The organism is Comamonas sp. A7-5 (assembly GCF_039581385.1).
Lineage (GTDB): Bacteria > Pseudomonadota > Gammaproteobacteria > Burkholderiales > Burkholderiaceae_C > Comamonas > Comamonas thiooxydans.
This window is the reverse complement of sequence record NZ_JBCPWO010000011.1, coordinates 54,114-110,452: the sequence shown is the minus strand read 5'-3', so window position 1 is coordinate 110,452 and position 56,339 is coordinate 54,114. Positions and strand designations below refer to the sequence as shown.

The following is a 56,339-nucleotide window of genomic DNA, read 5'->3' as shown; positions in this document are numbered from 1 at the left end:
CGCGCCTTGGACAGCGCATTCTCTACAAAGGTGCCATAGGGCTCGGGAGCTTCTCCCTCGAACAGATCGCCCTGACGAATCAGCTCCACGCCCAGCGGGGCAAACATGGCTTGCAACTCGGCGAGCTTTCCGCGGTTGTTGGATGCCAGCACAATTTTCATAATAAAAATCCATGGAAGCGCTTATGGCGCTTGCGCAATCAGCTATTGATTCAGTAGTTTCAAGCCAGCGCCTATTGCAGCGTGCAACCGTGTTCAGGTCTTGGCTTTCTGGCGCTGTGCCGAACGGCGTATGGCCTCGTCGTCGAGCTCATCCTCGCAGTCTTCGATCGGCCCCACCTGTATCGTGGACTCGAAGCCCTGATCCTCGATTTCCTGCGTGGAAATGGAAGACGGCTCGAAATTATTCGGTGTTTCCCATACCAGTGCCAGCACGGTGACATTGTCGCTGCCGTCCCCGGCGCGCTTGAGTGCGGTGTCGACCAGCATGGGCACAAAGTGGGCCACGGCCTTGCCGTTCATGATCTGGAGAATTTCCGGTGTCGGGACCGCCCCCCAGAGGCCATCGGAGCACAGCATCAGCTGATCGCCCTCCTCAAGCCGCCTTGTCTCGCTCACATCGAAGATGGGCTTGGAAGGCGAGCCCAGGCAGGTGAACAGCACATTGCGGTTGGCAGGCGCCAACGCACCGGAGACCTTGCGCATCTCGCTGTACGAATGATCACGTGTTCGCTCCACGAGCTGCCCGTCGCGCACCCAGTACAGACGCGAGTCGCCGCAGTGTATCCAGGTCACCTTGCCGTCCTGCAGCACGGCCGCCACCAGCGTGGTGCGCGGCGTGTCCATCATGCCCTTGGTGCTGGCATAACGCAGTATCTGGCGATGGGCCTGCAGCAGCGCCTCTTCCAGAAACAGGGCAGGCTCTTCCAGCATGGGCTTGGCCTTTTGCTGAAAAAGCGTGGAAACCACCTGCAATGCTATCTGTGCGGCCACTTCGCCGTCCGGATGCCCGCCCATGCCGTCCGCCAGCACGAACAACGCCGCCTCTCGCGTGTAGCAGTAGCCCATGCGGTCTTCGTTGAGGGCACGGCCTCCGCGGCGGCTGAGCTGGAAGACGGAAAATTTCATGGTTTGCGATTGCTGTCGGTCACCGCTCCACGTTCGGAGCCGCCGAGTTTCTGAAGATTCTTCCTGGCGTCATGCACCATGTTGTCAAACTGCATGCGCATGCGTTCCTGCATGCTGAGCTTGGTATAGCGACGCTCGCCTTCGCGGCTCAGCTCCTTTTGCAAGGCAAACACCGACTGCGGGCGCGAGAGCGGATCCATGGCCATGCACCACTCCACCACCTCGATCAGATTGTCCGAATACACGCCGCGCAGCTTGTTCAAGGCAAGGGCCAGCCGGTCCTTGTCCTGACGCTGCGGAGCTTCATTGGGCGGTATGCCCTGCATGCAGGCATAGATGCAGGCGCCAATGGCGTAAATATCGGTCCAGGGACCCAGCTGGGAATCGCGCCGGTACATCTCCGGGGCTGCAAAGCCCGGCGTGTACATGGGACGAATGAAGTTGCCCTCCTTGGACAGCACTTCACGCGCCGCGCCGAAATCGATCAGCACGGCCTTGTCGTCATTGGTGATGAAGATATTGGCGGGCTTGATGTCCAGATGCAGCATCTTGTGCTGATGCACGATGCGCAGGCCGCGCAGCACCTCGTCAAACAGAGAGCGGATGGTCGACTCCCTGAACACCTTGTCGGCCTTGAGCTCGCGCGCCGTGACGATGAACTCCTGCAGGGTCGCCCCTTCCAGGTAGTTCATCACCATGTAGACGGTTTCGTTTTCGCGAAAGAAATTCAGCACGCTCACCACGGAGGCGTGGGAAATCTGCGCCAGCGAGCGCCCTTCCTCGAAAAAGCTCTTGAGCCCGAGGCGATAGAGGGACAGTTTTTCTGGCGCCACCATGGGCTGCAGTTCGGCAGGCGCCCGAGTGGCAAGCGAAGCCGGCAGGTACTCCTTGATCGCTACCTGCTGGCCATCGGCGTCCAGAGCCAGGTAGACAATCCCGAACCCCCCCGAGGAAATCCTGCGCACCACCCGGTATCCACCTATTGTGCTGCCCGACGGTAGGGGCGCTGGCTTGGTTTTTGTAGACATTTTTTACCGGTAAACCTCAAGGATGATACGAAACCCGGATAATCGGGAAATTGCAAGCATCCATCAAAAGTCCAATGCCAGTTTACAGCATGACCGGATACGCCAGTGCCCAGCACAGCGCATCCGTTGAGGGTGGTCAAGAGTCCCAGTCCAACAGCCGTCTGGGCCTTGAGATCCGCGCGGTCAATAGCCGCTTTCTGGATTTGTCCTTCCGCCTTCCCGACGAACTGCGCGCCCTTGAACCGGCCCTGCGCACCTTGCTCACCGCGCGCCTCAAGCGCGGCAAGGTGGAAGTACGAGCCGCCATCGACGTCTCCAGCAACCAATCCCTGCCCATTCCCTCAGCCACCCAGCTGCAACGCCTGGTGACCCTGCAGGACTCGGTTCAGGCCTGGCTGCCCAAGGCACGCGACCTTTCCGTGGCCGATGTGCTGCGCCTGTGCAGCGGCACCGCCACCGCCGCCACGGACTGGAGCGAGATCGCTCCGTCCCTGGCCGAACAGGCCATCACCGAGCTGCTCGCGGCTCGCGCCCGCGAGGGCGAGCGCCTGGCCGACATGCTGCTCGACCGCATCAAGCAACTGCGCGAACTGGCCAAGACCGCCGCGCCGCTGGTGCCGCAGTTGGTGGAGCAGCAGCGCCAGAAATTCCTGGAGCGCTGGAAGGAGGCCATGGCCCTGGGCGAAGGCTCGGTTGCCCCCGAGGCCGCCCAGGACCGCGCCCTGGCCGAAGCCACGGCCTTTGCCATCCGCATCGACGTGGCCGAGGAAGTCACGCGCCTGGGCTCTCACCTCGACGAAATCGAGCGTCTGCTCAAAAAGGGTGGCGACATCGGCAAGCGTCTGGACTTCCTGATCCAGGAATTGCACCGTGAAGCCAACACCCTCGGCTCCAAATCAGCCACGCTGGAGCTGACCCGCATCAGCGTCGACATGAAGGTGCTGATCGAGCAAATGCGCGAACAAGTGCAGAACATCGAGTAAGCAAGCCCTGGGCGTACCTACCCCGTACGCTCGATTCATGCCCAAAGTCATGCCCAAAGTCATGGACCATCCCGGAAATCTATTTGTCGTGTCGGCACCCAGCGGTGCCGGCAAATCCTCTCTGGTACGCGCCCTGCGTGAATTCGACGCACGCGTCTACCCCTCCGTCTCTCACACCACGCGCGCGCCGCGCGGCCAGGAAAAACATGGCCGTGAGTATTACTTCGTCTCGGACGCCGAATTCGACGCAATGGTCGCCAACAACGGCTTTGTGGAATGGGCCAATGTGCACAGCCGCCGCTACGGCACGGCCAAGAGGTCTCTGGAAGAGCGCATCCAGAGCGGCACCGATGTGCTCCTCGAAATCGACTACCAGGGCGCATTGCAGGTCAAACGGGCATTTCCCAATGCCGTGCTGATCTTCATCCTGCCGCCCAGCTGGGACGAGTTGCGCGCCCGACTGGAAAACCGTGGCGAGGACGCTCCCGAAGTCATCGAGTTGCGCCTGAAGAACGCCGAAGAGGAAATGGCGCAGGTCGCAAAATTCGACTTCGTTATAATCAACGAACTGTTTGAGAGTGCGCTCTTTGATCTCAAGGCGATCATTCACGCGCAACGCCTCAAATATGCGGCCCAGCGGCGCCTTCGCGCCGACACCTTCGAGTCGCTCAATATCCCTGAATCCAACTGACCGTTCCCGGAGTTCCTGATGGCACGCATTACTGTTGAAGATAGCCTGGAGCAGATCCCCAACCGCTTCCAGCTCGTTTTGGCCGCGACTTATCGCGCCCGCATGCTCAATCAAGGCCATACCCCCAAGATTGAAACCAAGAACAAGGCCAGCGTCACTGCCCTGCGTGAGATCGCAGACGGCAAGGTAGGCCTGGAAATGCTGAAGAAGGTGCCGGGTTAAGCTGTTGCATCGCAGCACCAAAATAGACAATTAAGCACCGCTCGTCGGTGCTTTTTTGTGCCTGTCAGCTTGCACTACATACTTGCAGGCTACATTTAAGGAATATGACAGCGGCCCAGAACTCGACGATTGCTCCTTCCTCTACGGCACCGGCCAAGCCTCAGCGCATGCCCGCTGAACAGGCTGCACGTGTGTCGGCTGCTGCTTTTGAGGGTTTGATGGAGCATCTGGGCTATCTGGATGCCGACAGCGCCGAGCGCGTGCGCCAGGCGTATATCTACGCAGATCAAGCACATACCGATCAGTGGCGCAGCAGTGGAGACCCCTATATCACCCACCCCATCGCGGTCACGGGAATCTGCGCCAACTGGAAGCTCGATGCCCCTGCCCTGATGGCGGCCCTGCTGCATGACTCCATGGAGGATTGCGGCATCACCAAGCTGGACCTGAAGGAACGCTTTGGCGAGGATGTGGCCGAACTGGTGGACGGGCTGACCAAACTGGACAAGCTGCAGTTCAACACTCGCGAGGAAAACCAGGCCGAGTCCTTTCGCAAGATGCTGCTGGCCATGGCGCGCGATGTGCGCGTCATCCTGATCAAGCTGGCCGACCGCACCCACAATATGCGCACCATGAGCGACATGCCGCGCAGCAAGTGGGGCCGTATCTCGTCCGAAACGCTGGAGATCTACGCACCCATCGCTCACCGCCTGGGTCTGAACCAGACCTATCGCGAACTGCAGGACCTGTCGTTCAAGCATCTGCACCCCTGGCGCTATGCCACACTGGAAAAAGCCATCGGTCGCTCGCGTACACGCCGCCGGGACCTGGTCCATCGTGTACAGGATGAAGTCAGCACCGCTTTTGCCACGCACAGCCTGTCGGTACGCCTGCTGGGCCGCGAGAGCACGCTGTATTCGCTGTACCAGCGCATGCAGAAGAACCAGCTGAGCTTTGCCAAGGTCACCGACATCTACGGCTTTCGCATCATCGTCCCCAAGACGCTGGACTGCTACACCGCCCTGGGCGTGCTGCACCAGAAATACAAGCCCATGCCGGGCCGCTTCAAGGACTACATCGCGATTGCCAAGAGCAATGGCTACCAGTCGCTGCACACCACGCTGGTCGGCCCCTCCAGCGTCAGCATCGAATTCCAGATTCGAACGGAAGAGATGAACATCGTGGCCGAGGCCGGCGTCGCGGCCCACTGGCTGTACAAGGCGCAGCAAGGTCATGACTCCGAGCATCTGTCCACCCAGTGGCTGCAGTCCCTGCTCGACATCCAGAACGAGACCCGCGACGCGGCGGAGTTCTGGGATCACGTCAAGGTCGACCTCTTCCCCGATGCCGTGTACGTGTTCACGCCCAAGAGCGAGATCATGGCCATGCCGCGCGGTGCCACGGTGGTGGACTTTGCCTACGCTATCCACAGCAAGATCGGGCATCGCACCACGGCGGCCAAGATCAATGACGAGGAAGTGCCGCTGCGCACCGAACTCAAGAGCGGCGATGTGGTGCAGATCATCACCTCCGAAACCTCCACGCCCAACCCGGCCTGGCTGAGTTTTGTGAAAACCGGACGCGCGCGCTCCAAGATCCGCTCCTACCTCAAGAATGCGGCCCAGACCGAAGCCGGTCAGCTCGGAGAAACGCTGCTGGCCCAGGCTCTGCGTGCCGAAGGCATTGACAGCGTACCGTCGCAGGACGATGCCAACAAGAACGTCTGGGACGAGATTTTGCGCATCACGGGCAACCGCACGCCCGCAGACCTCATGGTCGATATCGGCATGGGCCGCCGCATTGCCTCGCTGGTGGCGGCGCGTATGACCGCCTTCATGACCAAGCAGGGGGTGCGCCCGGATGCCCTGCTCATCACGCAGGAGCGCTTCAATACGCACAACCGCCCCTTCCAGGGTGCGGTCACGCTCAACGGCGACGAGAGCAGTTCGGTCTATTACTCGCACTGCTGCCGCCCCGTGCCGGGAGACCCGATTCTGGGCTACCTGGGCGGTCAGGGCCTGGTCGTGCACCACGCCCATTGCAACAATGCCATCAAGCTGCGCGAAAAGGATGCCGACCGTTTCATCACCGTGGACTGGTCCGACGACATCACGCGCCTGTTCGAGGCGGGAATCGTGGTTACGGTGCAAAACAACAAGGGCGTGCTGGCCCGTGTGGCGGCAGAGCTATCGAACGCCGAAGCCGATATCGTGCGCGTCGAGATGACCGATGAAGCCGCGATCGGCACCACCGACCTGCGCTTCGTCATCTCCGTGCAGAACAGCGTTCAGCTGGAGAATGCGCTGCGCAATCTGCGCCGCCTGCACTCGGTCATTCGCGCCAGCCGCGTCATGGCCTGACCTCTTCCTTCCTGCACAAGGCCGCCTCGGGCGGCCTTTTTCATGGGCGAAAGATTTTGTTGCATTCTGCGGGCGCTATCCCGCCATGCAACAGCCCCCAGGCCACGGCAGCAAGCGACAATGGCATTCATGCTCCAAACCGCACCTTCGCTTCTGAATGTCCGTCAGCCGTTGCTGATCACCGCCATCGCAGCAGCCCTGCTCGCAGGCTGCGCCACCCGGTCCGAGCCTCCTGCAGCGGCGGTGTCCGAACCGGCACAGCCTGCCAAAACAGAGCAAGGCACTGACGAAGCAGCGATGGAAAGTCCCATACAGGCCAGCAACTTCGCACACTGGAAGCAGGAATTCGCCCCACGCGCACGCGCGGCAGGCATTTCGGAGCGCACACTGCGCAGCGCATTGGCCGGTGCCAGACTCCAGCCCAGCATCGTCAAGCTCGACCGCTCCCAGCCCGAGTTCACGCGCACGCCCTGGCAATACCTGGATAGCGCCGTCTCCGCACAACGCATCAGGACCGGCAAGCTCAAGATGCAGGAACACGGCGCCAGCCTGCAGGCGGCCAGCCAGCGCTATGGCGTGCCGGCGCCGGTGATTGCCGCCATCTGGGGCATGGAAAGCAATTACGGCAGCAACTTCGGCAGCTTCTCGGCCGTGGATGCGCTGGCCACTCTCGCCTTCGACGGCCGCCGTGCCGAATGGGCGCAGAAGGAGCTCATTGCCGCGCTGCGCATCATCGACAACGGCGACATCGACGCCGCCCATATGATCAGCTCGTGGGCCGGTGCCATGGGCAACACCCAGTTTCTGCCCTCGGTCTTCCTGCAATATGCAGTCGATGCCGATGGAGACGGCCGCCGCGACATCTGGGGCTCCATGGCCGATGTGGCCGCCTCCACGGCCAACTATCTTGCAAGCTCTGGCTGGACCCCCGGCGAGCCCTGGGGCGTTGAAGTGCGCCTGCCAGCCAATTTCGATTACGCGCGCACCGAGCTTTCCACGCGCCAGAACAGCAATGCCTGGGCTGCAGAAGGCGTGCAAAGTATGAACGCTCAGGCTTTGCCTGCGATAGCCGGAGCCAGCATCATTGCACCGGCCGGTGCCCGTGGTCCGGCCTTCATGGTGGGCAGCAACTTCCGCGCCATCCTGCGCTACAACAACTCCACCAACTATGCACTGGCCGTGAGCCTGCTCGCATCGCAGCTGGCAGGCAATGGCGGTGTCAGCGCCGAATGGCCGCGCGATCTCAGCGCACTCACGCGTGAGCAGACACGGGCGCTGCAGACCGCACTCAGCCAGCGCGGCTTTGCCACCGGAGCGGCCGACGGCGTGATGGGTCCGGCCACCCGGGCCGGGCTGCGCCAATACCAGCAAAGCGAGGGCCTGGTGGCAGACGGCTACCCCACGCTGGAGCTGCTGCAACGCCTGCAGGCTGGCAACCCATCTCAAAAACAATAGCTTTTAGCGCTTGACGATCAATGAATTCAATACCAAAACTATCTGAAATCATTGAACATCAAGCGAGTGAAGCTCACAAAATAAAAGCGCGGCTTCCGATGTTGAAGCCGCGCTTTTTTGCAGCTCGTGCACTCAGGAACGTCCTGCAGGCTGCGGATAGCTGACGTCCAGAATCTCCAGCATGCGCACACCGGCCGGCGTGGGCAAGGCCACCTCGTCGCCCACGCGCGCCTTGAGCAGTGCACGCGAAACCGGGGCAATCCAGCTGACCTGGTTCTGCGCGCTGTCCGCCTCGTCAATGCCCATGATGGTGATGGTGCGCTCCACGCCCTCGTCATCGACATAGCTGACCGTGGCGCCAAAGAAGACCTGGTCGCTGCCCGCATGCACGGCAGGGTCGACCACCTCGGCAATCTCCAGTCTCTTGGTGAGAAAGCGGATGCGGCGGTCGATCTCGCGCAGACGCTTTTTGCCGTAGAGATAGTCGCCGTTCTCGGAACGGTCGCCGTTGCTGGCCGCCCAGTGCACGATCTCCACGATCTTGGGGCGCTCGTTGTCGATCAGATCCAGCAGCTCATCCTTGATGCGCTGGTAGCCCTGGGGCGTGATGTAGTTCTTGCCGCCGGCGGGCAATGGCGGCAGAGCGCCGACGTCATCATCGTCGTCGCCGTCCGATTCTTTGGTGAAAGCCTTGCTCATGAGGCCGATCTTCACACAGATCCGTGCTTGCCTTGACCAGCCTCTGTCAAAGCCCGGAAACGAAAAAGCCTCAGAACCTTGCAGTTCTGAGGCTTGTCGTTTGGTGCGGCTGGCAGGAATCGAACCCACGACCCCTTGGTTCGTAGCCAAGTACTCTATCCAGCTGAGCTACAGCCGCTAAGCCTCGAATTATATACAGTTTTTGAAGCTAATCGGTGAAAACCCGGATTTTTCTTCAAAGACATCCAGCACCGGCAATCCTGCCGCAACAGCCAAGGCAGAAACGAAAAAGCCTCAGAACTTTTCAGTTCTGAGGCTTGTCGTTTGGTGCGGCTGGCAGGAATCGAACCCACGACCCCTTGGTTCGTAGCCAAGTACTCTATCCAGCTGAGCTACAGCCGCTAAGCCTCAAATTATATACAGATTTTGGAGCCTGCAGAAAAGGTCTCCAGGAATTTCAGATCCCGCGCGCTGCTTCAGGCTTGCGACCACATGAAAAGCCTGATTCCAAGCACATGCATATGCGCTAATCTTGAGCGTTGAAACCGGTCCGCCAGCAAGCTGCTGGCGGCCTCTGCGATGCCGCGTTCATGGACCCCAAAGAGCCAGGCCCCGCGCGTCAGGGCAGCCGGTCGCTCCAGGCCGCCGCACGCTGCGGCAGTGCATTCAGAACCATCAATGACGACAGACAGACAACAGGCCTCGCCTTCGATTCCTCCATCCGTGGCCATGTGGGAGCAGCTGTTTCGCCGCAGCGCCAGGCCCTCTCTGAGCCTTCAGGGTCAGATTCGCGAAATGCTGGTCGATGCCATCCTCACCGGCATTCTCGCGCCCGGCGACGCTATCCCCTCAAGCCGGGAACTGGCCAAGCTGCTGGGCGTGGGCCGCATCACCGTGGTCATGGCCTACCAGCAACTGACCGAAGAGGCCTTCTTGCTGAGCCGCGAGAGAAAAGGCCATTTCATACACCCCGATGTGCTGCAGGGCCGCACGGCCGAGCGCACGCCGGGCAGCGGCAGGAGCACGGACGCCGAGGCGCACACGGACTGGTCGCGCCGCCTGTGGCTGCGCCCCAGCCTGCAGCGCAGCATCGTGAAGGAAGACGACTGGCAGCGGTTCCCCTATCCGTTTCTCTACGGCCAGTTCGACAAGGAGCTGTTTCCCACGGCCGCCTGGCGCGAATGCTGCCTCAAGTCCCTGGGCGTGGTGGACATCCGCATGTGGGCGCCCGATCACATCACCCGCGACGACGACAGCCTCATCCAGCAGGTGCAGACCAAGATCCTGCCGCGCCGCGGCGTCTGGGCGTCACCCGACGAAATCATCATCACGGTCGGCGCCCAGCATGCGCTGTACATGGTGGCCGATTTGCTGATGCGCGAGGGCACCTCCATCGGCATCGAGAACCCCTGCTACCCCGATGCGCGCAATATCTTCAGCAGCCGCACCTCGCAGGTCATCCCCATTGGCGTGGATGGCGATGGACTGCCTATCGTCAATGCCATGCGCAAGCTCGAGTACCTCTACGTCACGCCCAGCCATCAGTGCCCCACGGGTGTCACCATGCCGCTGGAGCGGCGCGAAGCCTTGCTGGAGGCCGCACAAAAGCACGACCTCATCATCATCGAGGACGACTACGAAAGCGAAAGCAGCTTCGACGAACAACCCATCCCGGCACTCAAAAGCCTGGACCGCAACAACCGCGTGATCTATATCGGCAGCCTCTCCAAGAGCCTGGCACCCGGCCTTCGCGTGGGCTATATCGTGGCTCCGCCCGAGCTGATCAAGGAGCTGCGCGCCCTGCGCCGTCTGATGATCCGCCATCCTTCCACCTTCATCCAGCGCACATTGGCCATGTTCATCTCGCTGGGCCACTACGAGGCCCAGCTGCGCCGCCTCGGCCAGGCCCAGAAAGAGCGTCATGCCGAGCTGACGGCAGCCATGGCTCGCTACCTGCCCCAATGCCGCATCACGCCGGTACGCGGCGGCGGCTCATGCTGGGTGCAACTGCCCGACCATGTGCCCGCGCAGGCACTGGCACGCCAGGCCGCCGAGCATGGAGTGCTGATCGAGCCCGGCGATGTGTTCTTCACCTCCCCTCGCAACACGGGCAACTTCATACGCCTGGGCTATCAGTCCATTCCCGCAGGACAAATCGCCCACGGCATCAAGGCCCTGGCAGAAGCCATGCACTGCATGTAGAGGCGCAAAACAAAAAGCCCCGGACTCAGGGTCCGGGGCTTTTGTGGGTCTCATCAATTCTTGCGCAGCTTGGGCGGAGCCAGCTCGTCGAGCAGCCCCTCGGGACTGATTCCGCGCCGCAACGTCTGACGCACGCGATAGGCAATCAGCAAGATGCACAGACTGGCCACACCCAGGGCCAGCGGCGTGCGCTGTTCGGGAATGAAGCCCATGGCCACCACGATGGACAGCATGCCCGCAATCGCCAGCCAGGTCAGATAAGGAAAGCACCACATGCGCACCTTGAGCAGATGCGGAGCCTCGTTCTCCAATCGATAGCGCAGACGCAGCTGGGAAATCGCAATCAGGATGTAGACGAAGATGGCCACGGTGCCATAGGAGTTCACGAGAAAGGCGAACACCTTGTCGGGAGACAGATAGGACATGACGATGGCACCGTAGCCGAACAAGGTGGCTACCAGAATCGCGTACACGGGCACGCCGTTGCGGCTGACCTGGGCCAGCACCTTGGGCGCATCGCCGCGTCGCGTCAGCGCAAACAGCATGCGCGAAGAGGCATAAAGCCCGGAGTTGAGCGCCGACAGCACGGCGGTCAGCACCACGGCATTCATGATCTGGGCAGCGGCCGGCACGCCCATGGCATCGAGAGCGCTGACATAGGGCGTGGACATGCCGATGGAGTTCCATGGCACCAGGCAGGCCACCAGCAGCACCGATCCCACATAGAACACCAGCACGCGCAGGATGACCGAATTCGTGGCCTTGGCCACGGCCTTCTGGGGCTCAGCGGTTTCGGCGGCCGCAATCGTCACGATCTCCGCGCCGAAATAGAAGCCGGTCGCGGCCACGGCGCCCGTGAGCACCGGAACAATACCGTTGGGCATGAAACCGCCGTTCTGGCTCAGGTTGGCGACATGCATTCCGCTGCCGCCCGGTGTCAGGCCCAGCACATAGACGCCGGCGATGAACAGAAACACCACGATGGCCGCCACCTTCACGGACGCCAGCCAGAACTCGCACTCGCCAAAGGATTTGACCGAGACCAGATTGGTCAGCGTCATCATGATCAGCAGGACCAGGCTGATGCTCCAGGCCGGCACGTCGGGCAGCCAGTAGCGCACCAGCTCGGCCCCCGCCACCGCTTCGATCGCCACGACGATGACCCAGAAATACCAGTACATCCAGCCCGTGAGAAACCCCGCCAGCTGGCCCACGGCTGGCCGGTCGCGCCAGGCTTCGCGGGCGTACTCGTAAAACGAGCCACCTGTCATGGAGCAGGCCATCTCGCCCAGCATGCGCATGACCAGCACCACCAGCAGGCCGGTGATCAGAAAAGAGATGACGGCCGCCGGTCCGGCCGACTTGATGACCACGCCACTGCCTACGAAGAGCCCGGCACCGATGACGCCGCCCAGGGCAATCATGGTCATGTGCCGCTGCTTGAGACTGTGCGACAGCCCGTCCGGCGACGAATGCGGATTTCCAATCATTTTTGTCTCCTGTCTTGCCGGCCTGGAAATGCCGGTCGCCACGGCTTTATGTATCTGGTTGTGCCTTGCTGCTCATGCAGGCCGTTGCCGTGGTCGTTCAGTTATCTGCTTGAAAATTGTTGCGCGAAGCCATGCGTGCAGCACCCCTTGCCGCGAGACAAGGATGCGCGCACGCAAACCAGGCTCGTGTCAGGAAAGCGCTACGGGTGGACGATCCTTGCGGTAGGCGTTCTTGACGGCGATCTTGCCGTCGCGGAAGGTGAACACATCGACCATGCGAGCTTCCACACGCAGGCCGTCGGCCTTGGTGCCCTTGAAGGTGCTCTCCGAAACTCCGCGCGCTCCCTGGACAAAATGCTCTCCATCCACCCAGGCCGCATCGGGGAATGCCTGCCAGGCCAGCTGAAAGCCCTCACGCACGGCTTCACGACCCACAAAGCTGCGCCCCATCAGATCAGGGCCGGCAACGGCGTGAAACTCGCATTCGTCGGCCATGAAGTCCATCAATGCGTCAATGTCATGGCGATTCCACGCGTCGGAGAAACGCGCCAGAAACTGGACATCGGGTTGGGATTCTTGCTTGTTCATATGCTCTCCAGATTGCTGTCATGTCATGGGGATCGGCCATTGCAAAAGCGACCCCTTTCTATCGAAAAATGCCTGAAATTCCGATGACTCATGGTAGGTAGCACTGGCTCCATTTCGTAGGGCCAGTTGCCGGCTATCGTTAAGTCCAAGGCCTTTCCGCGCAGGGCACTGCTCCCCCGCGAGATGACGTCGGCGTGCACCGAAAAATGCCTTGAGAAAGTCCGTTTCTCCTCTGAGCGCGATGCTCTGCCGCAGCTCTTGCGGATGCAGACCGAAGCCCGCCGGCAAATGCCTCTTCTGCCGCTTCATTTAGGTGAAAACGATAGGAGAACACCAACACGCTCAATGCGGTCATCGCTGACACAGGCGCAGGGGAAGTTCACGGCCACGCCCGCTGTCTGCACAGGTGGCGGTGGACTCCAGTGCATCCCCTTGAGGTGACGGCTGACACAGCCTGTGTCATGCCGATCTGAAGCAGGCCGGCGCGCAGCCCCGCCCGGCGAGCGCGACTCGGTGGGTCGCCCGGTTTGCAGGAGTCTCGCTGCAGCCCGTCTGCGGCAATCCCGAGATTCGGATGGTCAGGCTTGCGCGCTGGCTCCATCAAAACCTGTGCCGTGGCCCTAACCAGCTGCACAAGGGGCTGGCTATGCTGCTCTGGACATCGCAAGCAGTGCATCTGCATTGACTTTGCGTCCATCAATTCCATAGCAATAGAGCGCCACTTCAAACGCAGCCACACCAGGAGACGACCGCCATGAAAGCCGAGGACATCCGCCCCAGCCATCTGAATCCATACGACCCGCAGTACGACCCCCTGGTGGCAAGAAACCCCGGACATGGTGCCGGCTACGCTCCGACCTACTGGGTAGGGACGGCAGGCCGGCCACCCGAGGACGATGGTCCGGTCTGCGGCGACATGGAAGCCGACGTGGTCATCGTGGGCTCGGGCTTCACGGGCCTGTCCACTGCGCTGTTTCTGGCCCGCGAACACGGCATTCGCGCCGTGGTTCTCGAGGCCAACCAGAGCGCCTGGGGCTGCACCAGCCGCAACGGCGGCCAGGGCCAGAATGCCAGCGGCCGCCTCTATCGCTCGCAGTGGATAGAGCGCTGGGGCAAGGACACAGCCCTGAAGCTGGATGCGGAGATCCGCGAAGGATTCGACACGTTCAAGAAACTGGTTGCGGAGTTTCCAGAATGCGAGCCGCAACCGGGAGGGCATTTGTATATTGCCCACCGCGACAGAAAAATGGATTTTCTGCGCAACGAGACCCGCGTCATGCGCGAAGTCTTCGGCTACGACGCCCGCATACTCAGCGTCGATGCTGTGCGCCGCGACTATGTCGATGACGCCGACTGCCGTGGCGCGATGCATGAGCCCGACGGCATTGGCGTGCATCCGCTCAAGCTGGCATTCGGCTATCTGCGCAAGGCCCGCGAGCTGGGAGTGAAGGTGCATCCCGCCAGCCCCGTGCTGGGCATGGAGACACGCAACGGCGTGCATTACCTCCAGACACCGGGCGGCACGGTCAAGGCACGCGCCGTCGGCTTTGCCACCGGTGGCTATACCAGCAACGGCCTTCACCGCAGTCTGCGCTCCAAGATCATGCCGATTCTCTCGAACTCGCTGGTCACCAGACCCTTGACGGAAGAAGAGCTGGCAGCCACCAATTTCAAGACCACGCAAGTCATCACCGACACGCGCACGCTGCGCTTTTACTACCGCAAGCTGCCCGACAACCGCGTGCAGATCGGCAGCCGCAGCGCCGTCACCGGCGCCGATGCGCCCAATCCGGTCCATATGGCCAAGTTGGTCGAGGGCCTGCACCACAAGTTCCCGGCCCTCAAGGGAATCCAGGTGGACTACTCCTGGTGGGGCTGGGTCGATGTAAGCCACGACATGATGCCGCGTATCACCCAGCCCGATCCAAGGGAAAGCGTCTTCTATGCGGTCGGCTATGGCGGCAACGGCGTGTCGTTCTCTGCGCATGCAGGCCGTCGCATGGCCCAGCGCATCGCAGGCCAGAACATCAAGGCCTTCGAGTTGCCAATCTACAACTCATCGCTCGAATATCCGAATGTGTTCAATATGGTGCGCTCGGAGGCATTTGCACCATTTCGCCGCATGGGCCAGCGCTTTCTCTACCACTGGTATCACATGAACGACGAGAAGAACTGACCCTGCCAGCCGCCGTTCGGGCTTCGCGCAACGAAGAGCACCTTCCGCCAGGAAGGTGCTTTTTTTCATGCTATCTACGGATGCGGTGCGGCGCACATCCCAGCGCCCCGGCCACAGGAAAAACCGCCTCTCTGGCACGCATATTGCGCAAGCATTCATGCCTCTCGGACAGCCCAATCCTCCCGTGTCTGTCTGCGATCAGTGAATACACCTAAGCCCATGCAGACGCCGCAAAAACGCCCTTCACCAGGACCGAGATATCCCGCGCAAGCCGCGCCATGCAAGGCTTTGCAATGCACGGTCGCGGTGCACGCCAACCCATGCTGCGCGCCCCATCCGGGGCCGTGCGCGCCTGGACCTAACGATTCACAGCAACTGGCCCTACTGGCTGCGCAAGGTTGCTCACTACGATCCGCTGAGAAAGCTCTTTGAGCCTCGCGATGCGGCTTTCTACCGGTTCAGCCAGAAGCGGGAATGGGAAAGCAAGTCAGCAAGAGTGAGCACAGCAAGGGTTCTCTGGTCTAAGTCTTCAACCGATATCGCTCTAACCATGGAGAAATTGGCAATGAAAATGCAAAAACGATGGATGCTGAAAGCGGGTGCCGCAACAGCAGCACTGGCCATGACCGGCTTCGCGCTGGCGCAGCAGAAAACCGTGACCTTCGCCAACCAGGACATGCTGGTGCCTCTGCGCCTGGTCATGGAGTCGGGCGAGGTGGAAAAGGAGACGGGCTACAAGATCAACTGGCGCATGTTCTCGGGCGGCGGCGACGTGATACGGGCGATGGCCTCGGGCGACGTGCAGATGGGAGAGGTGGGATCCAGCCCGCTGACCGCCGCAGCCAGCCAGGGGCAGGACATCAAGCTGCTCTGGATCTCTGCGGACATCGCCGGTGCCGAAGCCCTGGTGGCACGTGAAGGCGGCGGCATCAGCAATTTCAAGAGCATGGAGGGCAAGCGCATAGGCGTGCCATTCGTCTCCACCGCGCACTACCAGCTGGTCGCGGCTCTGGGCAAGGAAGGCGTCGACGCGCGCAAGGTCAACATCATGAACATGCGCCCGCCAGAAATTGCCGCGGCCTGGGAACGCGGCGATATCGATGCCACCTTTGTCTGGGATCCGGTGCTGGCCAAGGTCAAGCAAAAGGGCAAGGTGATTGCCACCTCCGGCTCCATTGCGCAGATGGGCTACCCCACCTTCGAGGGCATTGCCGTGAGCAGCAAGTTCGCCCAGGAAAATCCCCAGTTCATGGTGGCTTTCATCAAGGCCCTGAATCGGGCCAGCGCCCAGGTGCGCGACAACCTGGCCAAGTGGACTCCCGATTCGCCCGAGATCAAGGCCATTGCCAAATGGAGCAAGGCCGACCCCAAGGATGTACCCGCAGCCATGGCGCTTTACCGCTTCCCCAGCGCTGAAGAGCAGCTCGGCGTGCAGTGGCTGGAAGGCGGTGCGGCCAAGGCCATGACCAATACCGCAACGTTTCTGAAGTCGCAGGGGCGAATCCAGGAGGTCAGGCCCGACTACGCCGCGTACGTGACCAGCAGCTATGTCAAGCAGGCTCTCGGCCGCTGACTGCCCGCCCACGACGGTCAACCCCGTCGTGGCTCCCAGCTTTGTTTCACATAGGAGGGCAATGTCATGCCGACTCTGGATATACGCGACCTGACCGTCAATTACGAGGTCAAGGGCGGGCACTTGCAGGCCCTGGCGCCCGTCAACCTGACCATGAACGAAGGCGACTTCGTGGTCGCTCTGGGGGCATCGGGCTGCGGCAAGACAACACTGCTCAACTGCATGGCAGGCTTTCTGGCGCCTTCCAGCGGCCAGATCCTGCTGGACGGCAAACCCATTCAGGGCCCCGGAGCCAATCAGGGTGTGGTGTTTCAAAAGCATGCGCTGATGCCATGGCTCAATGTGATCGACAACGTCGCACTGGGATTGCGCATGCGCGGCATGGACCTGAAGACGCGCACGCAAATCGCCGAAGAGAAACTGGGCCTCGTGGGCTTGCAGAACTACGCCAGGCGTGCCGTCTATGAACTCTCGGGTGGCATGCAGCAACGTGTCGGCATTGCCCGTGCGCTGGCCAACGATCCAGCACTGCTGCTGATGGATGAACCCATGGGTGCGCTGGACGCCTTCACGCGCGAGCAGGTTCAGGAAATCCTGCTGCGCGTATGGCATGCCACCCACAAGATGGTGTTCTTCATCACTCATTCGGTAGAGGAAGCGCTGTTTCTGGCCAGCCGGCTGATCGTCATGAGCCCCAGCCCGGGCCGCATCTCCCATGTCTACGACGACATGCCGTTCTGCCATGAGTTTCTGCGCACCGGCGATGCGCGTGCCGTCAAGTCGCGCCCCGACTTCATCAGGATGCGCGAAGAAGTTCTGAGTCTGATCCACCACCGGGAGCCTGCCAATGTCTGAAGCAGTCCAAATCAACCATCTGCCCGCCACGACCGCGCGCGTGCAGCCCAAGGCCACTGCCCCGCAGGCGTCAGGACCGGTGAAGACCAGTCGCTTCAAGACCCCCGGCGAAGGCTCCAGCCTCGGCATCAGCATCGTCACCGTGGCCTTGCTGCTGGCACTGTGGTTCGCCGCCACCAATCTCGGCTGGATCAAGCCCTTGTTCCTGCCCAGCCCGCAAGCGGTGTTCCAGCAGTTCTATGAATACCTGACCGGGCAGGCCAACGACAAACCGCTGTGGCAGCATTTCTCGGCAAGTCTGCTGCGCGTGACCGTCGCGTTCTGGCTGGCCTTCATGATTGCCGTTCCGCTGGGCATTGCGATGGGAATGTCACGCATCGCACGCGGCATCTTCGACCCACCCATCGAGTTCTACCGCCCCCTGCCGCCACTGGCCTATCTGCCGCTGATCATCATCTGGTTCGGTATCGATGAAACGCCGAAGATCCTGCTGATCTTCCTGAGCTGCTTTGCACCCTTGGCCCTGGCGGCCCGCTCGGGCATGCGCAGCGCAGCACAGGAGCAGATCAATGCCGCCTATTCGATGGGAGCGAGCTACTTCCAGGTGATCCGCCATGTGATCTTGCCGGCGGCCCTGCCCGACATTCTGGTGGGCATGCGCATTGCCATCGGCTTTGGCTGGACGACTCTGGTTGCCGCCGAAATGGTGGCGGCGAACGTGGGTCTGGGTCAGATGGTGCTCAACGCCTCGAACTTCCTGCGCACCGACATCGTGATCATGGGCATCATCGTCATCGGCGTGATCGCCTATGTGTTCGACCTGTTCATGCGCTGGGTCGAAAAGCGTCTGGTGCCCTGGAAGGGACGCATGTAAGTGCTGCCGATTCCCCGGCGGGGGTGACTCCGGCAAACAGACAGCGGGCAGGCATTGCGCCTTCCCGCTTTTCTGTTTTCCGGCTTTTTCGGCTTTTTCGGCTTGCCGCCTGAGCTTAGCCCGGCCTTGCGTGATACCTCTCGCACGCTCCGTCCCGGTTATCGCCGGCACAGCATCTCGGCCACCGAAAACAGCAAGGCCTCGTCGATATCGTGCTGCAGATCGACGGCAAGCCTTTGGCGGTAGAAAACCCCCAGGTCCAGCCCGACTCCCAGGGCGCAGACCTTCACGCCGCCCAAGCGCTCCTGGGCGGCAAGAACCTGCCGCAGATGCTGATCCAGATAATGCTCGTCATTGGCCTGATGGGTCGCCGTGTCCATGGGACAGCCATCGGAGACCACGAGCAGGATGCGACGCTGCGCGGTCTTTGCGCGCAGCCTCTGGCACGCCCATTCCACGGCCTCGCCGTCGATGCCTTCACGAAAGATGTCGGGCTTGCGCAGCGCCGCAATGCCATGCCGGGCGTGGCGCCAGGGCTTGGCCCCGTCCTTGAAGACAATGTGCAGGCGCTCGTTGAGACGCCCCGGAAACTGGGGCTGGCCCGCGCGCTGCCAGCGGCGGCGCGTTCTGCCGCCATTCCAGGCCTGGGTGGAAAAACCCAGTATCTCCACGCCCGCACCAGCCATCTCCAGCGCCCGCCCCAGCACGTCGAGCAACAGTGACAGGGGCTTGGCAAAGGTTTTCATGGAACCCGAGCAGTCCATGAGAATGGTGACTGCGGTCTCGTTGACGGGACGCTGCATCTCGTCCTTGAAAATCGCGCGCTGCTGCGGGTCCGTCACCAGCTGGGACAGACGGCTGCCGTCCAGATGGCCTTCCTCCAGCCCGAAGCTCCAGCCATTGCGCTGCGTGCTGGCCAGGCGCTGTTGCAGATAGCGCGCCAGCCGCCCGGCCTGCAGCAACCCTGAGCGCGCGAGCTCCTCGTCCATCTGCTCCCGGAACTGGGCCAGCTGCAGCGCACGGATCAGCTCAGCGGCCTGCACTTCCCTATCGAACTCGCGCGTGAAGACCCGGTAGCTTTGCGCGGTTCCGGCCCAGGCCCGGCTGTCGCCGCTTTGCGCCACGGGCATGCCGTCCTGACTCTGGGACTCAAAGTGCAGAGGCAGGGCAAAACTGCTGCGCCGCCTGGGGCCGCCAGCACCGCGCGGCGCATCCTCCTGCGCCGCACGCACCGCCATGCCGACCCAGCGGCTGACGGCCAGGGCAGGCTCGACAAACTGCTGCTGGCGGTCTCTGAAGCGCCGCAGCCGATCCCAGTGCCGGCCCAGAGGGGAAGCCATGGACATCCGCGTGGACTCCACCAGATCGGCCATGCGCTCCGGTATCTCATGCCCGGTCAGCCGGCTCCAGGCCGTGACGGCCACCGCAAACAGCAAGATGCCCAGACTGCTTTCCGTGAGGCCGGAATCAACGAAGGCCTGGCACCAGTTCACAAAGCGCTGGCGCATGTTCTCGCGCGCTCCGGGCCAGGCCTCGGGCACCAGGCTCTCCACGCGCAACTGCTCCAGCAGCTCGAACACCATGCGCTCCACCGGGTCCTGAGGCAGATGCGCCTGAAACAGGACCTGGTCGCTCCACTGCAGACGCAGCCCCATGCTGTCGAGCAGGCCGCGCTGATCCGTCGGCTGCACCGGCACCTGGCTATGGTGGGCCGCCGCCTGGGGTATGGGCGTGGTGCCGCGATACAGCGTCTGGCCACTCCACTGCAGGTTGGCGTCGCCGGTGACCGCACGCAGCATGGCGCCGCCCCAGGCCTCCATGCGAGACAGCGAGGCAGGGTCGGAGGTCTCGGTGCTCATGCCAGCAACGCCAGTGCTGGTTCTGCGGGCTGCGCCAGCTCCTGGGCAAAGCAGCGCTGGAAATACTCGCGCACGATGTCACGCTCGGCAGGCTCGCATTTGTTGAGAAAAGACAGCTCGAAGGCCAGCTTCAGGTCATGGAAGATGGAAATGTTTTCAGCCCAGGTGATCACCGTACGTGGAGACATCAGCAAGGACAGATCCCCCACGGCAAAGCCCTTGCGGGTCAGCCCGGCCAGCGCCACCATGGCGTCCACCTTGCGGCGCCCGTCGGCTGTGGCCAGCTCCGGCACGCGCGCCAGCACGATGGCTGCTTCCTCGGCCGGGGGCAGATAGTTCAGGCTGGTGACCAGATTCCAGCGATCGAGCTGGGCATGGTTGAGCTGCTGCGTGCCGTGATAGAGCCCGTTGAGATTGCCCTGCCCCAGGGTGTTCATGGTGGCAAACAGCCGAAAACAGGGATGCGGCTGGATCACCCGCTTTTGATCGAGCAGCGTAAAGCTGCCCTCACGCTCCAGAACCCGCTGAATGACGAACATCACATCGGGGCGTCCGGCGTCGTACTCGTCAAACACCATGGCCACGGGCCGCTGCAGCGCCCAGGGCAGAATGCCTTCCTGGAACTGGGTCACCTGCTTGCCTTCCTGCAGCACGATGCTGTCCTTGCCCACCAGATCCAGGCGGCTGATATGACCGTCCAGATTCACTCGCACGCAGGGCCAGTTCAACCTGGCGGCCACCTGCTCTATATGCGTGGATTTTCCCGTGCCGTGCAGGCCCTGAATGACGACGCGCCGGTTGTGCGAGAAGCCAGCCAGAATGGCCTGCGTCACCTGCGGGTTCAGGCGGTAGGCCTTGTCAATCGCGGGAACATGTTCGCCCGGCTCGGCAAAAGCCGGCACGCTCATGTCCGTGTCGATGCCAAATACATCGCGCACGCTGACGGTACGGGTGGGCTGCAGCAGGCTCAAGTCAGTCATCATCGGCTTCCGGTGGAACGTCATCGTTAATGCGGGCGATCGCCGCGACGGCCGCCTGCAGCTTGGGAAGAAAGGACAAGGCCTTCTCCTTGGAAAAACGCATGATGGGCGCCTGCACCGCAAGCCCCATATTGGAGTTGCCATGGGGTGCGGGCACCAGCACGCCAAGGCACAGCAGCCCGGGCAGGAACTCCTCGTTGTCGAAGGCATAGCCCTGGGCGCGCACTTGATCGAGCTCCTGCTCCAGCGCCTCGAAGGTCGTCAGCGTGTTACCGGTGAACGCTTCCAGCGGCACATTAGCCAGCAGCCGGCGGCGCTGGGCGGGCGACATCTGACTCAGGAACAGCTTGCCCGTGGCCGAACAGTGCGCGGGCACGCGCGAGCCCGGATGCAGATAAAAGCGCAGCGGAGCCGGCGTCTCCACGCGGTCCAGATACAGAACCTCGCTGCCCGAGAAAGCCGTGATGTTGCAGCTCTCGCCGAGCTCGCGCACCAGCTGGGTCAGCACCGCATGCCGCGCGCCATGCGTGGTGTTGTTGAGCAACACGTTCTCCGCCAGCCGCATCAGCCGCTGGCCCGTGCCGTAGTGGCGGCCGTTGCCATCTCTTTGCAGGATTCCGGCGCTTTCCAGCTGCGCAAGCATGCGGTGCATGGTCGGCTTGGGCAAGCCTGTCTCTTCCACCATGGTTTGCAAGGTGAAGGGCTGGCTCTTCTGCGCCACGGCTTCCAGCAGCGCGAACAAACGCAGATTGGGCGTGTCTCCGTCCAGGCGAGCCGAGGGGATGTCTTCGCTGTGCTTCATATCGTTGTCGATCATATTAATTTCCATTTTTCGAGTCAATTTATTCCATAAAAAGAAATTTATTTGCACGAAAACCAAAAAATGCCATAGACTGACATCGTTATTTCTTTTTTCGGAACCATAGGTTTCAAATTTTCAAGGAGACAAAGATGGCTGCAACGGACAATCGTAAAGTGGTTGAAGGCGTTCACAAGATGACCCCTTCGGAAGCATTCGTGGAAACCTGCGTCGCCAATGGCGTCAGCGAGATGTTCGGCATCATGGGTTCCGCCTTCATGGATGCCATGGACATCTTCGCCCCCGCAGGCATTCGCCTGATCCCGGTGGTGCATGAGCAAGGTGCGGCCCATATGGCCGACGGCTATGCCCGCGTCTCGGGTCGCCACGGCGTGGTGATCGGCCAGAACGGCCCTGGCATCAGCAACTGCGTGACCGGGATTGCCGCAGCCTACTGGGCGCACAGCCCTGTGGTGATCGTGACCCCCGAGACCGGCACCATGGGCATGGGCCTGGGCGGCTTCCAGGAAGCCAATCAGCTGCCCATGTTCCAGGAGTTCACCAAATACCAGGGCCATGTCTGCAACCCCAAGCGCATGGCCGAGTTCACGGGCCGCGTCTTCGACCGCGCCATGTCCGAGATGGGCCCGACCCAGCTCAATATTCCACGTGACTACTTCTACGGCGAGATCGAGTGCGAGATCCCCAAGCCCATGCGCGTGGACCGCGGCCATGGCGGCGAAGCCAGCCTGCAGGCCGCCGTGGAGCTGCTCAAGACCGCCAAGTTCCCGGTGATCCTGGCCGGCGGTGGCGTGGTCATGGGCGATGCCGTGGACGAAGCGAAGCAACTGGCCGAGCGCCTGGGCGCACCCGTGGCCACAGGCTATCTGCGCAACGACGCCTTCCCTGCCAAGCACCCGCTGTGGGCCGGCCCTCTGGGCTACCAGGGCTCCAAGGCCGCCATGAAGCTGATCGCCCAGGCCGACGTGGTGATTGCGCTGGGCTCGCGCATGGGTCCCTTCGGCACCCTGCCCCAGCATGGCATGGACTACTGGCCCAAGACCGCCAAGATCATCCAGATCGAGGCCGATCACACCAATCTGGGCCTGGTCAAGAAGATCGCCGTGGGCATCAACGGCGATGCCAAGGCCGTGGCGGCCGAGCTGAGCAGGCGCCTGGCCGATGTGACGCTGGGCTGTGACGCCACCAAGGCAGCACGCGCCGACACCATCGCCACGGAAAAAGCCGCCTGGGAGAAGGAGCTCGACGGCTGGACCCACGAGCGCGACCCCTACAGCCTGGACATGATCGAAGAGGCCAAGGGCGAACGCACGCCGACCGGCGGCAGCTATCTGCATCCCCGCCAGGTGCTGCGAGAACTCGAAAAAGCCATGCCGGCGCGCGTCATGGTGTCCACCGACATCGGCAATATCAATTCGGTGGCCAACAGCTATCTGCGCTTCGACGAGCCGCGCAGCTTCTTCGCTCCCATGAGCTTCGGCAACTGCGGCTATGCCCTGCCCACCATCATCGGCGCCAAGTGCGCAGCACCCGATCGTCCGGCCATTGCCTATGCAGGTGACGGCGCCTGGGGCATGAGCATGATGGAAATCATGACCGCCGTGCGCCACGACATCCCCGTGACCGCCGTGGTGTTCCACAACCGTCAGTGGGGCGCGGAAAAGAAAAACCAGGTGGATTTCTACAACCGCCGCTTCGTGGCCGGCGAGCTGGAAAGCGAAAGCTTCTCCGACATCGCCAAGGCCATGGGTGCCGAAGGCATCGTGGTGGACCATATCGAGGACGTGGGCCCGGCACTGCAAAAGGCTATCGACATGCAGATGAAGGAAGGCAAGACCTGCGTGATCGAGATCATGTGCACCCGCGAGCTCGGCGACCCCTTCCGCCGCGACGCCTTGTCCAAGCCCGTGCGCATGCTGGACAAGTACAAGGACTTTGTCTGACGCCGTCTGACACCCTCTGAGGCGCTGCGCGCCTTCCCCCTCTCTACCCGCTGCGCGGGGGAGGGGGACGACACCCTCGGTGCGGGGCGGCGCGGCCGGCATAGGCCCTTCCTCGGTGTCCCTTGGTCGGGCCGCGCCGAGTTCATGCGCCTGGGTAAAGCGCAAGGCCCTCGAAAACCGACTCCCAGACCCCCTGCGTTGCTCGCGCCGGGCCTTGCACTTCCCCGCAGGAGCTTTTCATGACTCCCCCACTCTCCCTTGCCGTGGCCGCCGACGATGCGCCCGCCACGCCTCGTCCCCATCTCCAGCAATTGATCGACCAGGCCCGGGCCCACGGCCCGATTCCCGTGGCCGTGGCCTACCCCTGCGATGCCAGCTCTTTGCAGGCAGCCATGCAAGCGGCGGAAGCCGGCCTGATCAAGCCTCTGCTGATAGGCCCGCGCCAGCGCATCGAGGCTGCGGCTCGCTCTGCCGCTCTGGATCTGTCGGCCGCCGAGATCCACTCCACGGCGGATGATCCCCGCATCGCTGCGGCCCAGGCCGCAGCCCTGTGCCGCGATGGCCAGGCCCGGGCACTGATGAAGGGCAGCCTGCACAGCGACGATCTGCTGGGCGCGGCCGTGGCGCGCGAAGCCGGTCTGCGCGGCAGCCGCCGGGCCAGCCATGTATTCATCATGGACATCCCCGGCTATGACCGCCCGCTGCTGATGACCGACTGCGTGGTCAACATCTTCCCCAGCCTGATGGAAAAGCGCGACATCGCCCAGAACGCGGTCGATCTGGCGCAGGCCATCGGCATAGTCCAGCCGCGCGTGGCCCTGCTGTCGGCGGTGGAAACCGTCAACCCGGCCATTCCCGGCACCATCGATGCGGCAGCCCTGTGCAAGATGGCCGACCGCGGCCAGATCACGGGCGGCATCTTTGACGGACCGCTGGCCTACGACAACGCCATCTCCCTGCACTCGGCGCACAACAAGGGCATCGTCTCCGATGTCGCAGGCCGTCCCGATGTACTGCTGGCACCCAACCTCGAAGCTGGAAACATGATCTACAAGCAGCTGGTCTACATGGCCAACGCCGAATGCGCCGGCCTGGTGCTGGGCATGCGCGTACCCATCGTGCTGACCAGCCGCTCCGACTCGGTGGCCAGCCGCATCGCCTCCTGCGCCCTGGCCGTGCTGGCCAGCGCAGGGATGCAGGCATAGAGCAAGACCTGATCAAGGCCCGACCGGACACTGCGGTGGCCGGGCCTTTCTGCCAAACGCCTATCTCCCGCAGACGCCAGAAACGAAAAAGCCTCAGAGTATTTCTACTCTGAGGCTTAACGTTTGGTGCGGCTGGCAGGAATCGAACCCACGACCCCTTGGTTCGTAGCCAAGTACTCTATCCAGCTGAGCTACAGCCGCATTGGCGGAGAGGGTGGGATTCGAACCCACGGTACGTTTGCACGTACGCCTGATTTCGAGTCAGGTACATTCGACCACTCTGCCACCTCTCCTGTGTCGAAGCGTCTATTGTAGCCTAAAAAATCAGGCCTTCAGCAAAGTTTTGCCACCCATGTACGAAACCAGTGCTTCGGGCACGGTGATCGAGCCGTCGGCGTTCTGATAGTTCTCCAGCACGGCGACCAGCGTACGGCCCACGGCCAGGCCGGAACCGTTGAGCGTGTGCACCAGTTCGTTCTTGCCCTGCGCATTCTTGAAGCGGGCCTGCATGCGGCGCGCCTGGAAGGCTTCGCAGTTGGAGACCGAGCTGATTTCGCGGTAGGTGCCCTGTGCCGGCACCCAGACTTCCAGGTCGTAGGTCTTGGCAGCGCCAAAGCCCATGTCGCCCGTGCACAGGCTCATCACGCGGTATGGCAGGCCCAGCTTCTGCAGCACGGCTTCGGCATGGCCGGTCATCTCTTCCAGCGCTTCATAGCTTTTTTCGGGATGCACGATCTGCACCATCTCGACCTTGTCGAACTGGTGCTGACGGATCAGACCGCGCGTGTCGCGGCCGCCCGAGCCGGCTTCGGAACGGAAGCAGGGGCTGTGTGCGGTCAGCTTGATGGGCAGGCGGTCTTCGGCCAGCACCTCGTCGCGCACCAGATTCGTCAGCGGCACTTCGGCCGTGGGAATCAGGTACAGAGCCGCGGTATCGGGCAGGGGCTCGGCATCCTGGCCACCCTTCTGGGCCGCAAACAGGTCGCCTTCGAACTTGGGCAGCTGGCCCGTACCCTTGAGCGAATCGCTGTTGACGATGTAAGGCACATAGCATTCGGTGTAGCCATGCTGCTCGGTCTGCAGATCCAGCATGAACTGGGCCAGCGCACGGTGCAGGCGCGCGATCTGGCCCTGCATCACGGTAAAGCGGGCACCGGAGAGCTTGACGCCGGCTTCGAAGTCCAGGCCGATGGGCGCGCCCAGATCGACGTGATCCTTGATCTCGAAGTCGAAATTCCTCGGCGTGCCGAAGCGGCGCACTTCCACATTGCCTTCTTCGTCGGCGCCCACGGGCACGGACTCATGAGGCAGATTGGGCACGGCCGCCAGCATGGCCTGCAGCTCGGTCTGGATCTGGTCCAGGCGCGTGGCCGATTGTTCCAGCTCGGTCTTCATGGCGGCCACTTCGGCCTTGGCGGCTTCGGCGGCGTCCTTTTCGCCCTTACCCATCAACATGCCGATCTGCTTGGACAGCTGGTTGCGCTTGGACTGCAGCTCCTCCGTGCGCGTCTGGATGGACTTGCGTTCGGATTCCAGCGCCTTGAAGGCTTCCACGTTGAGGAAGGCTTGGGGGTTCTTGCGGGTTTGCAGTCGGGCGACGACTGAATCCAGGTCTTTGCGGAGAAGTTGAATGTCGAGCATAGGTGGGGATTTTAGAGCGACTGGCCGCACCCGGCCGATACACGGGGGAAGGCAGCAGTCAGCTATCAAAAGCAAAGCGCCTTGCGCAGGCTATTCATAGAATTTCAGCATAAAATCATCTGAAATTACCAAATACCATGCGCAAAGCGCTATGAAGTTGCAAGCAGTCAGCTTGCCATGACTCAATGTCCGGTCTCGGGCGCCTTGCGCACTTCGATCTCCAGGCCCGTGGCCGCGTCGATCTTCAGACCCTTGGGCAGCGGGAACTTGATGGTTTCCTCGATACCGTCCATCTTGCGCACGGCGACTGCGCCCAGTTGCCGGATGCGTGCGATGACCTCGTCGACCAGCACTTCGGGCGCCGAGGCACCGGCCGTCAGCCCCACGCGGGCCGCATCGGCAAACCACTCCTGCTTGAGTTCGAGCGCGTTGTCCACCATATAGGCGGGCGTGCCCAAGCGATCGGCCAGCTCGCGCAGGCGATTGCTGTTGGAGCTGGTCGGGCTGCCGACGACGATGACCAGATCCACCTGGGGTGCCAGCACCTTCACGGCGTCCTGGCGGTTCTGCGTGGCATAGCAGATGTCCTGCTGCTTGGGCTCGCGCACCAGCGGAAAGCGTGCCTTGATGGCGGCCTTGATGCCCGCAGCATCATCGACCGACAGCGTGGTCTGCGTCACCACGGCCAGCTTTTCGGTCTGGCGCGGCGCCACCTTGGCCACATCGGCCTCGTCCTCGACCAGATGAATGCCTTCGGAGAGCTGGCCCATGGTGCCTTCGACCTCGGGATGGCCCTTGTGGCCGATCATGAGGAATTCGTAGCCTTCCTTGGCCAGCTTGGCGACTTCCACATGCACCTTGGTGACCAGCGGGCAGGTCGCATCGAAGATGGCAAAGCCACGGCGCTCGGCCTCCTGCTGCACGGCCTTGGAGACGCCGTGGGCCGAAAAGATCAGCGTGGCGCCGGGCGGCACTTCGTCCAGCTCCTCGATGAAGATGGCGCCCTTGGCCTTGAGGTCGTTGACCACAAAGGTGTTGTGCACGATCTCGTGGCGCACGTAGATGGGCGCACCGAACTTGGCCAGCGCCCGCTCCACGATCTCGATGGCGCGATCCACCCCGGCGCAAAAGCCGCGCGGCTCGGCCAGCAGGACTTCCTTGGCACCCACCATTTCAATACCCCCTGGCGCTACGCACCACTCGCACGGCATGACACTGGCGCGCTTGAAGCGCGGGACGGCGGCACGGGCCGACCGCAGCAAGGGCCGCCCCGCAGCAAAGGCCGTCGTCCCCCTTGAAGGGGGAAGCTGCGCAGCAGCTCAGGGGGTGTGTCATTTCAAAGTACCCCGATCAGCTTCACTTCAAACGTCACGGGCTGGCCGGCCAGCGGGTGGTTGAAGTCGAACAGCACGGCACCGTCCTCGCGCACCTGCACCACGGCGCCGGCGTAGCTGCCGCTGCCATCGGGCGTGGGGAACTGCACCACATCGCCTGCGGTGTATTGCTCATGCGGGTCGCCGAGCTCGTTCATGAGCTTGCGGGCCACCCACTGCATCATGTCGGGGTTGCGCTCGCCAAAAGCCTCGCCTGCGGGCAGCTCGAAAGTCGTGTGCGTGCCCTCGGGCAGGCCGATCAGCTTGTCTTCCATGGCCGGCGACAGCTCGCCCGCACCCAGCGACAGCGTCGCCGGCTTTTCGTTGAAGGTATTGATCACATCGCCCGCAGGGCCCGCCAGGCGGTAATGCAGCGTGAGAAAAGAGCCTGCCTGCACGACGGGCAGATCCGAAGGGGTTGCGCTTGTGGTCATGAAAGTCCCGATAAACTGGGCTGCATTGTAAGAGCGAGCCTATAACCTCTTCGCGGCTGCGTTGAGATGGCCGACCCGCCCCTTCCCCCGCCTTGTGCAAGCGAGCACTGACGCCCATGCCCATCAAAGACCTGCCCCTGGATGCCCAGCCGCGCGAAAAGCTCGCGCAGCGGGGTGCGGCTGCGCTCTCGGATGCCGAGCTGCTGGCCGTCATTTTGCGCACCGGCATAGCCGGCAAGACAGTGCTGCAGATGGCGCAGGAGCTGCTGGAGCTGCCCGGTGATGGCCTGGGAGCAGGCGGTCTGGCCGGGCTGCTGGCCGCCGACTACAAGGCGTTGACAGCCGTCAAAGGCCTGGGCCCTGCCAAGCGCGCCGAGCTGATGGCCGTGCTGGAGCTGGCCCGCCGTGCCACGGCGCAGCAGCTGCGCGAGCGGGAAGTCTTTTCCTCCCCCGAGGCCGTCAAGCACTATCTGCAGCTGCATCTGGCGGCCAGGCCGCACGAGGTGTTTGCCGTGCTGTTTCTGGACAGCCAGAACCGCTTGCTGGCTCTTGAAGAAATGTTTCGCGGTACCTTGACGCAAACCTCCGTCTACCCTCGTGAAGTCGTGCTGCGCGCCCTGCACCATCAGGCCGGCGCGGTGATCCTCGCGCACAACCACCCCAGCGGCAACGTGCAGCCCAGCAGTGCCGATAGCGCGCTGACCGCCACTCTCAAGGCCGCTCTGGCTTTGATCGATGTACGCGTGCTCGACCACATCATCGTCGGGCCGGGCGCCGCCTGCTCCATGGCCGAGGAGGGTCTGCTATGAGCCACGCACACCGCTCGCTGCAGGATCTGGCCGGCATCTCCCGCCATCTCAAGCAGATGCGCGAACAGGCCGAAGCCCTGGCCCTTGCGCAGGCCGAAGCGCGTGCAGCGCGTGAGCGTGAACGCAATCTGTTTGCGCTCAGCGTCGGCAAGGTCACGCCACTGCGCTCGCGCAACGAAGTCAGCTTTCTCGAGCCAGCGCCCTCCCCGCTGCCGCTGCAGATGGTGCTGGACGAACAGAATGTGCTGCGCGAAGCCATGAGCGACGAGTTCGATGTCAGCACCCTGCTGGACGTGGACGATCAGCTGAGCTTTCGCCGCCCCGGCATCGGTCTCGACGTGACTCGCAAGCTGCGTGGCGGCCACTGGAGCATTCAGCGCCAGCTGGACCTGCACGGCCTGCGCTCGGACGAAGCCCGCGAAGCGCTTGGCCAGTTCATCCGGCTGTCGCACCGCACGGGCGTGCGCTGCGTGCGCATCGTGCACGGCAAGGGCCTGGGCTCGCCGGGCCGCACCCCCGTGCTCAAGGGCAAGGTGCAGCGCTGGCTGGTGCAGAAAAAAGAGGTACTGGCCTTTGTCCAGGCCCGCCCTGCCGAAGGTGGCGCGGGCGCGCTGGTGGTGCTGCTGCAGCCGGGCAAGCGCAAGCTGTTCTGAGCCCCATCGCGTCCGACCTGACAGCTGCTCGTGCCTATCTCCATTGGGCTTGAGCCCAAAAGGCTTATCTTCCCTGCGGCACGGTATTGAGCGGCAAGGGCAGCGGCCGCATATCACGACCGTAAATGCGGCGTATGCGCTCGGGCACCGTGGGGTGGGATTCCAGCCAGTCTTCGAGGCGGCTGGCATGGGGTGTCTCGGCCAGCAGCATGTGCTGCACGATGCGCTTGTCCAGCCCCTGGTGGCTGCGCGTGTCCTGCTGCCAGCTGCCGTACTGCTGCTCGGCCAGTTCACGCTGCGTGAGCACCTTGCGCAGCACGCCGCCCAGCCCATCCTTGCTGCGTGTCCACTGCACGGCGCGGGCATCTGCCAGGTATTCGCGCTGACGAGACACTGCGGCCTTGAGCAACTGGCCGCCCAGCCAGCCGACAAAGCCCGCCGCCTGGATGAAGAAGCCGAACCATTGCGTAAGAATGCTGTCGCGCTCGCGCAGGCTCTGGCCGAAGTTGTGAATCAGCTCCAGCCCGTAGACCATGCCGGCCAGCTGCATGTTCAGCCGCGTGTCGCCCTCGCGCAGATGGGACAGCTCATGCGCCACCAGGCCCTGCATTTCCTCACGGCTGAGTTGGTCCAGCGCCCCCTGGGTCACGGCGATGACGGCGTCCTGCGCATCCCAGCCCGCCGCAAAGGCATTGATGGCCTCGGTCCGCGCCAGCACTGCGACCTGGGGCGCAGGCCAGTGCGCCGCAATGCACATTTCATCGACGATATTGCACAGTTGCTGCTCGGCCAGCGAGCTGCCGGGCCTGGCCTCGCGCGCGCCCACGCGCTGAGCCAGCTTGCGCCCGCCATGGCGCAGCTGGTCCAGCTCTATCCAGCAGCCGCCCAGCACCAGCAGCAAGGTCACGCCGATATTCACAGCCGCAAAGCCTGTGGGATAGTTCCAGCCGCCGAATGCCAGAGTGCCCAGCCACCAGGCCAGCATCAGGCCCAGGTGCACCGATGCCACCACGGCCAGCACGCACAGGCCGAACACCAGCAGCAACCAGCGCGTGCTGCGCCTGGCCTGGCGCTGTCGCTCCCAGAAACGCATGCGCTCAGAACCTGACCTGAGGAACGGCGCGCTCCTGCTCGCTCTGGGTCGAAGCCAGCATGTCCATATGCACAAAACCCACCAGCCGCGCCACGATCAGATCCGGGAACTGTCCGGCCTGGTTGTTGAATTCCAGCACCTCGTCGTTATAGGACTGACGCGCAAAACCGATGCGGTTCTCGGTACTGGTGATCTCTTCGCTGAGCTGCTTCATGCGGGCATCGGCCTTGAGCGTGGGATAGGCCTCGGCCAACGCCATCAGACGGCCCACCTGACCGCCCAGCACCTGCTCCGCAGCCATCAGAGCCCCCATGGCCTGCGTCTTGCCCGGCGACTGACGGGCCTTGTCGGCAGCGCTGACGGCCTCGCCTCGTGCGCGAATCACGGCCTCCAGCGTCTGGGCTTCGTGCTGCATATAGCCGCGTGCAACCTCCACAAGATTGGGAATCAGGTCATGACGGCGCTTGAGTTGCACGTCGATCTGCGCAAACGCGTTCTCCACCTGGTTCTTGTGCGTGCGCAAGCGGTTGTAGAGGGCAATTGCCCAGATCACGATCACCACAACCACTGCCAGCGCGATATATGCCGTCATACCCTCTCCCTGAAAATTTTCTCGCATCATAGCCAGTCCCAGAAAAAAGCCGCCGTGGCCTTTGGAGCCACGGCGGCAGTCATTGCGGCAACGCTGCCTACTTGGACAGATCGAGCTGGTATTTGCTCATGCCCTTGCCCGAGCCGTCATCGGCCGCCAGCACAGACACTCCCGTCAGGCCTGCCGCCTGGGCCACGCTCAAGGCATTGGTGCCGGAGCTGAACACCACCGGGCCGGTCGTCGTCACCTTGGCAAAGCGCCAGCTCTTGGCTGCGCCATTGGCCGCTCTGGTGATCTGCGGATTCTTGCGCACATACTCGATCACCACATCACGGTTCGCATCGGGCGATGCCCAGATGGCCGACGAGCCGTCGAGCTTGGGGATAAAGCTGGCACCGCTGGTGGCCCGGTAGTTGTTGGTGGCGATCACGAACTCCTGCGCCGTATCCATGGGCTTGCCCAGATAGCTCAGGTTCTTGATGCGGCTGCCCAGCGGCTGGGTCACATCGATCTCATACTGCACATCGGCGGTAGTGAACATATCGAAGTTGTAGCCCGGGAAGCTGCTGATCAAGGGCTGCTCTGCCGTCTTGTTCACATCGATCTGGTTGAAGCGCTTGGCTGCAGCTTCCAGCCAGCTCTTGATGTCGGCGCCGTTGACCTTCACTGCATACACGGTGTTGGGGTAGAGATACAGGTCGGCCGCGTTGTAGATGGCGAGCGAGCCGGCAGCCACATCGGTGAAGTCCTTGCCGCCCTGGAAGCCGGATTTGAACGGCGCGCTCACCGACAGCACTGGCAGGCTCGCGTACTGGGGCAGATTGGCCCTGATATAGCTGGCCACATAGGCCTGCTGGGCCTGGTTGACGATCTGGATGGCACCGGGGTCGCCCACATCGGCAAACAGCGTGCTCATGCGGAAGTCCGTGCTGCCTATGGGCGTCTTCACGTAGCTGATGGCTGCCTGATGCTGTGCCTCGATCAGCGGCGCGACGGCCGGGTCGGCATCCACAAACACCGTGGCACCCGCGGCATCCTTGTTCTGGATGTTGCGCAGCTCGCTCTTGCTGCCGGTCTTGGCCACGCTCCACTTCTTGCCGTCCCATTGCAGCGGCAACTGGATCACGCCCAGAGCCTTGCCCCAGGAGCTGGCCATGACCGCAGGCACGCCGTTGATGGTGCCAGCCTGGTTGTCCACACCGCTCTGGCTGTAGGCCGGCTTGGCCGACAGGTCGGGGAACACGCTGTGCTGATGGCCCATGACCATGGCGTCGATGCCCGCCACCTTGGACAGATACAGGCCGGGGTTCTCCATGGTGGCCGAATAGGCCGAGCCGTCCAGACCGCCATGCAGCAGCGCCACCACCACATCGGCACCCTTGGCGCGCAGCTCTGGCACGTATTTGCCGGCTGCCTCCACCGCGCCCTCGGTGTAGACCTTGCCTTCGAGATAGCGCTTGTCCCAGTTCATGATGCCCGGCGTGGTGAAGCCGATCACGCCGATCTTGATGGGCAGCTTGACTTCCTTGCCATCGCTGCCCTTGGCCACCATGGTGCGCTCCAGCACGGCATAGGGCTGAACCAGCGGCTTCCTGGTCTTGCTGCTATAGACATTGGCCAGTACGGCTGGATAGCCGTTGCCCGCACATTTCTGGCTGGCATCCACGCCATCCACATCCAGACCGCCGCCCAGCACCTGGTTGAGAAAGGGCAGGCCGTAGTTGAATTCGTGATTGCCCAGCGTGCCCGCGTCAAAGCTCAACGCGCCCATGGCCTTGTACATGGACAGCTGCTGCGTGCAGGGTATGGGCTTTACCTCGGCCTCGTAGTCGGCCAGGGCCGTGCCCTGGATGGTGTCGCCGTTGTCCACCAGCAGCGTGTTGGCAAATTCCTTGCGAGCCGCACGGATCAGCGTGGCCGTGCGCTCGAAGCCATAGGTCTTGTCCTCGGCCAGCTTGAAATAGTCATAGCTGCGCACATTGAAGTGCAGGTCCGTGGTCTCCAGAACGGCCAGCGTCGCCGTGGCAGGCTGCGCGGTCACAGGCGTTGTGCTGCTGTCGTCGCTGCCGCCGCAGGCGGCCAGCAATGCGGCACAGCCCACGGCCGTCAGCACATGGCGGCGTTGCTGCAATGCCGAGAAGAAACCGCCCGAGCGCAGCTTTGCGCCAGGCAAATCGAAATCCTGCATGGTTGACCCTGCTTGTTGAAAAACAGGCAGTGTCGGCAGGGCTTCTTACAGCATCGTGAAGGAAATTTGACGCTTTGAAACTGGGCTCAGGAACTCAGGCGCCGCGATTGCGCATCCAGTCCGCCGTGTTCATGAAGCTGGCCTTGAGGCGCGTGCGCAAGGCCTCGGGCACCTCGGTCTCGCCCATGGCCTGATCCATGCAAGCCACCCACTGGTCGCGCTCCTGGATCCCAATGGAAAACGGCATATGGCGCATGCGCAGACGCGGATGACCGAAACGATCCTGGTAATAGTCGGGGCCGCCCAGCCAGCCGCAGAGAAACCAGAACAGCTTCTGGCGCGCATCGGCCAGCGTGCTGCCATGGGCGGCGCGCAGCTCCTTGTAGCCGGGCTCCAGATCCATGAGGTCATAGAAGCGGGTCACCAGTTGCTGGACTTTCTCTTCCCCGCCTATCCATTCGTAGGGGGTATCAAACGGGGGCTTTTCTTCAATCTGCATGTGTAGCGGCTTTGCGAGTCAGTCCCGATTGTCGGACATGCGGCATGTCCATACCCGAGCGCAGGAATGCGAAAACCCCAACGGCCGTCAGCACCGTCACGCCTGCCAGCACATCGAGCAAGGTGGAAAAAGCCAGGCCATAGGCCTTGAGCAGCTCTGCGGCCGACGCATCCTGCATCAGCGCCTGCACTCCCTGCATATTGCCGGTGACCAGCATCTGGGCCACGGCCGAGCCCTGCGTCATGGAGGGCGAGAGAGCAGCCAGTTCCCGCGCCAGCAGCGCGGCCAGCGCTGCCCCGACCACTGCCAGGGCAATGCCTTCGCCTGCCACACGCACGGTGCTGAAGATGCCCGTGGCCATGCCGGCACGCTCGCGCGGCACCACCGTCACGGCCAGCCCGTCCATCAGTCCCCAGGGCAGTCCTATGCCCAGACCGATCAGCAGCAGCGGCGCGGCCATCTGCGTCAGGTCCGAGTCTGGCGCACAGCGCCCCAGCCACAGCAGGCCCGCGGCGCAGACCAGCAGCCCCGCGCCGCACAACAGGGCCGCCGACAGCCAGCGCGAGAGCCAGCCCGCCAGCAGCGGTACGAACAGCATGGGCAGCGACAGCACGAACATGCGCTGCCCGGCCGCGAGCGGTGCCAGACCTTCCACTCCGATAAAACGCAGAGGCAGCAGCACCAGCAGCACGACAAATCCATACGCGGGCGCAGCGGCCAGCAGTTGCACACCGACAAAGCGCGGATAGCGGAACAGCGACAGATCCAGCATGGGATGGGGGCTGCGTCGCTCGATCTGTACAAAGGCCGCTGCCGCCAGCAGGGCGGCCGCCAGCGGCAGCCATGTGCGGCCATGCGACCAGCCCGTTTCCGGGACTTGCAGCATGCCCCAGGTCAGCAGGGCCAGCGCCAGCGTGAACGACAGCGCGCCCGGCAGGTCCAGCCGCTGTGCCTGCGGATTGCGCGACTCCGGCATATGGTGCAGACCCAGCAGCAGCGCAGCGAATGCCGCGGCGGCTGCGCTGAGCACCACGCTGCGCCAGCCCCAGCTTTGCAGCAACCAGCCCGACAGCAATGGCCCGAAGGCCAGCCCGACACCAAAGGAGGTACCCACGAAACTGAAAGCCCGGGTACGCCTGGCACCATCGTAGGCCTGGGCCAGGCCTGCCGTGCCTGCCGCCAATGCAGCAGCCGCCCCCAGTCCCTGCAGCGCCCGCAGCAGATCGAAGCCGATGATGGCCCCCTTGCCCTGCAGGCAGACCTGCAGCAGCACGCTGCCAACCACGGCTGCCAGCCCCGCAAGAAACACACGCCGCCGCCCGTAGATGTCGGCCAGTGCTCCTGCCGCCATCAGAGTGGAGCCGAAACTCAGCATGAAGGCATTGGTGACCCAGTTCAGCGCCAGAGGGCCACCGCCCAGAGCCTCACGCAGCGCCGGCAGCGCCACGGCCGGCCCGGTAAAGCTCAGCGGCATGGCCAGCGCGGCCAGGCAGACCGACAGCAGCACCCAGACAGGCGATGCGCGGCGGGTGCAAAAAGAAAGGTCCGCGTGCGGGCGGGATGGGGAAGTGGGGCAAGACATGGAGGGCTGGCGTCGTGAATCAATCAGACATGAAAGATAAAAGCTCTCCAATGAAACGAAAATAGCGTTAGAACTCCCCACAATCCCAACCAAAGGTTGCCAATTACCATGGACAGCTTCAGCGGACTTGAGTCCTTTGTACGTGCCGCCGATCTTCTGAGCTTTGCCGAGGCCGGTCGCGCACTCGGCATCTCGGCCTCGGCCGTGGGCAAGAACGTGGCGCGCCTGGAGCAGCAGCTAGGCCTGCGCCTGTTCCATCGCACCACGCGCCAGGTTCGCCTCACTCAGGAAGGCAGCCTGTTCCACGAGCGCTGCCGGCGCATCCTCGACGAGCTGCACGATGCACGCGCCGCCATGCAGGCCGCTGCCGAGGCGCCACGCGGCCGGCTGCGCGTGAGCCTGCCCACCATCGGCTACCGTTTTCTGCTGCCCGTGCTGCCCGAATTTCAGGCCCGCTATCCCGAGGTGGAGCTGGATCTGGACTTCAACGACCATCTGGTCGATGTCGTCGAAGCCGGCCTCGATGTGGTCATCCGCAGCGGCGAGCTGGCCGACTCGCGGCTGGTGGCCCGCCGACTCGGGCCGTTTCGCTTCATTCTGGCAGCCTCGCCGGCCTATCTGTCCGAGCGCGGCCTGCCGCTGACGCCGGCCGACCTTGCCGGACACAGCAGCCTGCGCTATCGCTTTCTGAACAGCGGCAAGCTCGAAGAGTGGATGCTGCCCGGACTGCCGGCCATGCCCATCGCCCTGGTCTGCAACAATATGGAAGCCATGCTGGGCGCGGCCGTCTCAGGCCTGGGCCTGGCCTATATGCCCGACTTCCTGGCCCGCGACGCACTGGCGCGTGGCGAGCTCCAGCAGGTGCTGGCCGAGCAGCTCACGCATAGCGGGCAGTTCTCGGCACTCTGGCCCTCCAGCCGCCAGCTCTCGCCCAAGGTCAGGGCCTTTGTGGACTTTGCGAGCGAGCGGTTGTTCAAGGGCTAGCCTTAGAACATTCTTATTCCGCCGCCTGGCGCAGCGTGATCATCACGGGGCGGCTGACCACCTCGCGCAAGGCCCACCAGCCAGCCAGCCAGGCCAGCAATGCGCCCGCCAGCGCGCCCACCAGGGGCACCCACCAGAGCACATTCCACTCGAAATCAAACACCCAGCGCGCCAGCGCCCAGCCCACGGCAAGGGCCACGCAGCTGGCCAGAAAGCCGGCCATCAGGCCCACTCCGGCCAGCTCGGCGCTCTGCACCTGCTGCAGCAGGCCCGACCTGGCGCCCACGGCGCGCATGATGGCGTATTCGCGCGCTCTTTCCTCACGTGTGCCGGTGACGGAAGCAAACAGCACCACCAGCCCCGCCACCAGCGTGAAGCCGAACAGAAACTCCACGGCGCGTATGACCTGGTCCATCACCTGCTGCACCTGGGCCAGCGTGCTGCTCAGGTCGACATTGGTGATGTTGGGAAATTCATTGACCAGCGCATTGTCAAAGCCCTTGATGTCCGGCGCACGATAGGCCGCCAGATAGGTCACGGCCACGTTCTCCAGATGCTGCACGGGGTAGATCACAAAGAAATTGGCGCGCATGGAACTCCAGTCCACCTTGCGCAGGCTGGTGATGCGGGCTTCGCTTTCCTCGCCGCCGATATCGAAGCGTAGCGTGTCGCCCAGCTTCAGGCCCAGGGTCTTGGCAATGCCTTCTTCCATGCTGATCGCGCCCTGCTCGCCCGCCTGCCAGCGGCCGCCCACGATCTGGTTGTGATCCGGCATGGTTTCGGCAGTGGAGATATTGAACTCCCGGTCCACCAGGCGCTTGGCGCGATCCTCCTCATAATCATCGGGGCTGACGGCCTTGCCGTTGACGGCAATCAGCCGGCCGCGAATCATGGGATACCAGTCATAGCTGTGCACGCCAGCCTTTTTCAGCGCGGCCTGAAAGTCCTGCGCCTGATCGGGCTGGACATTGATCACAAAGCGGTCGGGCGCATTGGCAGGGGTGGCCTTGCGCCAGCTGGCAATCAGATCGGTGCGCAGCAGTACCAGCAGCACCAGGGCCAGCAGCCCCACGGCCAGCGAGCTGACCTGCACCACGGCATACACGGGCTTGGCCGAGACCTGGCGCGTGGCCATTACCAGCCATCGCGGCGCCGTGGCCTCATTGACCACCTGGCGCAGCAGCTTGACGGCCAGCCAGGCCAGGCCCGCGAACAGCAACACGGCCACGGCAAAGCCGCCCACGGCAATCAGGCCCAGCTTGATGTCGCGGCTGGCCACCATCAGCAAGGCCGCAAACCCCGTCACGCCCACGCCCAGCACCAGCCATGAGGCGGGTTTGAGCGCCCCCAGATCGCGCCGCATCACGCGCAGCGGTGGCACCTGGGCCAGCTGCAGCACGGGCGGCAGGCCAAACGCCAGCAACAGGGTCAGCCCCATGCCCATGCCGAACAATGCGGGCCACAGGCTCGCGCCAGGCAGGGCGGACTCGACCAGTCCGGCCAGCAGCCAGACAAACACATGGTGCACGGCCCAGCCCAGCAGCACGCCGGCCGCGCTGGCGGCCAGGGCAATGCTCACGAATTCCACGACATAGGCCAGGGCAATACGGCGCTGACTCTGGCCGAGCACGCGCAGCATGGCCGACGCATCGAGATGGCTGTTGGCAAAAGCACGCGCCGCCAGTGCCACGGCCACGGCCGAGAGCAGCGCCGAGAGCAGCGCCACCAGACTCAGGAACTTCTCGGCCCTGTCCAGGGTCTGGCGCATCTCGGGGCGGCCGCTTTCCAGCGATTCCACACGCACGCCATGCAGGCTCTTGGCCAGCTCCTGCGCCCAGCCCAGATAGTCCTGCGCAGCCCGTTCTGCGCCGCGCCCGGCGTCTGCCTGCGCAGCCACGGCCAGTCGATAGGTGATGCGGCTGGCCGGCTGTACCAGGCGCGTGGCGGGCAGGTCGGCGCTATTGATCATCACGCGCGGGGCAAAGCTCATAAAACCCGCGCCACGATCGGGCTCGATGGCGATGATGTGCGAGATATGAAAGCTCGCATCGCCCAGCAGCAGTCTGTCGCCGAGCTTCAGGCCCAGCGCCTCCAGCAGCGGCGCATCGACCCAGGCATGGCCGCTTTCGGGAATCGCCCGCACTTCCAGATCCGGCTGGCCCGTCCCCTGGTTCAGATGCAGCACGCCGCGCAAAGGATAGCCGGGCTCCACGCTTTTGAGCGCCACCAGACGGCTGGCACCACCCTGCTCCTGAGCGGCCCGCGCCATGGTCGGAAAGCTGGCCGTGGCCACGGTCTGCAGCCCCTGCTGCCTGGCCTGCTGCACAAAAACCACGGGAGCGGGGTTGTCGCTGACCACCACCACATCGCCGCCCAGCAACTGGCGGGCGTCACGCTGCAGGCCTGCCTGCAGGCGGTCGGCAAAAAAGCCCACCGAGCTCAGTGCCGCCACGGCCAGCAGCACGGCCACGATGATCAGGCGCAGTTCGCCAGCGCGCAGATCGCGCCAGAGATTGCGCAGCCCCAGAATCCAGACAGATGATGCTTGCATGGTCTGCACAATAGCGCAGCGGCCTGCCGCCATGCCAGAACTGCATGGCAATGTCCTGCTTGAGCGGGACGATAATCGGTGCCTTCAGACGGAGGCCAGAACGTGGAAGTGATCTTGGTGGTGGCCCTGGGGGCTGCGGTGGCAGGCTTTGTGCAAGGGCTGTCGGGCTTTGCCTTCGGCATGGTGGCCATGTCGTTCTGGGCCTGGGTGCTGGAGCCGCAGCTGGCCGCCGTGCTCTCGGTGTTTGGCTCGCTGACGGGGCAGATCATTGCGGCCTTCACCGTGCGGCGCGAATTTCACTGGAAGTCGCTGCTGCCGTTTATCGCCGGCGGTCTGGCCGGCATTCCCATGGGCGTGGCCGTGATGCCGCATCTCAATATGGACTGGTTCAAGTTCGGCCTGGGCTGTCTGCTGGTGCTGTGGTGCCCCACCATGCTGCTCAGCGCCCACCTGCCCCGGCTGACGCTGGGCGGCGGCCTGCTGGCCCGCTGCAGCGATGCGATTGCGGGGCTCATCGGCGGCGCCATGGGCGGGCTGGGCGGCTTCAGCGGCACCGTGCCCACGCTGTGGTGCACGCTGCGCGGCTTTGAGCGCCATGTGCAGCGCACGGTGATCCAGAACTTCAACCTCTCGGTGCTGGCCGTCACCATGGCCAGCTATCTGGCCACCGGCCTGGTCAAGCCCGCCATGTGGCCCTCGTTCGCCATCGTGCTGCCGGCCGTGCTGGTACCCGTGATCTTCGGCACCCGCGTCTACAAAGGCGTGAGCGATGCCCGCTTTCGCCAGATCGTGCTGAGCCTGCTGACCTGCTCGGGCATCGCCATGCTGGCGGCATCCGTGCCGCGGCTGTTCCTGGCACCCTAACGTAAAACTGCCTACGGCAAGGCTGATCGCAAGCCACTACCATCTGCGGCATGAATGCCGCGCCTACTGCCCCCACACCTGAACTGACCGCCTTTGCCCACGCCATCCCCAAGATGGAGTTGCACTGCCACCTGCTGGGCACGGTCAGAAAAAACACCTTCATCGAACTGGTGCAGCGCACCAAGGCGCCGCTGACTGCCGAAGAGATCGAGGCTTTCTACACGCGCGGCGAAAAGCCCGTGGGCGTGCTGCGCGTGCTGCGCGCACTCGACGAGTGGCTGCTGCAGACGCCGGCCGATCTGGAGCGCATTACCTATGAATATCTGCAGGATGCCGCTGCCCACCATGTGCGCTATGCCGAATTCTTCTGGAACCCCACGGGCACGGTGCAATGCTCGGGCATGAGCTATGCCGCCGCCCAGCAAGCCATCCTGGCCGGCGCCGCAGCCGCGCAAAAGGATTGCGGCATACGTGGCCGCCTGGTGCCGTCCATCGACCGCGAAGCCCCGGCCGAGGCCGCCGTGCAGATGGTGCAATGGATGCTGGACAACCGCCATGACGATGTGCCCGGCATCGGCATCGACTACCGTGAAAACGAGCGCCCGCCCGAGCTGTTTGTCGAGGCCTATGCGCTGGCGCGCCAGAACGGCCTCAAGACCACGGCCCATGCCAGCGAGTTCGGCCTGCCCTGGAACAATCTGCAAACGGCCATAGAGACTCTCAAGGTGGACCGCATCGACCACGGCTACACCGTCATCGACAACCCCGAGCTGGCCCGGCGCTGCGCCGATCTGGGCATTGTGTTCACCGTGGTGCCGACCAATTCCTACTACCTGCGCACGCTGGCACCCGAGCGCTGGGCGCTGGACCACCCGATACGCCAGATGCCCGGCCTGGGCCTTCGCGTGCATCCCAACACCGACGACCCCACGCTGCACCATGTGGACCCCACAGGGGCCTGGACCAAGATGGTCAGCGACTTTGGTTTTTCGATTGCCGACCTCAAGGACTTCATGCTCAACGGCATCGATGCGGCCTGGCTAGACGAGAGCGAAAAGCGCAGCCTGCGCCAGCAGTGGAGCGCAGAGTTCGATGCATTGAGCAGCACACACCACTTCTAATCAAATATCGCTGCAGCGCTTTCCATAAAGTGCCTTCAGCTATCAAAATCAATTCAAGCAGGCAGAACACCCGCCTCCTCTCCTAACGACCATCTGCCCTATGCCGTCAGACAAGCCCTCCAGCCTTGAAGAGATTCAGGCGTCCATTGCCAAACTCAGAGTCACCGAACAGCAGCTCGAAGCCACCGCGCAGAAGTACGAAAGCAAGATGCAGAGTTCGAGGAAATGGAACTATCTTGCCGTGGCCATGGCCGTGGTGGTCTGCGCCGTCGCATGGCTCAACCAGGCCTCGCCCTGGCTGCGCTGGGGTGTCCTGCCCGTGGTGCTTTTCATGGTGCTGTTCTTCGAAGGCATGCGTCGCCTGCTGGGCGTGACCATGCAAAGCAGCATGCGCCAGCTCAAGACCCAGATCCGCACACTGGAAACCAGGATGGCCGAGGTACAAGCCACAGTGAAAGATCAGCCATGACTGCAGCCAAACCCGTTCGCGTTCTCATGGTCTGCACCGGAAACATCTGCCGCAGCCCCACTGCCCACGGCGTGCTGGAAAAAATGGTGGCGGATGCGGGTCTTCAGCATCTGGTGCAAGTGGACTCCGCCGGCACACACGGCTATCACGTTGGCGAGGCTCCCGATGCCCGCAGCCAGCAACATGCACGCCGCCGAGGCTATGACCTCAGCGGGCAGCGTGCGCGGCAGCTGACGAAGCAGGATTTCGACGCTTTCGATCTGGTGCTGGTGATGGACAGTGCCAACGAAATCGCTGCGCGCCGCATCGCCACGCCCGCCCAGCAGCAGCGCATGAAGCGGCTGACCGACTACTGCCAGCGCTTTGACGAGCGCGAAGTGCCCGATCCCTACTATGGCGGCGACAGCGGCTTCGAGCATGTGCTCGATCTGGTGGAAGATGCCTGCCGAAATCTGCTGCAAAACATCGTCCAGAATCGCCAGACCTGAATGGAGCTCTCCATGGATTTGCCGAAATTCCGACTCAGCCCCAATGCCTATGCACTGGATCTGTTTGTGGCTGAAAGCGGTACCTGCTCCTGCTGTGGCCAAGCGCGTGAGCTCAAGTACAACAGCTCGTTTTACAGCCGCGAAGAGCCGGACTATCTCTGCCCCTGGTGTATTGCCGACGGCAGCGCGGCCAAGCACTATGAGGGCGAATTCAACGACTACCTGGGCATTGAAGGCGTGAGCGCCGATCCCGACGAACCTGACAGCATCGTCATGGATCACGTGCTGCTGCTGGAAGTCTGCGAACGCACGCCCAGCTATCACAGCTGGCAGCAGGAGCAGTGGCTGGTGCATTGCAACCAGCCCTGTGCCTTTCTTGGCTATACCGATTACGCCGAAATCCAGACCCTGCAGGCCGAGTTGCAAGCCGATATAGCCAACATGCCGGGGCGCTATCTGCAGGCCATCAGCAAGACCGGTGATCCGGTGGGCGGCTACCTGTTTCGCTGCGTGAAGTGCGGCATGCACCGGCTGCACACCGATTGCACCTGAGGCATGAACACGGACATCATGCGGGTGGAGTTCAGCCACCATATCGACGCCAGCGAAGCTGATGCCGAAGGCTTTTACGCGTACTACTACGAGTACGACATCTACCGCTTTACGCTGGGCGGCCTGAGTCTTGTGATGCGCAGCTATAGCGATACCTGGGAGCAAGCCAGCGTGCTGCGACTGGAAGAAGCCGGCAAGTCACGCCCGCTGCAGCCCAAGGATCTGAAAATGCCTCTTGTCCAACAGGCGCGGGAGCATCTGCAAAGCCTGGGCAAGCAGGAACTGCGCTGGTTCAACCCCAGGCACGCGCGCTACGACCTGCTTTGGGCAAGCCGCTGAAGCGCTCAGGCTACGGCGCACCCACCGCCAGTTCATGGCGGCCGCAGACACCCGGCACCGTAGCGTCCGGAAAATACCAGGCCATGAAGACGCTCATTCACCATTTCGTGTGCCCATGGCATGTCGGAAAAAGATACTCCATACAGGCCTGCAGCCACACATCTACGTAGAAGTCGGCGTAGTCACCCACCTCGCAAGGCTGGCCCAGCACCACGGCAGACTGCGGCAGCAGCGCCGACGCCCATGCCGGCTACCTGATACTGCCCGCGCGCAAGCCTTCGGAAAGCGCCTGGCGCAGGGCCTGGCGCTCTTGCCGCGTGGCCCGCATCAGTCGATACATGTCCGCATGGTCGATGAGGCCGGCGGTGCGCAGTCCAGCCCCTAGTTGCCGATCGCGACGCCAATACGCCAGCCGCTGTCGTCCACCGTACGGAAGCGGTCGATCTTCATGGTGCTCACTCCTTGGCGGTTTCGAGCACGCCGCGGTTGATCTGGTCGCGTTCCATGGACTCGAACAGCGCCTTGAAATTGCCCTCGCCAAAGCCTTCGCGGTAGTTGCCTTTGCGCTCGATGAACTCGAAGAACACGGGGCCCAACAGCGGCTCGGAGAAGATTTGCAACAGCAGGCGTGGCTGGCCGCCTTCGGTGGTGCCATCCAGCAAGATGCCACGGGACTGCAACTCGCCCACGGGCTGGCCGTGGCCGGGGAGGCGCTTGGCAAGGTTCTCGTAATAGATGTCGTTGGGCGCAGTCAGCAGCGGAATGCCAGCCATCTGCAGGCTGTCGATGGCCGTGGGCAGGTCTTCGCACAGCAGCGCGATGTGCTGTATGCCCTCGCCATTGAACTTCATCAGGAATTCCTCGATCTGGCCACCGCCCTGCTTGGCTTCCTCGTTCAGAGGAATGCGGATCAGGCCGTCAGGCGCAGTCATGGCCTTGGAGGTCAGGCCCGTGTACTCGCCCTGGATGTCGAAGTAGCGGATTTCCTGGAAGTTGAACAGCTTGTTGTAGAAGTCGGCCCAGTAGGCCATGCGTCCGCGATAGACGTTGTGCGTGAGGTGATCGACGACCTGGAAACCGTGGCCCTTGGGATTGCGGTCCACACCGGGCAGAAACTCGAAGTCGATGTCGTAGATGGACTTGCCGTCTTCGTAGCGATCGATCAGGTACAGCGGCGCACCACCGATACCCTTGATGGCGGGCAGGCGCAGTTCCATGGGGCCGGTGGGAATGTCCACGGGCTGGGCGCCCAGCTCCAGCGCGCGCTTGTAGGCCTTGTGCGCATCCTTGACACGGAAAGCCAGGCCGCAGGCACTGGGGCCGTGCTCGGCCGTGAAATAGGCTGCCTGACTCCTGGGCTCGCGGTTGATGATGAAATTGATACCACCCTGGCGATACAGCACCACGTCCTTGGAGCGATGCTTGGCCACCAGCGTGAAGCCCAGCTTCTCGAACAGCGGCTCCAGCACGCCGTCTGCAGGCGAGGCGAACTCGACGAACTCAAAGCCGCACAGGCCCATGGGGTTTTCGAACAAATCGGTCATGAGGAGGTTTCCTGAAAAAAATGAAGTTGATGATGGCGCGATCAGGCGGTTTTATCCAGCGCCTGGACTTCGATCTCAACGCCTACGCCAAAAACCAGCTGAGCCTGCACCAGGCTGCGCACCGGGTAACGGCCTTCCTTGAAATAGCTTGCATAGACCTTGTTGAAGGCATCGAAATGAGCCAGGTCGCTGAGCCAGATATTGGCCTTGACCACATCGTCCAGCGAGCTGCCCACCGCCTCCAGCCGCGCCGCGATGGCCTTGAGCACGGCATGTGTCTGCTCTTCGATGGGGCCGGTGAGCGGACGCTTGTCCTCGCCGAAGGGGATCTGCCCCGACAGCATCAGAAGGCCGCCTGCGCGGACTGCGGAAGAGAAGGGCATGCCGCCGGGCGCGGGATAAAAAGTTGCAGTGGAGTTCATCGAAGTGCTCTCAAGGTTCAGGTGGTTACAACAGGCTGGCGCCAAGGTCTGCGCAAGCCCTCATTCACACGACTTACGCAAATCAGGTTCGGACAAGAGCCTTTCCTCAAAAAAACAGTCCTGGTGCATCCTTGTTTGCGTAAGCCCTCATTCAATCAAACCGCAGTCTGCACCAGCCGAACGGGCTGGCGAAACACCATGCGGTACATGGCATAGACCGCCAGCACCCACACCGGAATGGCATAGGCAGAGGCACGTACTCCGGGAGTGAGCAGCATCACGACCACCACCAGCGCCATGGCCGCCAGACAGATGTAGTTGGTCAGCGGGAACAGCGGCGCCTTGAAGCTGCGCTGCGTGCCCTTGGCATCATGCAGCTTGCGGTAGTTCAGGTGCGAAATGATGATGATGGTCCAGATGATCACCAACGCCGCCGTGATCAACGAGATCAGCAGCTCGATCACGCCGGCAGGCGCCACATAGTTCAGCACCACGCAGAAGGCAGTGACGATGCCGGGGTAGACGATGGCCTTCACGGGCACACCGCGTTTGTTGACTTCAGCCAGCGACTTCGGTGCGTTGCCTTCCTGGGCCATGCCATACAGCAGACGGCTGGAGCTGTAGACCATGCTGTTGTAGACCGACAGCGTAGCGGTGAGGATCACGAAATTCAGCATATGCGCGGCCAGGTGCTCGCCCATGCCCGAGAACACCAGCACAAAGGGACTGCTGCTGTAGGTGCCGCCACCGGCCTTGAGCTGGGCCACCAGATCAGTCCAGGGCGTCAGCGACAGCAGCACGGCCATCGAGCCCACATAAAACAGCAGCACGCGCACCATGAGCTGGTTGATTGCCTTAGGGATGACCTTGCGCGGCTCTTCGGTTTCTGCAGCGGCAAAGCCCAGCATTTCCACGCCGCCGAAGGCGAACATGATGAAGGCAAAGGCCATGAACAGACCCTTGAAGCCGTTCGGCAGGAAACCGCCTTGCGTCCACAGGTTGCTGATCGTCTGCGTGGGGTTGTGCGTGGTGGACAGCAGGTAGATGCCCGTAGCGATCATCGCCACCACGGCCACGATCTTGATCAGCGCGAACCAGAACTCAAACTCGCCATAGGCCTTGACGTTGATGAAGTTCACGCCGTTGATAAGCACAAAGCAAACGGCGGCCGTCACCCAGACCGGGATATCGGGCCACCAGAACTGGATGAACTTGCCCACGGCGGTCAGCTCCAGCATGCCCACCAGCACATAGAGGGCCACGCAGTTCCAGCCCGACAGGAAACCGGCAAAGCGCCCCACGTAGCGGTTGGCGAAATAGCTGAACGAACCGGCAGAAGGCTCCTCGACCAGCATTTCGCCCAAGAAACGCATGATGAAGAAGATCAGCAGGCCGCCGATGGTATAGCCCAGCAGCACGCCAGGGCCGGCCAGCTCGATGATGCCGGCCGAGCCCAGAAACAGCCCGGTGCCTATGGTGCCGCCCAGCGCAATCAGCTGGATATGGCGGTTCTTGAGCTTGCGCTCCAGATGCCCGTTGGAGGAAGGGGTATGCATGGTTTGTCTCCTGTTATCTATATCTACCTATGCGAATCCGAAAAGCGCTTACTGCTCGGCCCGGCCACTCCACATATCCCATGCCAGCGTGAGTCCCACGCCGACGTCGCGCAGCGGGCGCGGCGGGATGTAGTTGGCAGTGCCCTCGACGAGGAAGTCGTCTATCAGCGGGTTCTTGCGGCCCAGCGCCAGGTCGGCAATCAGCATGCCGGCAGCGGTGTGGCGCACGATGCCCGAGCCGTTGCAGCAGGACGCGGCCCAGGCGTTGTCACCAATCCGGCCAAAGGCGGGCGCATGGTTGTGCGAGACCGCAAGCCAGCCCATCCAGAAATGCTCGAGTTCGATGGCCCCGAGTTGTGGAAAGCGGCGGCGCAGCAGCGCCTGGTTCATGGCCCTGGCCTTGGCGCGGCGCCCGTCAGTGGTGCGCAGGCTGGGTGAATACTCGAACCCCTGGCGGATCATCAGCCGCCGGTCGTGCGTCAGCCGTACCGTGGAACCCGCCACGCCATGCGCGGGCGTCACACCCCAGGCTGCATCCGTTCCCAGTTGAGCGATCTGGGCATCGCTGAGCGGGTGAGTGAGGCTGGCGAACAGCAGAATCGGTACCTGGCGCTCCTGGTAGACGCCGAATGACTGCGAGAACGCATTGACGGCCAGAATGGCCTTGCGCGCACGGATGCTGCCCTGGGCCGTACGGACAAAGGGAGTCGCGCCTTCGAGCTTCGCCTCGATGACCGGCGAGTTCTCGAACAGTTGCACCTGGGACGGCAGGCTGTCGGCCAGACCACGCACCAGCGCCGCGGGATTCATGAGGCGCGTGCCCGGCGTGTAGACCGCAGCCGCGTAGTAATCGGTGCCTATGCGCTGGCGCAGCGCATCACGATCCAGATATTCATGGGACTCCTGCCAGGCATCCAGATTGCGTGCATAGGGCTTGAGCGACTTCTGCGCCACCTCCTCCGTCACTGCCACGTGGTAGCGGCCGCGCTTTTGCCAGCCACAGGAGATGCTGTGCTCAGTCACTGCCCGCTCCAGTGCATCCACGGCAAAGCGGTTGACGCGGATCACGCGGCGGCCCGCCTCGACCGCAGCATCGGAAGGAGCCGAGCTGTGCGGCAAATCGATCGCGAAGCCCGAGTTGCGGCCCGAGGCGTTCTCCCCCACCACGCCTGCATCCACCACGGCGATGGAAGCATCAGGTTGCTGTTGTGCCAGCTGGCGTGCTGCCGCCAGCCCCGCATAGCCGGCGCCCACGATGACCCAGTCCACCGCCACATCGCCCTGCAGCGGCGCCTTCGGCTGGCGAGTTCCCAGCAGCGCGCTCCATCCATTGGTGCGGTCGTCGGCGGGAAGGCGGTAAACAGAGCGTGACATGGCGGTTTCCAATAAGAGCCCTCGGAAGCTGACTCGCTCTCCAAGGTCGCTGATGAACAACAATGGAGGCGGAGTCTAAAACATAAAACATTAAACGTTTAATCTTTATTTATCATGGATTACCCGAGGGTGAAATTACCCAAGCAGGCCCATCCAGCCGTCAGTGCCGGAGCGTGTAGCATCTGGTGTGGTGCGTCATCGACGCCTTATGAATCACACACGCAGCCCATGAATCAAACAGGAAGCAAAACCGCCCCCCGCCGTACCCAGGCAGAACGCAGTCAGACCACTCAGCGCAAGATCATCAAATCCGCCATACGGCTGCTACAGAAGGTTGGGTTTCAGCAGACCAATCTGCAGGAAATTGCGCGTGGCGCCAAAGTCACGCTGGGGGCGGTGCAGCACCAGTTCGGCAGCCGTCAGGCGCTGATGGAGCAGGTGGTCGATGAAATCATGGCGCCGCTGGCGGCTGCGGGCGCGGGCTGGCCCGAAGATGCCGCCCAACTGCCGCTGGAGCCGCGCGCTCGCGAATTCGTGCGCAGGGCCTGGCAAAGCGTCTATGCCCAACCCAGCTATGTGGCGACCTGGAGCATGTTTTTCGGCTGCAAGAGCACACCGCTATTCGAGCGCATCAACGCGCACCGCTCCCAGCATGACCCCGCCTCCTTCGAACACTTCGTGAAGGTTTTCCCGGAAATCGCCGAGCGCCATCCTCAGCCCAGCCACTTTGCATCTGTGGTGTTTGCTGCGCTGCGAGGCCTGGCCGTCATGCGTCTGTTCGAGATCGACGATGCAGCGGCCGAACATCAGTTGGAGGTGATCTCCCAGATGATCGTGAACGCAGGCACGATCAACCAGGCTTGAGCCGCAGGCAGCAGCGGCTTTCGCACCCTGAACAAGCCAGGCCCATATCAGCAAAATCGGCTTGAAATGCTTTCTTTACAAGCACTTTATGCTATCAAACATGAGATCCAACCTCAGGCTGTTGAGCGACGCCCCCAGTTCATCACGGCTGTACCCAGCACCGCCATGGCGCCGCCGAGCACCATGGAGCCTTCAATGCTCTCGCCCAGCAGCAGGGCAGAAAGCAGCACGCCGATCACCGGCACCAGCGTGATATAGCCCGAGGCCGCACCTGCGCCCAGCGATTTGACGCCCGCGAAGTACCATGCATAAGCCAGGGCCGTGGAGCCATAGGCCATGAAGACCATGGCAGTCCAGGCAGTGCCGCTGGCCTGAAATGCCGAAACCAGCCCCTGCGGGCCTTCCAGCACCAGGCTGGCGGCCAGAAGCAGCAAGGCGCCAAAAATGGAAGTCACGGTGGTCGCAGCCAGCGCATCCACGCCTGCCAACATGGCGCGGCCAATCAGCGTGTAGCAAACCCAGCAGGCCACGCAGCCCAGAATCAGCATCTCGCCCACCCCTACCGTTCCGTTGAGCAATTGCATGGGGTCGCCATGCGAGATGACCACCACGGCGCCGCAGGCCGCCAGCAACATGCCCAGCGCAATGGTGGCGTTGATGCGCTCCTTGAAAAGCCACACGGCGAACGCCAGCGTGACCACCGGATTGAGCGTGATGAGCAGCGCCGCCTTGCCTGCGGGCAGATGCTGCAGACCCGTGAGAAAAAAGCTGGCGTAGCCGAACACCCCGGTCGCGCCTGCGGCAAACATGCCCAGCCAGGTCTTGGCAGACCAGTGCCTGAGAGCACCCAGCCCGCCCGAGAAATACAGCCAGGGCAGCAACAGGGTCGCGGCCAACAAAAAGCGCAGTGCCGATGCGGCCAATGGCGGCATATTGAGCGCCAGAATGCGGCCTGCCGGCCAGGAAGCGCCCCACATCAGGGCCATGCCCAAAAGACGCAGATGCGCGCTCATCAAAGAGCTCTTGACGGATTCGGAAGTCATGAAGATGGCCAATAAAAAAGCCGCGGCCATTCGATCGCGGGCAGCGGCTCAGATCAGGGATCTGAAGACCCAATATACCTGCAACACATTCCGGATGGATGCATGCCGCTACCGTCTGGCGCACTGCGCTATGCCTGCACAGGCCCCATCAGCGCGGCATGCTTGTGCAGCGCCTCGCGCACCAGAGGCCGCAGCTGCGCAGCCTCGGAAGGCTCATTCAAAGCCGCCAGAATGCGAAGCCGCATGCGCGGCTCCCAGAACTTCTGGATGTGCTGGGCCACACCATCCAGCGCCTCGTCATGCTCGGGCATGGCCTCGAAGAACTCGGCTATGCGGTTGGCCATGCGGATCAGGTTGTTCACATCCATCACTGACTTCCCATCTCCAGCTGAGCCGCGGCCAGATGACCGAGCTGCTGGTCGTTGAAACGCCTGTAGCCCTGCTGCCAGCTTGAAGGCTGCGCCACGGGCAATACCTGCACGGCCGTCACCTTGTACTCGGGGCAGTTGGTGGCCCAGTCCGAACTGTCGGTGGTGATCACATTCGCGCCCGACTCGGGGAAATGGAAGGTGGTGTAGACCACGCCGGGCTGTATGCGCTCTGTCACCGTGGCGCGCAAAACCGTCTGGCCGGCGCGGCTTTCAATGCCCACCCAGTCGCCATCGCGTATGCCACGGTCCTGTGCGTCATGCGGATGAATCTCGAGCCTGTCCTCGCCATGCCACTGGTTGTTGGCCGTGCGCCGCGTCTGCGCGCCCACGTTGTACTGCGAGAGAATGCGCCCCGTGGTCAGCAGCAGCGGAAAGCGCTGCGTGACCTTTTCATCGGTGGCCACGTACTGGGTGATGATGAAGCGGCCCTTGCCACGCACGAATCTCTCCTGGTGCATGATGGCCGTGCCCGCCTCTTCAGTGCCTTCATTGCAGGGCCACTGCACGCTGCCCAGGCGCTCTATCTTCTCGTAGCTCACGCCCGCGAAAGTCGGGGTCAGTGCCGCGATCTCGGCCATGATCTCGCGCGGATGGGCGTAGTTCATGGGATAGCCCAGCGCCTTGGACAGCAGTTGCGTCACCTCCCAGTCGGCATAGCCGGCCAGCGGCTGCATGAGCTGGGTCACGCGCGAGATGCGACGCTCGGCATTGGTGAACGTGCCGTCCTTCTCCATGAAGGACGATCCGGGCAGGAACACGTGGGCGTACTTGGCGGTTTCGTTGAGGAAGATGTCCTGCACCACCACGCACTCCATGGCCGACAGCGCTGCCGTCACATGCTGGGTGTTCGGGTCGGACTGCACGATGTCCTCGCCCTCGCAGTACAGGCCCATGAAGCTGCCTTCCAGCGCAGCCTCGAACATATTGGGAATGCGCAAACCCGGCTCGGGACTGAGCTTCACGCCCCAGGCGCCTTCAAACTCGGCTCTGGTGATGCTGTCCGAAATATGGCGATAGCCCGGCAGCTCATGCGGAAAGCTGCCCATGTCGCAAGAGCCCTGGACATTGTTCTGGCCGCGCAAGGGATTCACGCCCACGCCTTCGCGCCCCACATTGCCCGTGGCCATGGCCAGATTGGCAATGCCCATGACCATGGTCGAGCCCTGGGCATGCTCGGTCACGCCCAGGCCGTAATAGATGGCGGAGTTGACCTGCTTTCCCTGCGGATGATCCGCACTGCCCAATGCATACAGCCGCGCCGCGCCGCGCACCAGCTCGGGAGCCACGCCGGTGATTTGGGCAGTTGCCTCGGGCGAGTTCTCCGGCCTGGCAACGAACTCCTTCCATTGCGCAAAGGACTTGGCATCGCAGCGCTCGTCAATATAGGCATCGGCCAGCCAGCCCTCGGTGACGATCACATGGGCCAGCGCCGTGATCATGGCCACATTGGTTCCGGGCCTCAGCTGCAGGTGGTAGTCGGCCTTGACATGGGGCGAGTTGACGAGCTCGATCTCGCGAGGGTCGATCACGATCAGGCCGGCGCCGGCACGCCGGGCGTCGCCACGCAGCCGCTTTTTCATGCGCGAGCCGAATACCGGATGCGCCGCCGTGGGATTGGCGCCTATCACCATGATCACATCGGAGTGCTCGACCGACTTGAAGGTCTGCGTGCCTGCCGATGTGCCATAGGTCTGGCCCAGGCCATAGCCCGTGGGCGAGTGACAGACACGCGCACAGGTATCGACATTGTTGTTGCCGAAGGCCGCGCGGATCAGCTTTTGCACCAGATAGGTTTCCTCATTGGTGCAGCGCGACGAGGTGATGCCGCCAATCGAGTCCCTGCCATGCTTGGCCTGGACGCGGCGGAACTCGCTGGCCGCGTGGGCAATGGCCTCCTCCCAGCTCACTTCGCGCCAGGGATCGGTGATCTTCGCGCGGATCATGGGTTGAGTGATACGGTCCTTGTGCGTGGCATAGCCCCAGGCAAAACGCCCCTTGACGCAGGCATGGCCTTCGTTGGCCCTGCCGTCCTTCCAGGGCACCATGCGCACCACCTGCTCGCCCTTCATCTCGGCCTTGAAGCCGCAGCCCACGCCGCAGTAGGCGCAAGTCGTGATCTCGCTGTGCTCGCTCTGCCCCAGCTCGACCACGGTCTTTTCCTGCAGCGTGGCCGTGGGACAGGCCTGCACGCAGGCGCCGCAGCTCACGCAGTCGCTGGCCATGAAGCCGTCGCCCTGGCCTGCCGTGATGCGAGACTCGAAACCGCGTCCGCTGATCGTCAGCGCAAACGTGCCCTGCGTTTCCTCGCAGGCGCGCACGCAGCGATTGCAGACAATGCACTTGCTGGGGTCGTAGTTGAAATAGGGATTGGAGGTATCGACCTCGGCCCTGGCCTCGCCCTTGAAGTGGTTGGCTCCATCCATGCCATAGCGCACCTCGCGCAGACCGACCACTCCGGCCATGTCCTGCAGCTCGCAGTCGCCGTTGGAAGAGCAGGTCAGGCAATCGAGCGGGTGGTCGGAGATATAGAGCTCCATCACGCCCTTGCGCAGCTCCTGCAGCTGCGGACTCTGGGTGCGCACCTTCATGCCCGCTTCGGCAGGCGTGGTGCAGGACGCAGGAAAGCCCTTGCGCCCCTCGATCTGTACCAGACACAGCCGGCAGGAACCAAAGGGCTCCAGCGAATCCGTGGCACAGAGCTTGGGCACCTTGATGCCGCCATCGACGGCGGCGCGCATCAGCGATGTGCCCTTGGGCACGGTGACCTCGCGGCCGTCGATATGCAACGTGACCAGTTCCTCGGACAGGCTGGCAGGCGTTCCGCAATCGGTGTTCTTCAGATGTTCCAGCATGGCTCTCTCCTCAGGCGGGGTTCACGGTCTGCACGGGCTCGATACCGAAGTCCTGCGGGTAGTGCTGTAGCGCAGAGCGCACCGGATAGGGGGTCATGCCGCCCATGGCGCACAGGCTGCCATGCTGCATGGTGTCGCACAGGCTCTCGAGCAGCGCCACATTGGCCGCATGCTCTGCACCGCCTTGACGCGTGATGCGGTCTATCACCTCCACTCCCCGCGTGGAGCCGATGCGGCAGGGCGTGCACTTGCCGCAGGACTCGATGGCGCAGAACTCCATGGCATAGCGCGCCAACTGCGCCATATCGGCGCTGTCGTCATGCACGACCAGACCGCCATGGCCGACCACATTGCCCTTGGCGGCATAGGCTTCGTAGTCCAGCGGATCATCCCAGTTCTCGGGCGCCACATAGCTGCCCAGCGGGCCGCCAACCTGAATGGCCTTGACGGGCCGACCGCTGGCCGTGCCGCCGCCAAAGTCCTGCACCAGCTCGCGCAGCGTGAGGCCGAAAGCTTTTTCCACCAGTCCGCCATGCGCGATATTGCCCGCGAGCTGGAACGGCAGCGTGCCGCGCGAGCGCCCCATGCCATAGCCCTGATAGAAGGCCGCGCCCCTGGCAAGGATGATGGGTACGGTCGCCAGCGTGATCACATTGTTGATGACCGTGGGCTTGCCGAACAGGCCTTCGATTGCGGGCAGCGGCGGCTTGGCGCGCACAATGCCGCGCTTGCCTTCGATGCTCTCCAGCATGGCGGTCTCTTCGCCGCAGACATAGCTGCCCGCTCCCTTGCGCACCTGCAGGTAGAACGCCTTGCCGCTGCCGGCCACATTGGCGCCCAGCCAGCCCGCCGCACTGGCACGTGCAATCGCCTCGTTCAGCATCACAATCGAGTGCGGATATTCGCTGCGCACATAGATATAGCCCTGAGTCGCACCCACGGCCAGACCAGCGATCGCCATGCCTTCAATCAGGCAGAACGGGTCGCCCTCCATCAGCAGACGGTCAGCGAACGTGCCTGAATCGCCTTCGTCGGCATTGCAGGCAATGTATTTCTGCGGCCCTGGTGCAGCAGCAACGGTCTTCCATTTGATCCCCGCGGGAAATGCCGCCCCGCCGCGACCACGCAGGCCGGAGTCCAGCACCTGCTGGACGATGGCTTCGGGCGCCATGGCTGCAGCGGCCCTGAGGCCTTGCCAGCCGCCATGGGCCTCGTAATCCCGCAGGCTCAGCGGATCGACGATGCCCACGCGCGCAAAAGTCAGACGCTCCTGCCGTGCCAGATAAGGCATCTGTTCGGTCAGCCCATGGCATAGCGCATGGGACCGCCCCTGCAGCATGCCGGCGTCCAGCAGACCCGGCACGTCAGCCACCTGAACCGGGCCGTAGGCCACGCGGCCCTGTGCAGTCTCGACCTCGACCAGGGTCTCCAGCCACAGCAAGCCGCGCGAGCCGTTGCGTACCAACTCCACCGCCAGGCCTCGCGCCTCGCACTCGCGCTGCAGTGCCTGGGCCACCGCATCCGCGCCCACGGCCAGGGCTGCGGCATCGCGCGGCACATAGATGCGTGCGGCAGCAAAAGCTTCATTTTCGATAGCTGCTTGCGCTTCATCTGCCTTGGCTTCAAGTCGTTTTTGCTGTATTTCCTCCAGCAGGGCATCGAGCCGGTCCGCAGTCATTCGCGCATGGACTTCGCTCTCATCGACCATCACGGCCGGCGACTGGGCGCACAGCCCCAGGCAGTAGACAGGCTCCAGCGTCACGCTGCCATCGGCGCTCGTGCCATGGGCCTGGCAGCCCAGTGTCTCTTGCGCATGGGCGAACAGTGCATCGCCACCACGCGACTTGCAAGCTTCGGCCCGACAGATCTGGATCAGCGTCCTGCCATGCGGCTGCTCGCGCAAATGCGGGTAATAGCTGACGACACCATGGACCTCGGCACGCGAAAGATTCAGGGCCTCGGCAATGGCGGGCACGGCGGCGCGCGGGATGAAGCCCAGGCTGTCCTGCAGGGAATGAAGCAGTGGCAGCAGGCCACCGGGTTCCTGGCCAAAGCGGGCCAGACAGTGCGTCAGGGCGTCCTGCTGTTCGGGGCTGAGCAGCTGCTCAGACTCCTGCGGCTGCTCAATAGGGTGATGGGGCATGGGGCGACCTTGTTATGAGGGCGCACCAGCGCCCTTTGTCTCATGCCGTATTTCAGCCCCGGCCGTATCTCAGGTCAAATTCTTTGAATTGATGACGCGATTCAAATTGCAAATCAGCGCACGGCCCCGGCAAAGCTCGCACATTGCTGGCGCCAGGCCTGGGACTGCATAAGCGCCAGCGCGGCCTGCTGCGCGCGGGTCGCCTGCTCCTGCGAAGGGGTCAGGAAAGCAATGGCCGTCTGCACCTTGGGCGCAATCAGAGGACGCACCGAGATCCGGGCCGACTCGGGCAGCGTCGCCACCAGCGCACCGGGCAGCACGCTGTGCAGACCGCCTTCGGTCACGGCCAGCATCAGGCTCAGCACGGAATTGGTCTCCATGGCTGCACTGACCTCGCAGCCGGCTGCCACAAAGCTCTGGTCCACAATCAGCCGGTTATGCATGTCCGGCGTCAAAAGACATAGCGGCAGCCTGGCCGCCTGAGCCCATTTCACAGGTTTCTGGCTCTGCTCCTCAGCCGCAGGACTGAGCAGGAAATAATGCTCCTGATACTGCGGCCAGACGGTGATGCGGGTGCTGCGTGCCGTGCGGCGGCCCGACTCCAGCCTTTCGCTGTAGCCCAGGGCCAGATCTAGCGAGAGATCTTCGAGTCCGGTTTCGATCTCAAGCGAGCTCATGGAGAGCACCATGGGCGTGATGCCCGGGTGCTGGACCCGCAGCAGCGCGGCAAAGCGCGTCAGCATGGGGA

The 56,339-nt window shown here is 63.0% G+C and carries 49 protein-coding genes and 4 tRNA genes (2 of these 53 cut by a window edge); 22 read left to right on the top strand and 31 right to left on the bottom strand.

Translation table 11 applies throughout. From position 1 onward, the window contains the following. The 3 genes from AAIL67_RS18125 to AAIL67_RS18115 all read right to left on the bottom strand — a co-directional run. Positions 1-161 carry the 5' end (the start) of a non-canonical purine NTP pyrophosphatase gene (locus tag AAIL67_RS18125; RefSeq protein WP_003062684.1) on the bottom strand. It extends 439 nt beyond the left edge of the window, so 161 of the gene's 600 nt are visible here — the first part of the coding sequence; its start codon is at positions 159-161; its stop codon lies beyond the left edge, outside the window. A gap of 93 nt (positions 162-254) precedes the next feature. Then, positions 255-1,127, bottom strand: coding sequence for a protein phosphatase 2C domain-containing protein (locus AAIL67_RS18120; protein WP_343484512.1), 873 nt, complete (start codon positions 1,125-1,127; stop codon positions 255-257). Next, positions 1,124-2,155, bottom strand: coding sequence for a serine/threonine-protein kinase (locus AAIL67_RS18115; RefSeq protein WP_034358139.1), 1,032 nt, complete (start codon positions 2,153-2,155; stop codon positions 1,124-1,126). Before AAIL67_RS18115 ends, AAIL67_RS18120 begins: the two co-directional genes overlap by 4 nt. An 89-nt stretch (positions 2,156-2,244) precedes the next feature. On the opposite strand from AAIL67_RS18115, the gene AAIL67_RS18110 reads away from it, so the two are divergent. From AAIL67_RS18110 to AAIL67_RS18090, 5 genes are all read left to right on the top strand, one after another. Then, the gene (locus AAIL67_RS18110; RefSeq protein ID WP_034377826.1) at positions 2,245-3,138 is read left to right on the top strand and encodes a YicC/YloC family endoribonuclease; all 894 of its coding nucleotides are present in this window, start codon (positions 2,245-2,247) and stop codon (positions 3,136-3,138) included. Between the two features lie 61 nt (positions 3,139-3,199). Then, positions 3,200-3,829, top strand: coding sequence for a guanylate kinase (gene gmk, locus AAIL67_RS18105; RefSeq protein WP_003062692.1), 630 nt, complete (start codon positions 3,200-3,202; stop codon positions 3,827-3,829). Positions 3,830-3,847: 18 nt separating this feature from the next. Next, a complete protein-coding gene (gene rpoZ, locus AAIL67_RS18100; RefSeq protein ID WP_003052081.1) occupies positions 3,848-4,051 on the top strand; it encodes a DNA-directed RNA polymerase subunit omega in 204 nt (67 codons plus the stop codon). Positions 4,052-4,155: 104 nt separating this feature from the next. Then, positions 4,156-6,411 (top strand): bifunctional (p)ppGpp synthetase/guanosine-3',5'-bis(diphosphate) 3'-pyrophosphohydrolase, encoded by a 2,256-nt coding sequence (locus tag AAIL67_RS18095; protein WP_034358144.1) that lies wholly within the window; start codon positions 4,156-4,158, stop codon positions 6,409-6,411. Positions 6,412-6,531: 120 nt separating this feature from the next. After that, positions 6,532-7,866, top strand: coding sequence for a lytic murein transglycosylase (locus tag AAIL67_RS18090; RefSeq protein WP_034392169.1), 1,335 nt, complete (start codon positions 6,532-6,534; stop codon positions 7,864-7,866). Between the two features lie 132 nt (positions 7,867-7,998). On the opposite strand, the gene greB is transcribed toward AAIL67_RS18090, so the two are convergent. The 3 genes from greB to AAIL67_RS18075 form a co-directional block, all read right to left on the bottom strand. Continuing rightward, entirely contained in the window at positions 7,999-8,565 is a 567-nt protein-coding gene (greB, locus tag AAIL67_RS18085) for a transcription elongation factor GreB (RefSeq protein ID WP_063665024.1), read from the bottom strand. A 101-nt stretch (positions 8,566-8,666) separates the two neighbouring features. Beyond that, a tRNA-Arg gene (locus tag AAIL67_RS18080) sits at positions 8,667-8,743 on the bottom strand. Positions 8,744-8,890: 147 nt separating this feature from the next. Then, a tRNA-Arg gene (locus AAIL67_RS18075) sits at positions 8,891-8,967 on the bottom strand. A 276-nt stretch (positions 8,968-9,243) separates the two neighbouring features. On the opposite strand from AAIL67_RS18075, the gene AAIL67_RS18070 reads away from it, so the two are divergent. Continuing rightward, on the top strand, positions 9,244-10,767 hold the full coding sequence (locus AAIL67_RS18070) for a PLP-dependent aminotransferase family protein (protein ID WP_034377768.1): 1,524 nt from the start codon (positions 9,244-9,246) through the stop codon (positions 10,765-10,767). Between the two features lie 53 nt (positions 10,768-10,820). On the opposite strand, the gene AAIL67_RS18065 is transcribed toward AAIL67_RS18070, so the two are convergent. Both AAIL67_RS18065 and AAIL67_RS18060 read right to left on the bottom strand, forming a co-directional pair. Then, positions 10,821-12,257: an amino acid permease gene (locus AAIL67_RS18065; RefSeq protein ID WP_202788485.1), complete on the bottom strand. Its 1,437-nt coding sequence runs from the start codon at positions 12,255-12,257 to the stop codon at positions 10,821-10,823. Between the two features lie 189 nt (positions 12,258-12,446). Next, on the bottom strand, positions 12,447-12,845 hold the full coding sequence (locus AAIL67_RS18060; protein ID WP_087080851.1) for a nuclear transport factor 2 family protein: 399 nt from the start codon (positions 12,843-12,845) through the stop codon (positions 12,447-12,449). Positions 12,846-13,599: 754 nt separating this feature from the next. Here AAIL67_RS18060 and AAIL67_RS18055 point away from each other — a divergent pair. The 4 genes from AAIL67_RS18055 to AAIL67_RS18040 all read left to right on the top strand — a co-directional run bounded on the left by AAIL67_RS18055 (position 13,600) and on the right by AAIL67_RS18040 (position 18,323). Further along, positions 13,600-15,021 carry an FAD-binding oxidoreductase gene (locus AAIL67_RS18055; RefSeq protein WP_034392176.1) on the top strand — a complete coding sequence of 474 codons (1,422 nt, stop codon included), beginning with the start codon at positions 13,600-13,602 and terminating at the stop codon, positions 15,019-15,021. A gap of 565 nt (positions 15,022-15,586) precedes the next feature. Then, positions 15,587-16,594, top strand: coding sequence for a taurine ABC transporter substrate-binding protein (gene tauA, locus AAIL67_RS18050; RefSeq protein ID WP_343484511.1), 1,008 nt, complete (start codon positions 15,587-15,589; stop codon positions 16,592-16,594). Between the two features lie 66 nt (positions 16,595-16,660). Next, positions 16,661-17,449, top strand: coding sequence for an ATP-binding cassette domain-containing protein (locus AAIL67_RS18045; RefSeq protein WP_224648731.1), 789 nt, complete (start codon positions 16,661-16,663; stop codon positions 17,447-17,449). After that, the gene (locus tag AAIL67_RS18040) at positions 17,442-18,323 is read left to right on the top strand and encodes an ABC transporter permease subunit (protein ID WP_039049714.1); all 882 of its coding nucleotides are present in this window, start codon (positions 17,442-17,444) and stop codon (positions 18,321-18,323) included. Before AAIL67_RS18045 ends, AAIL67_RS18040 begins: the two co-directional genes overlap by 8 nt. A 158-nt stretch (positions 18,324-18,481) precedes the next feature. Here AAIL67_RS18040 and AAIL67_RS18035 read toward each other — a convergent pair whose 3' ends face one another. From AAIL67_RS18035 to AAIL67_RS18025, 3 genes are read right to left on the bottom strand one after another with little or no spacing between them, the layout of a single operon-like run. Further along, the gene (locus AAIL67_RS18035) at positions 18,482-20,182 is read right to left on the bottom strand and encodes a cobalt chelatase (protein ID WP_343484510.1); all 1,701 of its coding nucleotides are present in this window, start codon (positions 20,180-20,182) and stop codon (positions 18,482-18,484) included. After that, the gene (locus tag AAIL67_RS18030; protein WP_343484509.1) at positions 20,179-21,162 is read right to left on the bottom strand and encodes an AAA family ATPase; all 984 of its coding nucleotides are present in this window, start codon (positions 21,160-21,162) and stop codon (positions 20,179-20,181) included. Before AAIL67_RS18030 ends, AAIL67_RS18035 begins: the two co-directional genes overlap by 4 nt. Continuing rightward, entirely contained in the window at positions 21,155-21,979 is an 825-nt protein-coding gene (locus tag AAIL67_RS18025) for an IclR family transcriptional regulator (RefSeq protein WP_034377779.1), read from the bottom strand. The genes AAIL67_RS18030 and AAIL67_RS18025 overlap by 8 nt, the downstream gene beginning before the upstream one ends. Positions 21,980-22,113: 134 nt before the next feature. Here AAIL67_RS18025 and xsc point away from each other — a divergent pair, with 134 nt between their 5' ends. Together xsc and AAIL67_RS18015 are read left to right on the top strand one after the other, a co-directional pair. Next, positions 22,114-23,925 (top strand): sulfoacetaldehyde acetyltransferase, encoded by a 1,812-nt coding sequence (gene xsc / locus AAIL67_RS18020; RefSeq protein WP_343484508.1) that lies wholly within the window; start codon positions 22,114-22,116, stop codon positions 23,923-23,925. A 239-nt stretch (positions 23,926-24,164) separates the two neighbouring features. Beyond that, complete coding sequence (locus AAIL67_RS18015; protein WP_343484507.1) at positions 24,165-25,130, top strand: bifunctional enoyl-CoA hydratase/phosphate acetyltransferase; 966 nt, start codon at positions 24,165-24,167, stop codon at positions 25,128-25,130. Between the two features lie 124 nt (positions 25,131-25,254). Here the strand turns inward: AAIL67_RS18015 and AAIL67_RS18010 are convergent. From AAIL67_RS18010 to AAIL67_RS17990, 5 genes are all read right to left on the bottom strand, one after another. Further along, a tRNA-Arg gene (locus AAIL67_RS18010) sits at positions 25,255-25,331 on the bottom strand. Between the two features lie 2 nt (positions 25,332-25,333). Continuing rightward, positions 25,334-25,423: transfer RNA gene (locus tag AAIL67_RS18005), tRNA-Ser, on the bottom strand. 31 nt (positions 25,424-25,454) lie between these two features. Further along, positions 25,455-26,771, bottom strand: coding sequence for a serine--tRNA ligase (serS, locus tag AAIL67_RS18000; protein WP_054075539.1), 1,317 nt, complete (start codon positions 26,769-26,771; stop codon positions 25,455-25,457). Between the two features lie 182 nt (positions 26,772-26,953). Beyond that, positions 26,954-27,943, bottom strand: a complete 990-nt coding sequence (gene ispH, locus AAIL67_RS17995; protein ID WP_343484506.1) for a 4-hydroxy-3-methylbut-2-enyl diphosphate reductase — start codon at positions 27,941-27,943, stop codon at positions 26,954-26,956. 164 nt (positions 27,944-28,107) lie between these two features. After that, on the bottom strand, positions 28,108-28,578 hold the full coding sequence (locus AAIL67_RS17990; protein WP_224648744.1) for an FKBP-type peptidyl-prolyl cis-trans isomerase: 471 nt from the start codon (positions 28,576-28,578) through the stop codon (positions 28,108-28,110). Between the two features lie 116 nt (positions 28,579-28,694). Here AAIL67_RS17990 and radC point away from each other — a divergent pair, with 116 nt between their 5' ends. Then, on the top strand, positions 28,695-29,387 hold the full coding sequence (radC, locus tag AAIL67_RS17985) for a DNA repair protein RadC (protein ID WP_343484505.1): 693 nt from the start codon (positions 28,695-28,697) through the stop codon (positions 29,385-29,387). Further along, positions 29,384-30,040, top strand: a complete 657-nt coding sequence (locus AAIL67_RS17980) for a Smr/MutS family protein (protein WP_034355642.1) — start codon at positions 29,384-29,386, stop codon at positions 30,038-30,040. Before radC ends, AAIL67_RS17980 begins: the two co-directional genes overlap by 4 nt. Positions 30,041-30,104: 64 nt before the next feature. Here the strand turns inward: AAIL67_RS17980 and AAIL67_RS17975 are convergent, their stop codons facing one another. The 5 genes from AAIL67_RS17975 to AAIL67_RS17955 all read right to left on the bottom strand — a co-directional run bounded on the left by AAIL67_RS17975 (position 30,105) and on the right by AAIL67_RS17955 (position 35,886). Beyond that, the gene (locus AAIL67_RS17975) at positions 30,105-31,133 is read right to left on the bottom strand and encodes a M48 family metalloprotease (protein ID WP_343484504.1); all 1,029 of its coding nucleotides are present in this window, start codon (positions 31,131-31,133) and stop codon (positions 30,105-30,107) included. A gap of 4 nt (positions 31,134-31,137) precedes the next feature. Further along, positions 31,138-31,725, bottom strand: coding sequence for a LemA family protein (locus AAIL67_RS17970; RefSeq protein ID WP_034405072.1), 588 nt, complete (start codon positions 31,723-31,725; stop codon positions 31,138-31,140). Positions 31,726-31,822: 97 nt separating this feature from the next. Beyond that, complete coding sequence (locus AAIL67_RS17965) at positions 31,823-33,913, bottom strand: bifunctional 2',3'-cyclic-nucleotide 2'-phosphodiesterase/3'-nucleotidase (RefSeq protein WP_343484503.1); 2,091 nt, start codon at positions 33,911-33,913, stop codon at positions 31,823-31,825. A gap of 94 nt (positions 33,914-34,007) precedes the next feature. Continuing rightward, on the bottom strand, positions 34,008-34,412 hold the full coding sequence (locus tag AAIL67_RS17960; RefSeq protein WP_003065899.1) for a group II truncated hemoglobin: 405 nt from the start codon (positions 34,410-34,412) through the stop codon (positions 34,008-34,010). Next, a complete protein-coding gene (locus tag AAIL67_RS17955; RefSeq protein ID WP_343484528.1) occupies positions 34,402-35,886 on the bottom strand; it encodes an MFS transporter in 1,485 nt (494 codons plus the stop codon). Before AAIL67_RS17955 ends, AAIL67_RS17960 begins: the two co-directional genes overlap by 11 nt. 216 nt (positions 35,887-36,102) lie before the next feature. Here AAIL67_RS17955 and AAIL67_RS17950 point away from each other — a divergent pair, with 216 nt between their 5' ends. Further along, the gene (locus AAIL67_RS17950) at positions 36,103-36,978 is read left to right on the top strand and encodes a LysR family transcriptional regulator (protein ID WP_034391633.1); all 876 of its coding nucleotides are present in this window, start codon (positions 36,103-36,105) and stop codon (positions 36,976-36,978) included. 13 nt (positions 36,979-36,991) lie between these two features. Here the strand turns inward: AAIL67_RS17950 and AAIL67_RS17945 are convergent, their stop codons facing one another. Then, entirely contained in the window at positions 36,992-39,562 is a 2,571-nt protein-coding gene (locus tag AAIL67_RS17945) for an FtsX-like permease family protein (protein ID WP_343484502.1), read from the bottom strand. A 45-nt stretch (positions 39,563-39,607) separates the two neighbouring features. On the opposite strand from AAIL67_RS17945, the gene AAIL67_RS17940 reads away from it, so the two are divergent. The 6 genes from AAIL67_RS17940 to AAIL67_RS17915 all read left to right on the top strand — a co-directional run bounded on the left by AAIL67_RS17940 (position 39,608) and on the right by AAIL67_RS17915 (position 43,362). Then, entirely contained in the window at positions 39,608-40,393 is a 786-nt protein-coding gene (locus AAIL67_RS17940; RefSeq protein WP_034391635.1) for a sulfite exporter TauE/SafE family protein, read from the top strand. Positions 40,394-40,443: 50 nt separating this feature from the next. Continuing rightward, positions 40,444-41,514 carry an adenosine deaminase gene (locus tag AAIL67_RS17935; protein ID WP_343484501.1) on the top strand — a complete coding sequence of 357 codons (1,071 nt, stop codon included), beginning with the start codon at positions 40,444-40,446 and terminating at the stop codon, positions 41,512-41,514. Positions 41,515-41,614: 100 nt separating this feature from the next. Then, a complete protein-coding gene (locus AAIL67_RS17930) occupies positions 41,615-41,983 on the top strand; it encodes a hypothetical protein (RefSeq protein WP_003065886.1) in 369 nt (122 codons plus the stop codon). Next, positions 41,980-42,471: a low molecular weight protein-tyrosine-phosphatase gene (locus AAIL67_RS17925; protein WP_080747099.1), complete on the top strand. Its 492-nt coding sequence runs from the start codon at positions 41,980-41,982 to the stop codon at positions 42,469-42,471. The genes AAIL67_RS17930 and AAIL67_RS17925 overlap by 4 nt, the downstream gene beginning before the upstream one ends. Before the next feature lie 12 nt (positions 42,472-42,483). Next, positions 42,484-43,023, top strand: a complete 540-nt coding sequence (locus tag AAIL67_RS17920; protein WP_343484500.1) for a CbrC family protein — start codon at positions 42,484-42,486, stop codon at positions 43,021-43,023. Between the two features lie 3 nt (positions 43,024-43,026). Continuing rightward, positions 43,027-43,362: a hypothetical protein gene (locus tag AAIL67_RS17915; protein WP_343484499.1), complete on the top strand. Its 336-nt coding sequence runs from the start codon at positions 43,027-43,029 to the stop codon at positions 43,360-43,362. A 455-nt stretch (positions 43,363-43,817) separates the two neighbouring features. Here the strand turns inward: AAIL67_RS17915 and hppD are convergent, their stop codons facing one another. The 4 genes from hppD to AAIL67_RS17895 all read right to left on the bottom strand — a co-directional run bounded on the left by hppD (position 43,818) and on the right by AAIL67_RS17895 (position 48,258). Continuing rightward, on the bottom strand, positions 43,818-44,906 hold the full coding sequence (hppD, locus tag AAIL67_RS17910) for a 4-hydroxyphenylpyruvate dioxygenase (RefSeq protein WP_003065874.1): 1,089 nt from the start codon (positions 44,904-44,906) through the stop codon (positions 43,818-43,820). 41 nt (positions 44,907-44,947) lie between these two features. Continuing rightward, a complete protein-coding gene (locus tag AAIL67_RS17905) occupies positions 44,948-45,328 on the bottom strand; it encodes a RidA family protein (protein WP_003065871.1) in 381 nt (126 codons plus the stop codon). 155 nt (positions 45,329-45,483) lie between these two features. Continuing rightward, entirely contained in the window at positions 45,484-46,884 is a 1,401-nt protein-coding gene (locus AAIL67_RS17900) for an amino acid permease (protein ID WP_003065869.1), read from the bottom strand. A gap of 48 nt (positions 46,885-46,932) precedes the next feature. Then, complete coding sequence (locus tag AAIL67_RS17895; RefSeq protein WP_063665005.1) at positions 46,933-48,258, bottom strand: FAD-binding oxidoreductase; 1,326 nt, start codon at positions 48,256-48,258, stop codon at positions 46,933-46,935. 228 nt (positions 48,259-48,486) lie between these two features. Here AAIL67_RS17895 and AAIL67_RS17890 point away from each other — a divergent pair, with 228 nt between their 5' ends. Beyond that, entirely contained in the window at positions 48,487-49,122 is a 636-nt protein-coding gene (locus tag AAIL67_RS17890; protein ID WP_034355669.1) for a TetR/AcrR family transcriptional regulator, read from the top strand. 113 nt (positions 49,123-49,235) lie between these two features. On the opposite strand, the gene AAIL67_RS17885 is transcribed toward AAIL67_RS17890, so the two are convergent. The 5 genes from AAIL67_RS17885 to AAIL67_RS17865 all read right to left on the bottom strand — a co-directional run. Next, the gene (locus tag AAIL67_RS17885; RefSeq protein WP_197483987.1) at positions 49,236-50,165 is read right to left on the bottom strand and encodes a DMT family transporter; all 930 of its coding nucleotides are present in this window, start codon (positions 50,163-50,165) and stop codon (positions 49,236-49,238) included. A 128-nt stretch (positions 50,166-50,293) separates the two neighbouring features. Continuing rightward, on the bottom strand, positions 50,294-50,533 hold the full coding sequence (locus AAIL67_RS17880) for a formate dehydrogenase subunit delta (RefSeq protein WP_343484498.1): 240 nt from the start codon (positions 50,531-50,533) through the stop codon (positions 50,294-50,296). Further along, entirely contained in the window at positions 50,533-53,448 is a 2,916-nt protein-coding gene (gene fdhF / locus AAIL67_RS17875; protein WP_343484497.1) for a formate dehydrogenase subunit alpha, read from the bottom strand. Before fdhF ends, AAIL67_RS17880 begins: the two co-directional genes overlap by 1 nt. Positions 53,449-53,458: 10 nt before the next feature. Next, a complete protein-coding gene (locus AAIL67_RS17870; RefSeq protein WP_343484496.1) occupies positions 53,459-55,591 on the bottom strand; it encodes a formate dehydrogenase subunit gamma in 2,133 nt (710 codons plus the stop codon). 113 nt (positions 55,592-55,704) lie between these two features. Beyond that, positions 55,705-56,339 carry the 3' portion of a LysR family transcriptional regulator gene (locus AAIL67_RS17865; protein WP_063665002.1) on the bottom strand. 307 nt of this gene lie beyond the right edge of the window, so only the last 635 of its 942 coding nucleotides appear in the window; its start codon lies beyond the right edge, outside the window; its stop codon occupies positions 55,705-55,707.

Excerpts from the sequence above, each read along its gene's own strand:
- AAIL67_RS18120 (WP_343484512.1), bottom strand. The coding sequence starts at position 1,127 with ATGAAATTTTCCGTCTTCCAGCTCAGCCGCCGCGGAGGCCGTGCCCTC.
- AAIL67_RS18115 (WP_034358139.1), bottom strand. The coding sequence starts at position 2,155 with ATGTCTACAAAAACCAAGCCAGCGCCCCTACCGTCGGGCAGCACAATA.
- AAIL67_RS18110 (WP_034377826.1), top strand. The coding sequence starts at position 2,245 with ATGACCGGATACGCCAGTGCCCAGCACAGCGCATCCGTTGAGGGTGGT.
- gmk (WP_003062692.1), top strand. The coding sequence starts at position 3,200 with ATGGACCATCCCGGAAATCTATTTGTCGTGTCGGCACCCAGCGGTGCC.
- rpoZ (WP_003052081.1), top strand. The coding sequence starts at position 3,848 with ATGGCACGCATTACTGTTGAAGATAGCCTGGAGCAGATCCCCAACCGC.
- AAIL67_RS18095 (WP_034358144.1), top strand. The coding sequence starts at position 4,156 with ATGACAGCGGCCCAGAACTCGACGATTGCTCCTTCCTCTACGGCACCG.
- AAIL67_RS18090 (WP_034392169.1), top strand. The coding sequence starts at position 6,532 with ATGGCATTCATGCTCCAAACCGCACCTTCGCTTCTGAATGTCCGTCAG.
- greB (WP_063665024.1), bottom strand. The coding sequence starts at position 8,565 with ATGAGCAAGGCTTTCACCAAAGAATCGGACGGCGACGACGATGATGAC.
- AAIL67_RS18070 (WP_034377768.1), top strand. The coding sequence starts at position 9,244 with ATGACGACAGACAGACAACAGGCCTCGCCTTCGATTCCTCCATCCGTG.
- AAIL67_RS18065 (WP_202788485.1), bottom strand. The coding sequence starts at position 12,257 with ATGATTGGAAATCCGCATTCGTCGCCGGACGGGCTGTCGCACAGTCTC.
- AAIL67_RS18060 (WP_087080851.1), bottom strand. The coding sequence starts at position 12,845 with ATGAACAAGCAAGAATCCCAACCCGATGTCCAGTTTCTGGCGCGTTTC.
- AAIL67_RS18055 (WP_034392176.1), top strand. The coding sequence starts at position 13,600 with ATGAAAGCCGAGGACATCCGCCCCAGCCATCTGAATCCATACGACCCG.
- tauA (WP_343484511.1), top strand. The coding sequence starts at position 15,587 with ATGAAAATGCAAAAACGATGGATGCTGAAAGCGGGTGCCGCAACAGCA.
- AAIL67_RS18045 (WP_224648731.1), top strand. The coding sequence starts at position 16,661 with ATGCCGACTCTGGATATACGCGACCTGACCGTCAATTACGAGGTCAAG.
- AAIL67_RS18040 (WP_039049714.1), top strand. The coding sequence starts at position 17,442 with ATGTCTGAAGCAGTCCAAATCAACCATCTGCCCGCCACGACCGCGCGC.
- AAIL67_RS18035 (WP_343484510.1), bottom strand. The coding sequence starts at position 20,182 with ATGAGCACCGAGACCTCCGACCCTGCCTCGCTGTCTCGCATGGAGGCC.
- AAIL67_RS18030 (WP_343484509.1), bottom strand. The coding sequence starts at position 21,162 with ATGACTGACTTGAGCCTGCTGCAGCCCACCCGTACCGTCAGCGTGCGC.
- AAIL67_RS18025 (WP_034377779.1), bottom strand. The coding sequence starts at position 21,979 with ATGATCGACAACGATATGAAGCACAGCGAAGACATCCCCTCGGCTCGC.
- xsc (WP_343484508.1), top strand. The coding sequence starts at position 22,114 with ATGGCTGCAACGGACAATCGTAAAGTGGTTGAAGGCGTTCACAAGATG.
- AAIL67_RS18015 (WP_343484507.1), top strand. The coding sequence starts at position 24,165 with ATGACTCCCCCACTCTCCCTTGCCGTGGCCGCCGACGATGCGCCCGCC.
- serS (WP_054075539.1), bottom strand. The coding sequence starts at position 26,771 with ATGCTCGACATTCAACTTCTCCGCAAAGACCTGGATTCAGTCGTCGCC.
- ispH (WP_343484506.1), bottom strand. The coding sequence starts at position 27,943 with ATGGTGGGTGCCAAGGAAGTCCTGCTGGCCGAGCCGCGCGGCTTTTGC.
- AAIL67_RS17990 (WP_224648744.1), bottom strand. The coding sequence starts at position 28,578 with ATGACCACAAGCGCAACCCCTTCGGATCTGCCCGTCGTGCAGGCAGGC.
- radC (WP_343484505.1), top strand. The coding sequence starts at position 28,695 with ATGCCCATCAAAGACCTGCCCCTGGATGCCCAGCCGCGCGAAAAGCTC.
- AAIL67_RS17980 (WP_034355642.1), top strand. The coding sequence starts at position 29,384 with ATGAGCCACGCACACCGCTCGCTGCAGGATCTGGCCGGCATCTCCCGC.
- AAIL67_RS17975 (WP_343484504.1), bottom strand. The coding sequence starts at position 31,133 with ATGCGTTTCTGGGAGCGACAGCGCCAGGCCAGGCGCAGCACGCGCTGG.
- AAIL67_RS17970 (WP_034405072.1), bottom strand. The coding sequence starts at position 31,725 with ATGACGGCATATATCGCGCTGGCAGTGGTTGTGGTGATCGTGATCTGG.
- AAIL67_RS17965 (WP_343484503.1), bottom strand. The coding sequence starts at position 33,913 with ATGCAGGATTTCGATTTGCCTGGCGCAAAGCTGCGCTCGGGCGGTTTC.
- AAIL67_RS17960 (WP_003065899.1), bottom strand. The coding sequence starts at position 34,412 with ATGCAGATTGAAGAAAAGCCCCCGTTTGATACCCCCTACGAATGGATA.
- AAIL67_RS17955 (WP_343484528.1), bottom strand. The coding sequence starts at position 35,886 with ATGCCGCTGAGCTTTACCGGGCCGGCCGTGGCGCTGCCGGCGCTGCGT.
- AAIL67_RS17950 (WP_034391633.1), top strand. The coding sequence starts at position 36,103 with ATGGACAGCTTCAGCGGACTTGAGTCCTTTGTACGTGCCGCCGATCTT.
- AAIL67_RS17945 (WP_343484502.1), bottom strand. The coding sequence starts at position 39,562 with ATGGCGGCAGGCCGCTGCGCTATTGTGCAGACCATGCAAGCATCATCT.
- AAIL67_RS17935 (WP_343484501.1), top strand. The coding sequence starts at position 40,444 with ATGAATGCCGCGCCTACTGCCCCCACACCTGAACTGACCGCCTTTGCC.
- AAIL67_RS17930 (WP_003065886.1), top strand. The coding sequence starts at position 41,615 with ATGCCGTCAGACAAGCCCTCCAGCCTTGAAGAGATTCAGGCGTCCATT.
- AAIL67_RS17925 (WP_080747099.1), top strand. The coding sequence starts at position 41,980 with ATGACTGCAGCCAAACCCGTTCGCGTTCTCATGGTCTGCACCGGAAAC.
- AAIL67_RS17920 (WP_343484500.1), top strand. The coding sequence starts at position 42,484 with ATGGATTTGCCGAAATTCCGACTCAGCCCCAATGCCTATGCACTGGAT.
- AAIL67_RS17915 (WP_343484499.1), top strand. The coding sequence starts at position 43,027 with ATGAACACGGACATCATGCGGGTGGAGTTCAGCCACCATATCGACGCC.
- hppD (WP_003065874.1), bottom strand. The coding sequence starts at position 44,906 with ATGACCGATTTGTTCGAAAACCCCATGGGCCTGTGCGGCTTTGAGTTC.
- AAIL67_RS17905 (WP_003065871.1), bottom strand. The coding sequence starts at position 45,328 with ATGAACTCCACTGCAACTTTTTATCCCGCGCCCGGCGGCATGCCCTTC.
- AAIL67_RS17900 (WP_003065869.1), bottom strand. The coding sequence starts at position 46,884 with ATGCATACCCCTTCCTCCAACGGGCATCTGGAGCGCAAGCTCAAGAAC.
- AAIL67_RS17895 (WP_063665005.1), bottom strand. The coding sequence starts at position 48,258 with ATGTCACGCTCTGTTTACCGCCTTCCCGCCGACGACCGCACCAATGGA.
- AAIL67_RS17890 (WP_034355669.1), top strand. The coding sequence starts at position 48,487 with ATGAATCAAACAGGAAGCAAAACCGCCCCCCGCCGTACCCAGGCAGAA.
- AAIL67_RS17885 (WP_197483987.1), bottom strand. The coding sequence starts at position 50,165 with ATGACTTCCGAATCCGTCAAGAGCTCTTTGATGAGCGCGCATCTGCGT.
- AAIL67_RS17880 (WP_343484498.1), bottom strand. The coding sequence starts at position 50,533 with ATGGATGTGAACAACCTGATCCGCATGGCCAACCGCATAGCCGAGTTC.
- fdhF (WP_343484497.1), bottom strand. The coding sequence starts at position 53,448 with ATGCTGGAACATCTGAAGAACACCGATTGCGGAACGCCTGCCAGCCTG.
- AAIL67_RS17870 (WP_343484496.1), bottom strand. The coding sequence starts at position 55,591 with ATGCCCCATCACCCTATTGAGCAGCCGCAGGAGTCTGAGCAGCTGCTC.